Below are 45,553 nucleotides of genomic sequence, written 5' to 3'. Positions count from 1 at the left end.
TCGAGTTTGGTGTGGATGGTGTTTCGGTCTTCGGCTTTTGTCTTTTAACCCATCGATCCCATAAAGCTCATATTGTTCTAAGTATTTATACCCTGTCACTCGACTGATATTGAATTCATGACAAAGGTCAGTGAGAGACCACCCACCACGTTTCCAAGCGACAACAAATTTCATTCTTTCTTCAAACACGTTTGTCTCCTTCCAAGCCATGACACACTCCTGGTGTGTACATCGTGTTCTGAATCGAAGAATTAGATTCTTGTTTGTAAAGGATGTTGTGAGATCAATTTGTAAGGGATGAAACTATTACGGACCGATTGTATAGAAAGGCACATCGGTAACACTTTAGATCACTCAAAGATCCAATAAAATAGTTACTTCTTTAAGATTTTTTTCATCGATCGTCAAAGAAGTGAAGTTACTAGTGAAATTAAGAGCGCCATCAACGAGATCCCGATTACTGCAGTTGAACAGTTACTATCTGCCATACACTTTTGCATCGCGCCATCTATTACTTTGAATGCAACTTGCCAAAGCATTGGCTCAATTTTCTTACAATCTAAATTTTTACAGACGTTATTCTTTACATCTTCTACTGTTCCATTTGGTTCAGCATATATTTCTAAAACCATTTGCATTTTTATTTGATCAGATATTTTTAGATCTTTTACTTTTTGATCATTCAAAACATGATCCACTAATCGACTTTTTTCCTTACAATTTCGGCACTCACTAGAATCTACTACTGAAAAAGTAAAATCTTCTACTCTGTTAGATGGAATTGCGCTCAATTCTGTTTTAGTTTGAACTAGAAAATTATTTTCGACATTGCGGCCATTGATAACATGTATTTCGACAAATGAAGTTCCAGTTCCCCATTTTTTTATAGCAATAATGTCAGTTCGATCGTCAGCATTCCAATCTGTTATTGAAAACGCAAATTCCTGGCCTGCAGGGTGAAGAACAGTCTTGTTCCCCATTAAGCGATTTTTAAAATCACCAATGCCACTATAAACATGAATTTCAGTAGATTTCGAATGCCCACTTAATGTATTTAATGCGATAAGATCTGGTGTTCCATCATGATTCCAGTCTTTCAGAAATAAACGAAAATCTAAGCCTGTAGGATGTAAAGCCGTTGCATGTGAGTAAAGACGTTTACCATTCCGACCATTGAATATATGTACTTCTGTCGATTGGCTTTCTCCGTTTTTGGAAAAAGCGACTAAGTCTAATGTTCCATCATGATTCCAGTCTGCCATGTCAAAATCATAATTCGCATCAGTTTCATGAAGTTCTGTTCCTGTTTGCAAAATTGGTGTCTGCAGATTTCTTCCATCATATACATGCAGCTCCGTACTCTTCGTACCAGTTTGATTCTTCTTAATCCCAATAAGGTCAATGACTCCATCTCCATTCCAATCTGCAGCTTTCAACCAGAAATTGCCTTCCACTGGGTGCAAAGCAGAGCACCCAGAAAGGGCTTTGCTATTTTGACCTTTGACTGACAATACGACCAACTTTACATAACCGCCTATACAGGTTGAATTTTTTCTTTCAATTCCAACGACAATCGGCTCTGCTACCACTGGCAAAGATACCAAGATTAGTATTAATATTCTAATTACCATTTTCGCTTCTCTTAATCCGATCCGTAGCCAATGGATTAACCTACTCCTGTCACATCACAATTGTTAAAGATTCATTTCAATAATAAATTATTTCCTGGTTCGGACTGAATGGCGTTCGCCATTGCTATATCAAAACAATGAAGGTTGAGAAGAATTCTCTGGGCCAACTATGATATCTTCGTTTTCGTAAAATGACGCTAACTTTGTAACATCACTAATTGATTCAATTCTCGGATCCAACCACGCTTCGACATTCTCTGGCCTCAATATGATTGGTTGCCTACCTGGATTATTTCCACCATTATGGATTTCCATCATCTTAGAATTGGCTTTTTGTGTTACCACTGAGAACCAATCGTTTTCACTATCTTTACTATATATTCCACCGAGGAAAAAAATCGGTGAATTCTTCCAATGTATTTTCCATGGGTTTTTCCCATATTGATCGTAATGAAATTCGATGAAATATTTTACCGGAATTAACACCTGCTCATTTGAATCATTTTTCACCAAAAAGGTTTTTCAAATACAGTTTCTATTCGAGTACAGAAAATCAGTTGCTTGGACCAATTTGGTTTATATCCCGATTTAGCTTGTGTAACATCATAACTGAAAAAAATGCTGTTTGCTTTCCCAATAGGTTTTAATAATAACTCTCGATATGCTGGTCCTTCGCTGGTAGTTTTTCGTAATCCATCCTCCCCTTCGATATATATATAACCCATTTGACCGCACATGTCCCCTACTCCTTGAGTTCCTCTACTCTTGCAATCAATCCTTCCACAAAATGAAATCTCAGAATATTTCCATGGCAAGCGAATTCCACTCTATCTTTTTCCCATTCATGGTATGCAACTTCGGTTTTGCAATTTCGGCATATGGGTATTTTAGATGGCTTTTCAAAATAAATTTCGGCTTCCGTTGTAGAAATGAATTGGTCTTTGTCTGATTGTGGAAATAGTTCGATCATTTATTTTTTATTCTTATAAAATTAATATATTCGGCCAAAATCTTCTAAATCACCCATACTTGGGATTATATGTTCTAAGTTTGATTTTATATCTTTATAATAACCCAAGTCTTTTGCTTTTAAAATGAAAAAAAGTAAATAATAAGCAAGACAACCAACTAACCTAGAAATGTAGATTCTTTGTTTTTTTGGATCTTCTGGAAATTCAAGTAAAATCAATTCGATAATATTCGATATATGAAATAAATGCCTTATCATTCTTGCATCCATTTTTTTCAGAACATATTCTTCAAAATATTTTGGATCTTCATTACATGCCATAATGAGTCTTTGGTTAAAACGCTGGCTTCCTGTTTCTTGATCGTCAGAGTAAGAATCCATTAATCGGAAATGTATTTCCAACATTTGAGTAAACGAGGATTGAAATACTGAAAGATTTTGTGATTCCGCCTGTGATCTCAATGCTTTTTCCTGAGCTTCTGCGATTTCTCTTGTTTTATTTAATTCTTCTTTCTGGAGTTTAATCTCTTTGTTTTGGAGATATATAGCATAGATTAATCCTGCAAATGCTAATCCTGAGAACAAAGAATTTATTGCACCGAACATGTCTCCAATTTGTCCTTTCTGCTCATAGTTACTAAATTTTAATTCAATAACCCAATAACTTCCAAACCAAAGAATTAATACTCCGGAAATAGATGAAAACAATATCCAAATTTTATTCCCATCATTATCTTTAATCATACTTTAGGCATTCCTTGGAATTGGTTCCAAATTATCGAACTTGTCCCTTTTAACATTTTTGGGTCTTTGCAATTATTAATTATCGACCAAGTTGAAGATGTTACCTTTCCTTTACTCCATTCTAAAAATTCATTCCAAGTCTTTTGTACATTGTTTTGTTTTTGTACTATATAAGAAGGGGAATGCAAAATTGCAAAAGCAGCTTCGGCATTTATTCCGGTTGTCCTTTGCGTATCCTGCATTAGCAGGTCTGGTTTTTCTGCCTTTTTGGGATTCGGTTTAAGGTCTGATTGACTTGTGAGTGTTGGTATTAGCGTCCGTCGTCTGCCATCAAATCGTCCCTGTTTTAGATATCCTAGCTTTTTCAGCTTGGATATTATTCTGGAAATTGAATCAGATCTTACTCCTAGGAGTTCTGCGAAATGTGCGTTTGACGCGAAACATTCGCCTACTCTATCGAGTGCAACGACTTCTGAAAGAACATATTTTTCAGTAGAGTTCAAAGGTAATGCTTCGACTTCCACAGGTATCCATAATCCTGTCCTCATAATGATCCTCTTAAGTGGGTATGCCTACGGCCACGTAACTTTTGTTTATTTTTGGCGGATCATTTTGATTGATCCAGTAAAGCTAAATCGTGCTGAGACACGAGTCTAGGGCATCCAGACGGGTACACGTTTAAGTAATGAGACATATTTCGTCAAGAACTTAATGAGACATAAATAAAATTGGGGGGAGGATTGTGACGCCGGGCTTCTCAGTTCCCGGCATCGGGTTCGGTAGCTTTACTGAACATGTACTAAGTAGCACGAATTCGAATTCGGTACAAGAATTTTTTTATAAAAAGGAAATTATTTCCCCCAATTTGATTGTTCAAAGATATCACTGAGCTCTTCCAATTGTAGATACTGGGAATTAGGATCTTTGTTGGTATCTTCCAGGAAATCGAATTCAAAATCATTCCATGATGTCCAAATCACATTATTATTTGCGACTAGAAAACAATGGAACTCTCCTAGATACCAACTGAACTTTGGCTCGGAATCAATTTGAGTTCCTAGATCGATGATTTTTACCAAAGTTGATTCCTACGTTTAAGAATTCCAAAAAGGAAACGCGTTTCCTTTTTCAAATCGAGTTTAGGTCCTTTTCAATTTCGGATATTTTGGTTTTTGCGGCGATTAGAATTCTTTCTTTTTCACCTACCAAAAACTCTTTCAGAATTTTTTTCTCTTTTGGGTTTAATGGTTTTCCTGATTTGAATCTAGTATAAATTATCTTTGGCTCTTCACCTTTGGTTTCGACAGGGTTTATTTCTTTTTCACTTTTATTCAGATCCGAAATCATTCTTAGTGCTTCCCGGATTGATTTTGCTTCTTTTATCGATTCTCTATTCTCATAAAACCTTATGTAGTTACTTGCCATCCTTTTATCAAAACCAATGAAATCTTTATTTGATTCGATATATGGAATAAATTTACCATGACTAAGATTTGATTTAATTCTTACCAATTCCTCTCCTGTAAGAATTGCGTTACGAATAGTATTCATCGCAGCACCAATTGTACTTCGATGAAGGTTCCTAAGTTTTACTAGATTTGAATCTTTGTCTAATTCAACGAGATTCCTGTCATCTCCTCCAGGCCGATTTTCATCAAAGGCACTTAGACGTTTTTCCTTCTTGCTCACTTTAGGATTTCCTTTGCTAAAGATAAAAACATAGGGAATGCTTTTCCGGTTTTTTCGTTTAAAAATTCACTGATATCATTCGAAATCTTAATAGATTCAGAGTTTACAATCGCAGAATAGAAAACCTGATATCCTTTCTTTTTTAAAATCGGCCTCAATTCATCAGCTTTTTTTAGAGTACATTTTGAGATAAGCACTCGTAATTTAATTTCGTTTTTCATCGCTTTTGAAGCTTGAAGTCTTTCGGTTTCAATATCATCGATACCTTGCGAACTCCAAACACTAGGTTCAACTGGACAAATAATTTCATCGGAAGCTAGAATTGCACATCTTAAACCTGTGTTTGTAGCAGGATGTGCATCAATAATAATAAAATCATATTTAAGTGATTTTAAATCATTTCTAAATCTTAAACCAAGTATAGGGTCTGTCGCAAATTCGATGTCTATATTTTTGATATCTTTCTTGGCGGGAATTAAATCAATTCCATCTGCAGAATTCCATATAAATTCAGAAATTTCCGCGTAGCCTTTCAGCATGTTCAGAATGTTTTTTTCGTTAATATCATTTCCTTTTGGGAATTGCTTAATCATGAAATTTGAAAGATTATTGTTTTGATCTAAGTCTATCAAAAGGACTTTTTTTCCTAAACTTCTCAGGGCTTGACTTAAATATAGGGAAGTGGTGGTTTTCCCAATTCCACCTTTCAAGGAAGCTACAGTAATAATTTTCATCTACAACGAATGGAATGATTCACCCCTTTCAATTACAAGGAAATTCTGTATCTAAAAATGTGTTATTGTTTTAAATTACAAGAATTTCTGGATAATTGATTATCCTGAGTTTTTTCAAAATAAAGAGAAGTTCAGATTTCAGATATTCCAATACTGAAATTGAATATTGGCAGTGTTTTTAAATCTCTGTCGTTGGAAAAAGGCACGATTTCCGGGACCATATTAAGAACAAATTAAGAAACCTCAGAAGAACTTACTTGATTGTAAATGGAAAAGCTCTATAAGTTAAAAGACAAACAAAACTTTATTATGTCCCTTGAAATGGCTGGAGTTTTAGAGAGCAAATTCTTAAATTGCATATTCTACCGGCTGTTAGATTCTTTGGGATTAGAAAATGGTAATTAAACTTCCACCTCGTGTATATGATGATTTAGGTGAATTCTTGGGAAAAATGAAAAGGCCAAATAATGAGCCTGTCATTTTCGATTTTGAGAAAGTTGTCAAATATTCACCTGTGGCACTAGTAACTTTAATCTGTAAAGTTAAATCATATTTGTTTGACGATATACCAGTTTTCTTTATTAACCACGAACGATTTGCGGCTTGTAGCTATTTTCAGAGGATGAATTTTTTCAGTATCTGTGATGTTTCGATGCCTGAACGATTCATAAGACACGAATCGTTTGGTAATTTTACTGTCATTCAAGAATTTGGGTTAAATAAAGGTTCTGTCGATGTTATTTCGGATGGAGTAGCTCGTTGCTGTATTCCAGAAGAAGAAAAATGGAAAATAGATCATCCTTTAGAAAATTCAGAAATCTATGATTTGTTGGTATATGCAATATCTGAATTGATAAATAATGTAGTGCAGCATTCCGAAGGACGAGGATTTATTTCTGCTCAATTTTATAAACAGACTGAATTGGTTAGGATCGGTATAGCAGACTATGGTATAGGAGTGCTAAACAGTTTCAAAAATAATGCATCCCCACATTTTCGGGAAAATTGGAATGATGCAGATGCTGTAAAGAAAGCGCTAGAGCCAAAGGTTTCTTCAAAAAATCATATTACGTCTCCTTACATGACTCCAGTGAACGCTGGGGTTGGGTTGTCCATTTTAAAAAATTTATCTGAAAAATTATCGGGACAGTTTTGTCTTGTCTCAGGTAATGCTATAATAGAAAATGCTCAGTTAAAGGAATTAGCTGCCGATTCTTATTTTAAGGGTGTAGCGATAAATATTACTTTTAAGAAATCTGGCCTTCTTGATTTTCAGGAAGCCTTGATGGAAACGAAGAGGGATTTGGGTCTAATTACTAGAACAGGAAAATTTAAGGGGGTAATGGGTAATGACGATTAATATGTTTGAATATATCGGCAGATCAGGTTTGGATTCTGCACGTGCTGTGAAATTAGTAAATGAAATCATCGTACCCCAGTCGATTCTGACAGATGAAAAGATAATCTTAGATTTTTCTGGAATAACAAACGTTAACAGTTCGTTTACAAATGCACTATTTCTGGATATTTTCTTGAAGTTCGGATCAAATAATATTCCAAAAAAACTGCGAATTGCTAATTGTAAGTCAAACATAGTTGAGATCGTTGAAGCTGGTCTTGAGTATGCGGATGAAAGATCAAAAGAACTGATCAATGCTTAAGAAATTTTTTTTATGACAAACCCACAGCCATTAAGAATTTCTGAAGAAGTTATAAGGGAATTTTACTTTTCCTTATCTCCTCAAAAAGACAACTTTGAGATTTATAGGTTAAAAAAAAGAATCGAAAAGTTAGTCGGGACTAACCGTGCTGAAGTGAACGATCACCATGCGTTAGCTTTGCTAGAATATAATTTAGGAAATTACGACAAGGCGATTTCACTTATTAAAAGTCTTTCACACATCAGCGTACACTATTGTGCATTACTGGCTGTTGCAAAGTTAACACTTGTTCAAAATGCACGCGAGTTTGACCAAAGCGAAGAGTCCATCCTAGAAGAATATTTTAATTCTCCGCTCAATATTAACCAACGTCCATTAGAATTTAACGTTTTGATAAATTCAATATCTGCAATTACAAAAAGATTTGATATATCAAAGCGGTTAGATATGGAATTATCTTATGTTTCAAAAAGCAAAGTACACTGGAAAATTGGACTGTTTAAGAATGAAGAAATAATAGAGCCTTACTCAGACAAAAATATTCCTCGAGACATGGCGTATTTTTTTGAATCCTATCTTCAATTTATTTTAATAGAAAGAAAATTTTCGAAAAAAGAATCAAACTTTTTGTTAGCTTATCTTTCCAAAGAAGAGTTAAATTTTTTGATTAAGGAATATTCAGCTAAGCCAATAGAAGTTAATCGAGATTATTCAAAATACGAACCTATCTCGATTTAGCTAATGATTTACATTGATCCAAGGCATCGACCTGTCTATAATGATTTAAATCTAAGCGATAAAATTTTCCGGAACGCCTTGAGAGGCAAAATTGAGAAATTAAATCTTATCCTTTTGGAAAAGAAAACAATCTCCATAAACGTAGATTCCTTAACAATGGGTATAGTAAAAATTAAAATGGAAGTTTTGAAAGGGGATATATACATTGTCGATTTATTTTAGGAATTAATACACGACTTTACTTATGTCCCATGGATACTATCTTTTCGTAAAGTGTATTACCCCGCCATCATGATATGCTGTTTTTGTGGTGGGTAAGAAGCGAATAGAAAACCCGACAAGATCTACTAACGCTAGTTATCCCAAGGGGGGAGGGGCCGGAAAAAGTGGCTAGTCAAAAAAATCCATGATTCATGGATGCTGAGATTTCTAATGGGTTATATACGGCACTTTCGTCACTATCCTTGCTTTTATTTTTAGCTTAAAAAAGTTAACACGCTATGCTAATCCTTTTGAGCCCCAGCACAGAAGCAGCTACAAGCTTCTATGTTGGGAAACATCAGGGCTACTAAGAATTTTTGTAGCCTTTGGCGCAATGCTCGTAAATATTATGTCGCATTGAATTTAAGGTGGTTTCTTTTCAGTCTCTGTGAACGGAACTGTCTAACTAATTTCTGAATATATTTCGGACAAATTGCAATAATTTAACGGCGAGATGAGATTTATAATAAATGGTATGTAGTAATATTATTAATTGCAAACTTCAACTTGAATACGTTCGCAGGAATTTAGTCATTCTTTGGCAATAAAGCAGGGCATTTAAACTTTAATTCCTTTTGAGTTTTGCTTGCAATGACGATAAGATAGTTATTTTGAAAAAGGTGTGGTTCTCAGAAATAAAACTGATTTTCCAAAAGTCATTAGAGGGAGCGGAAGGTTTCATATAACTAGAATTGAAAAACTTTTGGAATGTCCCAGAGCAATTTTTTTTTACTAGATTAAGGAAATCACACCTGGCCGCTGACGATATATTTAATGGAGTGATCAGTTTTGCCTGAGATATATATTATGTATCGAAAGTTCGATGATTTAAGTTATTTGTTGAAAGTAAGGGAATAGTGATGTGGTGATGTCAGACTTGCCGAGAATGGTCCATAATCTGCAAATTCTTTCAAGATAAGATTTGGTAAGTCGCAAATCATTGAAGCCTCTCATACGGAGTGCTTATCCTACCGAATAGGCAATGGGACTGCTAGTAGACTTAGTCATTACATTTGAACGAATTTATGTTAAATATATGTAATTTATAATGATCAATAGTTGCCATGCTTGAAATTAGAAAATAGATTTCCTGATGTATTTTTGCTCTCTCTAGTTTTATAATCCAAAACAAAAAATGAATTTGCTAATTCTTTATTAAAAAGTACTTGCGGTGCTAGCTCTATGCTATGATCTAACAGAAATACAATGGTCACATCAATCATTGTGTTATGTGGGGATGGGGTATGAATTTGCAAAAATCTAGGCATTATGTTGGAGTAGCCTTAATCTTTTTAAACTTTTTTCTGATAAATTGTTCTGAAAAAGGGTCGGGTACGTCCGTTAACTTTTTGTCTTTAATTGGTTTATTCAATGAGGCTAAGCCTAATACGTCGAGTACACCTCCACCTTACGGGAATCAGCCTCCTGGTGCTACTCCGACCAATAATGGAGTACCTGTAAGTCATTCTGCAGCACTGAATTTATATGAGACACATGAACTTAATCCTAATATACTTGAGTTGTTCGGAATATTTTATCACAATGATCCGAACTTCCCTGAGCTAAGACAAATTACGGATGTTTCAATCGTAAAATTTAATGATAACCTAGCACAGTCGGGGCAAGAGGATTGGGATTTCAATCAGCTTATACTAGACTCTAAAATGGGAAATATAATTTACAGTAGAGGACTGAAAGGGATGGCATACTTTAGTGACACTGATCTAAAGAATGCAAAACAAATAGTTGCGCTTCCGAATGGCGTTATTAGTATTTTATCAGGAATCGATTCTATTCTTCCTTGTTGGAAATTTAATGGTAATCAGATCGTTAAAATTTCTACGTGCAATGCAGTTTTAAATCTTTCGCCTAAGAAAATAATCGCGTATGGTCAAAATGCTATATTAGCTCTCGATTCTACAAATAGGATTCACCAAGTAAATTTAACGGATAATACTCATGAAATTTTAAACTTCCGTTACCAATTGAATAACATAATAAATATTAGTGCAAATGAGAACGTTGTCTTAGTCATCTATGACAATGGCTATTCTGTAACCGCATTTTTGGATACTGGATCAATTACTGAATCTAGATTTGAGGAAAAGGCATCAAATCATAATTTACGTATCTCTTTTAATGGGGATGAGGCGTCTCTAACTGAAAAATTTAGAATTTCTGAAATAGTACGTAATTTTGAAGGAAGATTTTTTGCTTATTCGCCAGACTTTCATAAAATCATAAGTTTAGATCCATTCTTAAAGCCGACAAACGGATTTTGGTCTTTTTTACCAAAACTTATTCCTTTCATGCGTATAAAAAATGTAAATGGTCTCCGAATGTATCCAAATAGTCGCTTACTATATGTATTTAGTTCATACTCTTTGGACTGTTTTAGTGAAATTGATTATGAATCCCGAGCAGACTTACTTAGATATATACCTGATCCTTTGCAAAAAGTTTTCGAAAAAGTAGACTCACTAAAAATCGAAGACTTAGATCCAAAACAGAATATCTTCAAAATACCAAGCATCGAACAAGTAATTATCGCAGAAAAGGCAAAACTTTTATGAAAAACATTCTATTGATACGAAAAAAATTTTTACTAACTTTGATTTTCTTTACATTGGTAAATAGTGCTGCATCTCCAAATTGCCGTGCCAAAAAAGAAGATATTATCTCAACATTTTTTTCGATACTCGCCGATATGCATAAAGAGTGTCAATCAGGTACTTATAATCTTTTATGCCCTGCCCCACCAAGATCTGATATTCCTTGCAAATGCGATTATCAACCATATTGTTATAACAATTTTTTCCGAAATGAAAAGCTGTCCTGCACGCCCGGTAGAAGCATAAAAGGACCATCAAATAATGGAAATTACGAAGTCACGCTTTGGGAAACGTTAGATCCGTATCACGGAGCAGCAACGAAATGTGGTGTCCAATATTATACATACTCAGGTTCTGATCCTAAAGTACACGAAGTTGGATGTAGCAACCCTGAAAGAAAAATGATTCAATTCGACACTGCTAGCTTAGGATACGATGCATTCAATTCCTCTCCTCCGGCTGGTATTTCAAGTGTTTCTCCAAATATGAACACAATCGTTTATGAAAACGAGTCAATAAACGTTTACTTTGATCGGTCAATAAAAGCCGACTCTGTGAGCTTTGGTGGTGACATGGGGTCTAATGTTGATCCAAATTTCAAATTTCGTCGATCTATCGATTTCAACGATACATTATTTGTTAAACCAAATGGAAGTTGGCCACTGGGAAGGCAAAAATCTTTAACGATCAATTATAAAGACCTGAGCGATCAGCCAAGTAACCCTGTCATATCGTTTAATATCATCCCAAGTGGTACTTCTAAAACTCCATCATTCGGTACTTGTAAAGTTCCTTGCAAATTATCTTGGCAAGAATCATATGCGATTCAATTTACGGCCACCGGAGGGGTCGGACCATACAAATGGTATTCAGCGGTTTCGTTACCACCAGGAATTTCTCTCGATCTTCCTGCTTCTTATTACGGTGCGTTGCCGCCGAATGCAAGCTTGTCCGAACAAGGTGTGTTATCGGGACCAGCTACAAACAATTTTTTTGGAATATATTATTTTGGCGTTGTGGTAGTTGATTCAGTCGGTCAAGTATACCCAGAACTAGTGGTCGTAGACACAACCGATCTTGCGGCACAACTAGCAGCTTGTTATCTTTTAGGTATATGTGGTTAATATGAAAGTTTTATTTCAGTTTTTAGTTATTTGTATTTTTTGTTCTTCTATGCTGGGGGCGGAAGAAAAAAATACAAATGGGAATTCAAAAAAGAATAATTTTCTAATTCGATTTTCGGAGTACACTTATATACCGAGTGAGTACTATAACATCCGAGGTTTAAGTGGATATAATTTGGGAGAATATTCTGATCAAAAACCGACCAAATATAATAATCGAACACCTCAGTTTTCTTTTCGATATCATATAGAAAAATTTAATTTAGGTATGGAATATTCCTTTTTTAAGTTAGAGCAATCAGAGTTAACAACTGGAAATATTTTTATTAATCCGGAAAGAAACTCAATTACGTTTAATAATGTTGCTTTTCCGAATGTCATTCGAAGAGAAAATAAATTAAATATCACGAAAGATTTTGAAATTGGTGATAATCAGAAAGTATGGTTAGGGATTGGGGTAAGAAACATTTACAAGGAGATATACCGACGTCTATATACTTATAGAGATCAGATAAAAACCGACACTTACGGTTTGCAATTTTTAGTTCGTTACCAACTTCAAGTATTTGAGAATTTCTTTTGGACTTCTTCAATAGAACCTTTCTACACTACAGGAAGACGAGCGGAAAATAATAGTCCATTCCTAAGAGATCTGAATATAGGGATTCCTACAGGCCCGAATGAATATACCTATTTTTATGGTTATGATTTTGATACTAACTTTGCATACAGATTTAGTGAAAATTTTTCCATAGTATTAGGTTACAATTATATAAGAACAAGAGTTCGGTCTCAATTTGCAGATAGAGGCTTATACTATTTACCTGAAACAAATTCTATTTTTACCCTTCCACGAAATCGAGAAGGCACGGATGATAATTTATTCAATTATTACATGGGCATCCGAGGAGAATTTTAATTATGCAACGTATGATAATATTTTTTGGTTTTCTTTTTTTAGTGACCGGAGTATTCGGAGAAACATCTGCTAACTATGTATGTATTTCGAAAGTTGAATCATCAAACACAACCTTTCGGTGCACTTTTTCGGCTAACTTGAGGTTTTCAGAATGGTGTAGCTCTCTTGAAAAGAAATCAGATTCCATTAATAAATACTCTCCATCTAACAGATCTTGCGATGAATTAGGGTTTCATGGCAAGGCGCAAAAATTGGTTTACGGAGATGTCTACTCTTGTACAAAATTAGGCGATAAATATACACAGAAATGCAGCTCCTTAGTTATTCAAAATTTCGATACTATATTCAAGTAGTTCATCACAGGCAAGAAGAGAAACTTTTTGTAAAACAGAATCCAGGAAAAATTAAGAAAGTTCTCTATAGTTTTCTAATACCATTACTTTTTATTTTCTTTATCACTTTCGAAATTTCTTCAGCAGAAATTGTTTTAAGGAATGGTGATACTTACATTGCTGAGATCACTGAAAGCAAAGATGATAAAATTACAATGCGTTGGAAAGGGGAACTTTATGAAATTCCGAAATCAGAAATATTAAAAATTGATAATTCAAAGAAAGGAGAAGAACTGTATTTTAGATATGATACGTTTGAGCTGTTTGATGGAAGTCAATTGAAAGGTGTGATTGTAAAACAAACAGAAAAGGAAATTGTGCTAAAAACAGAAATAGGATTATTGACAGTTGACAGATCCAAACTTTTGAATCAGAGCAATCCTTTATCAAATAAATATGACTTAAAGAACATACACAATAACCAATCGGTTATAGGATTAGGCGTCTCGATAGGCGCTTTAAATTTCTCCGCAAAAGATAATAGTATATACACAGGTTTTTTTTTATTTTATGAACCTAAATTGTTTATTTTATCGGATAAATTTAGATTCGGTGCAAAGGTTGATTATAATCTCGTCAAAAACCCTGATCTGCAATTTTTGAACAATTTATTTTATCTGAAATACTCTTTCAAAAGAAGTGAATTACTGAATTTCTATTTGAATTTCGGTGGTGGCGGGTCATTGATCTTTTCTAAAAATAATAGTGACCGAGAAAGCAACATTGGATTTACTCCACTTGGTTATCTAGAAGTTGGCTGGAATGGATTGAAATATGAAAATGTCGATTTCAGAATAGGCTTAACATCAAGTTACTTTTTCGAGCAAGGAAACTCATTTTCATATGGTCTTATTTTTGCTATGGGGACTAGATTATGAATTTCAGTTTTCTCAGATTTTTTTTAACAATAATATTTCTCTTTTTTTCGTGTACTAATAATCCATTAACGACGTCATTTAATCAATATAGTTTAAAGGTAAACAGCGTAATCGTAACTAACATTACTTCTCAATCTGGAACTGTTTATTGGGAATGTTCGAGTGAGACCGAAGGTAGTCTATACTCAAATATTGAAGGAAAATTGATAAGCTTTTACACTCCTATTAAATCTAAATTACATTCTTATTCATTAACATCATTAAAACCGAGTAATACCTATTCTTTTGCGGTATTTTGCGGAAACGATTACGAAAATTTGAATATCTTGAACTTTCTTTCTAGCTTCCGAACTTTAAATCAAGAACCTTCGTTATCGGAAATATATCAAAGAGGAATATGGATTTTCGGAGGAATGAATTCTCAGGATAAATTAATCTCTGATGTTGATATTTATGATCCGATTGAAAATAAGTGGTATTTAAAAGTAACAACAATGCCTAATCCTAGAATCCACGCGGGCATAGTTGCATTTAATTCGAAAATTTATGTAATCGGCGGATTAATTGAGAACACGGTCAATCAACTTGCAGCAACAAGTTTAGTGGAAGTATTCGATATTAATACGAATAGTTGGAGCACTTTGAGTAATATGCCGACCTCCCTTCAGGGGTTTTCTTATGGAATATCAGGCGAGGGTATTTACTTATTAGGAGGTGCGACAACTTCTAATATGCTGACGAGCACATTATCAAATACTATCTATCGATTTATACCCCAAGGAAGCGGACTCGGTATTTGGAATACTTTGATATCCTCATCTGCCATTTCTCAGAAAGTGGACACTGTTGGTTGTGCATTTAATGGAGTTTTATATTTTGGATTAGGTAGGTCAGCTTCATCAGGTTTAGCTCAATCCTCCCATGATGCTTATGTAATTTCTTCGAATTCTACCTCAGGTATAACCGAAAGTTCGTTTAATTCTGGGAGGCACGGTGCAGCATCAATTTGCTATACGCCGAAGACGAGTGATCCTTTCCCGTCTGATTCCAAAGCCATTTTATATATTGGCGGTAGCTCTCTTCAGGATACAACTCAGCCGGTCACAGCGATTAATTCGAGCAATACTTATGAGTATTACTTACCGAATGATTCAAGTATAAACCCAAATACCATGTCCGTAGGATTGCCTCTACCAGTTAATTTATATATGGCAGCGGGAGAGATATCTTATTTAAAACGGAATGCTTACCTGTTTGGTGGTCTAGTTAATCGTGGATTACTGAATACTTCAGTATACTATATGGATCTTGCGAACCCTCTTGGAAATAGTTGGATTGAGCTTACTGATAAAATGCCAACTCCTAGATACGGACATAAAGCGGTAATATTGAGCAGAAATTAATTGAGCATGCGAATATTATTTTTAATATTAACATTACTTTTCGTTCAAAATCTTTTTAGTGAAGATAAAAATGACCTTACAATCATTGAAGGTTTGATTGCAAAGGGTAAACTTGATGAAGCCAATATTATATTAGATAGTTATTCTGAAAGAAAACTGAATGATCCAGATCTTATTTATTTAGATGCAAAAATTATATATTTAAAAGGAGAAGCATTGTATCGCAAGAAAAATTATCAGGCTGCACTTTATAATTTTGAAAAAGTCAAAACAGTCTGGCCAAATCATGAAAACATCAATGAAAGAATAGAAGTATGTTTACAGAAACTTAATCAAAAAAAAATAACAATTTTTACAAATAGTCTAAAATCTCAAGATTCAGATAACTGTATTAAAGAATCACAAATCTTGTTTAATTTAAGCGATTTTTATGATATCCGACTGGAATCAAATTGTAGTATTAAAAATTCAATCTTAAAAGAAAAAATAGCTTTTTTGCCTATATATATCCTGAAAATGGAAGAACAGGAAATGATTATTTTTTCTGGTTCAGCAATTTATTTGATTTTGTATACTCTCATTTCTGGAGTTTTTGCAATAATATTATTTCAGCTTTCTATGTTAATTTTTACCAAAGTTAACAATGTTCAAAAAAATAAACTGTAGATTTTTTTTTGCGAAAACTGAACTAAGCTAGCGAAGTTGAATTCTAAATTTTGTATGTTTTTTGTTTAGCCGAACAATTAACTTTGGTCAGCGAAAAATTTCTGTCATGATTTTTTCATAATGATTGATTGCCTCTTATCATATGAGGCTAATGTGTAATAAGAAATTTTAAAAAGTGTAAACTGTTGTTTATTCTATCTTTGAAGATATAAATTGCAGTTTTAATTTCAACCTACTTTTCTCTAATCTTTAAGTATACCTATTGCGTTTTGTTTGAATTAATAGAAGCGTTACTAAGTTTCTAATAAGTTTGTTATTATGCTTATCCAATATTTCTCAATTAATTGTTGATTTGAGTCAAATATGGCTTTGCCAGTCGGTACGCAAATTCATTTTTAATAGTAGTTTCCTTCCTTTTTGATGATGGGCATGGGCCCCTCCAAGAATTCGTTTTTTAATTGGTATTAAAGATTTCAGTCAAGTAAAACGGAATCTAGTATTCCGATAATGAGTAGGAGAGGTCTAATATTTCAAATATATTTTATTTTCATGTAATGCAAATTAGATTGACAGTAATAAAGAAAATTCTTTGTCCAACCTGTTTGCTACTCTTGAGGTATGAATAAAATTTGGTTCTAGTGGTATGCTTTAAAGTTGAAAATGTAAGTTAATTAGATTAAAAGAAGTTTAAGGAAAAGATCGAAATAGTTGAATTCTTCTATATCTGCATAAACATTTCAATTTTATTAGAATTGAGGTATCAGACTCTTTATTTGAATCTAATTCGTATAAATACGAAACATCATAATTGAGATATATTATGTTCTGATTTTTTATTCATGGATTATGCCGAGAAAAAGTATGATCATTTAGAATTGCCGATTGATTTCGTAAAATACAAATCATTTAAAACTCAATTTGAGAATGCGAGTAGGGAGGTATTCGAACAAATTTGCAAGGCGATCGTCTATTATGATAGGAATGGAGAAATCTTCGAATATTAATTATAATCATTCCTTTTACTAAATATCCTTTGTGTATTATTGTTCACAAAATAATACCGAAAATAGTAATCTTGATATGAGAGGATACAGCTTATGAGAATACTTGCGGTCGGAGACATTCATGGACGTAACATTTGGAAAAAGATCAACTTTGATGATTACGACAAATTGATTTTTCTTGGAGACTATTTAGATTCCCATAGACTTTCGAATCAGGAAATTCTTTTTAACTTGGAAGAGTTGGTTAACTTACAAAATAAAAGATCTAATGTTGAATTTTTGATAGGGAATCATGATTTACAGTATACAGATGAGGATTTTGCTTTTTTGGTATCAGGATTTCGAGAATCATATCAAAAGGAAGCTTCTGAACTGTTAACACTTCTAAAATGGAAATTTGCAGTTGAAATTGATGAAGTTCTATATACTCATGCTGGATTATTGAATGAATTTTACAAATCCATAACTAATATCCATCAGAATATTGCGGACACTATTAACCAACTTGGATTTAGCGAGCCTGGCATCTTTTTAATTACAATTCATCCAATGCGAGGCGGAGAATCTGAAGCGAGTAGTTCAATTTGGTGTGATTTTCGCGAGCTAGTTATGGAAAAAGAACCTATCCCAATCAATCAAGTTTTTGGACATTCGGCAAGAGAAGGTGGGATGATTGATTGGAAAAAAGGATATTGGCGCATTTGCATTGATGTTCTAACTAAATTTAATCATGCATATGAAATTCTCGATGGAAAAGAGCCAAATGTAATTTCCTTATAAAAATGTCATAAATATTACTATAGTCTGAATTCTTTGAATTCGAAATTTGGGTATATGTAACTGATCGTTCAATTATTAAACATCCAGCAAATCCTTCGGTTTAATTTTAAGCTTTTTTGAGATTTTATATAATGTCTTAATAGTAAAATTCGATTTTCCTGCTTCAATTTCTTGTAGAGTTCTTACTGGGACAGAATTCTCACCCAAATCATCAAAACATTCTTGGGTTAAGGCGCGTTCTGCTCTGATTTTTTTAATCTTTTGTCCAATCCTAACTAGATAATCATTTAAATCCACACGCAATATAATGCGTCTTTCTTGACAAGTTTAACACGCGGTATAATGTGGGTTTTTAAAAATCTTCATAATATTTATAAGATTCGATTAAGAGCGATTTTCAGAACTTTAAGGAGTGTCTAGTGAGAATATTAACTTTTTTAATCTTCCTAACCTTTACTATCAGCTGCGTTTCTTTAAAGAAAGATGACGTTATAATTAAAGAAGCCGTTCTTTCTGATGAATTCAATTATGAGCCAAATGGAGATAAAATCGCGATTCGGTTTTTCGTAGAAAATGCCAACATCATCGGAAGATTATATAAACAAAAATTACAAAAGCTACAAGTAAGAAAAAAAGTAATAACTAAGTTTAATTATGATAAGCAAGGTTTCCTACTCTCAGAGAGCAATGGCCCTTATTGGCCTGTGCAAGTTATTGCTTGGGTAGCCACATTGGGGTTTTATATTCCTATTACTGTTTATGATTTTACTTCAGCATATTTTAAGGTAGGTGAATCAGAAGAATTCGAAGCAATTGAGATGAAGTCAACAGATAGTTTTGAGTTCAAAGAAGAATATTTCCAGAATGATAATTATACAGTATCTATAAAAGGTGTAAATGGATTAATTAAGGTAATTGATTCAGAATTCTCGTTTCCTATTAATGCTCTCATTTCCGCTAAAGTATCCAATATTGAATATTCACTCTTCAAAGGAGGAGAAGTAGTAAAATCGGATAAAATTCCTGATTTTTCAGGTCATATTTCCGGAGAAAGTAAACAATTCCAAAATTGGTCAGCAAGCATCGCGAACGAAAGAAAACAAAAAGAAGAGAGTAGACGAAGATGGGAGCAGAAAACTAATTTAATGCTTACAAATTATCTTTCACGATTAATTAGATACCCAGGTTTTCCAGGTTGCAGAGATGACAGAAGTATTGATTTAAAAAAATGGGAATATAAATATGCATTAAATTGTAGTTATACTAACCCCAATACTGGCTATACTATGTGGCAATCAGAAATCGATTACTATGAAATTGAAATTGAATGCACTCAGAGAAACTTTGAATCAAAAATGCCCATTTATAAACAATTATATGTAAATTCAAAAAATGAAATATCAGAAAATAGGTTCAATCTTGAATGCTCAAAATAAAGTATTATTTCAATTTTAAATCAGAAAATATTTTAGAAAAGAATCTGAGATTTATTATAGGATTACCCAATGTTTTTGCTGGTATCAAAAATGTTGGATATTGATAGAGTAGTGGGGTATTCGAGACAATCAAGGAGGTTGGTCTTTACTAATAGAAACTTTTTTCAAAGAGTTCTGTTAATATTCGGATTATCTTTCTTATTACATAATTCTTCTCCAACAAATGCGAATCATTCTTGTGAAAGTAGAAATTGTATTAATATACAAATTAACTTACTTTCCTCAGTAAGATCGAGTTTTAATGGCAAGTCGGTTGGAGGTGATTTTAACGGTCCTGGATATATTCGCTTTTCTGATAATGGAAAGTTAGCATTACCAATAGTAGCAAAAACCAAAAAAGCAAAAACAGATTTGAGGAATAGTAAAGAGTTTTGTAATAAATTGATGTATGAGCTAGCTGATTTTGTAGGCAGTTCAAAAATCACAGGATGCAGTGCCCAGTGTAGATCAGCGTGTGGCAATATGTGGGATATAAATTCGAAAGATGGTGATAGGTGTGAAAGGCAGTGCCGATTATGTTGGAATGTTTTAGCGTACGAGCCGAATGACTGTAAAGCCGTTAACTCTTATCCAATGGTATTACCTGATAAGATTTAATTAGGTTTCGAACTTAAAAATATTTTATTCAAACAGTTAGGAGGAGAGAATGTCGGGATCAAATGGTGGATTTAATACTTTTTTAGATATTTATAACACAGCAAATACAGCTTCAACAAAAAGAAATACGGAAGCTTTACTTAACGCTTCTTTGGAGCAAAACCAGCAAATTATGCACCTGAGAAGACAGATGGAACTTGCTCAGGAACAGGCAAACCAAATTGCATTGCAGCAGTTAGAATTAAAGCTTAGAGAGGAAGTGGCGAAGCAAGAACAGAAATTTTTAAGAAAGTTCATATTTGCTACTGAGACAATTATCGAGAATGTATCTGATTTAGAAAGTGGGGTAGAGAGATATTCATTTTTAAATTTTGATGTCATTCCCATTGTTCATTATATAGAAAAGGCTATTGAAGATTTAGACAATCTAGACGATAAACGTGCAGCAAGACAGCAACTGAAAATGCTAAAGGAAAAACAGGAAGAGGTAAAGAAATTCGAAAAAGAGTATTTAAAATCTGGTTTGAATAAGCTCAGAATTAGTTCCCAAGAATCAGTTGAACTTGTAAAATTAGAAGCACCGAAAAAAACTTTTGTGGCTCTAAAAGAACCAGTTAAGTATAAATCAAAATATAGCTTCCCATTTTTTATTGCAATTTTCTTTTTTATCATTTGGTTAAGTGATTTTAGTTATAGAATCACAGACACAACAAGAAATGCTTTCGAGGGCACATACTATTTGGAATATTTGTATTTTTATCATATACCTTCGGTTTTGATTCCAGGTTATTTTGCTTATCAAAGAATAAAAAAATATAAAACCAAAGCACAAATTGAAATAATTAATAAATCTTTAATTGCTGAACACGAAGCAGAGTTGAGAAAAGAAGAAGAAAAATATCAGATTCTTCTGGATGAATATAATCAAAAACATAAAGCAAATGAAGAAAAGATTCGTAAGAAAGCAGAAATAGTAGAGTTAGCTAAAAGTGAGTATCCTGAGTATTTTGAATTCAGAGAAGAAGTTCTTAAGCAATTATCTCCTGAAAAATTTAAGCTTAATTCATAATGATTTAAATTGTAACAATACCCCTAGAATTGATTTCTAGAGGTATTGTTGTTTTCCAATATTATTCAAAATCGATCTCAACAGCAGACCAAAGAATGATATGAGTTTTATGCTCATGCGGTCTTGGTCTTCCAATTGCTTGAATTATATCATTCTTAGCTAATTCATAGTATATTTCATTTATAGCACTTTTACTCGAGATATTGTAAAAGTAAACTGTTCCATTCTTGAATTTTATTCGTTCTCTCTTAATGTTTTCAAAATCACAATCTTTAACGCTTCCGATTCCTAGCGCATGAACTAGTAGAGAGAAATATTCAGGTGATTTAAGTGGTGTGCCGAGTATCAATAGATTTTCACCTTCATAATCATTATTTGAGGTTGTCTTCTGAAAATGTAATTCTGAATCAAGGCATAAATAAGAGATTACTTTATAACCTTTTTGTTTATACTCATCAATTGATTTCAATATTTGTTCTTTTATTATTGGATTTGAAAGATCAGTTTTTGTTATGTTTTTACTTGAGTCAGTCGTTAATTTTGCCATGAATTTTGGTGACTTTAGACTTTTAAGTTCATAGTTTTCACAAAATTTATTTTCATAAAATATTTCTGCTGGTGTAGCTGATAAAACGAGATATTTGTTATTGTTAGGCAACTTGTTTTCTATCAGTAATTGATATCCAATTTCTGCCTTATAAATATGAACTATGTCTAATAAGTGTTTTAAGAATTTTAATTCTTTAGCTTTTATATTTGGGAAATTATTCGAGAATTCTGTTGGATTTGAAAAGTGTAAATTTAAGATATTATTGATTTCATTTTTTTCGAAGTCTGTAAGAGATAATGTGAGCGTATTTCCAATCCTTAATTTTCTTAGTTCTTCTCGTAATTTATGGGAATGATTGGTGTTTATTATTTTTAGGCATTCATCAATTCGGCAATTAGAAATTTCAGATTTTAGATAAGAGTCTACGATACACTCATCAAAAATAACTATATCAAAATTTTCAGTTTTTAGTGGGCTGGAGAAGAATTTTGAATGTGTCGTCACTATGAAATTTTCATTTCTGATAATTTCTTCAGTCTCTATTTTATGACTTTCATATAAATCTTTGATTAAGAATTCTTTTTTATTCTGCGGCTTTAAATGTTCTACCCATTTGCGAGAGAATATAGAGTTTTTAGATTTATCTTCTATAAATTCTTCAACTTCAGAAGGTAGATTTGGAAGAGAGGTGTAATTATTGTAATCACCTAAATTTTCACGTCTTTTCACTAATACTAGAATCTTTTTTTTTGGATATAGAATTCGTAATTGATTTAATGAATATGATTTTCCGATTCCTACCGCTGATTTTAAGACTGTGACTTTTTTGGTTGGATTTTCGATGATTTTAGATAATTCGTCTTTAAGCTGTTGTCTAGCATCAGTTAGTGTTAGAGAAGGAAAATTGGAGGAAATACGAGGGTAAATCGCCTTATGAAAAAAGAGAAAATCTTCCTCTGAATATTTATGTTGGTGATTTTGTCTAGCTTGACCGAATGTTAATTTTGAACTAGATTCGAGATAAATATCTGAAACAGATGTATTTTCACTATTATAGCTATTTCTTAAAACATAGCTTAAGAATTCATGACTAGAGCCAAAATATCTATTTTGATGAAAATTTGGATTGGCATTCTTAAAATAATCAATCGAATGTAATATTGATTGGAATTTATTCTCTAATTCTTCAATTAAACAACTAGGTAGCATTGCCAAGGTATGGATGTGATTATTTGTGTTAAATTTGTCATTACCATGAATAAATGAAATTCTGGGAAAGGTTAAGTAGAGTTTGTTTCGTTCTGAGCAAGGTAAGTTTTTGTTAAGATATTTGTTTTCTACATTTTGGAACGCGTTACTTACAAAATGTTCTAATGGATTGGCCTCTAAGAAATGGTTTGGAGGTAAAATAGGGTTAAAAGTGATGAAGCAAGGTTTGTAGTTTAGCGATTCTGTCTTATTTAAAATTGAGTCTACTTCCTTGGTGAATTCATTTAAAAAGTATCTTTTTGTGTTAATTTTTAGTTTAAGTAATGCTTCGCCCATATGCAGTTTCCTTTCAAATATTGATTTTCTGGGGTAAGAATTCCGATAAGGCAGTCCGAATCGAATATTTCTTTCCCTATGTATTTATTATATCCCTGAATTTCAAAATCGTATCAAATAAACTTAATATTTTTTAAAAATGTTAAAAAAAGTTCACGTTTACGAATATTCATCATCTTGAATGTATGTTTTAGTGTGAACACACAGTAAAGAATCTTCAGAAGAGTTAATTTTACAAAATCATGAAGTTGATGAAGTCTAAATCTCGATTTTTCAACAAGATTAATTGGCTTCTTGTTTTTGCAGTTGGATGATAGCTGTTCTTTCTTCGAGAACTTAGGCAATAGAGTATAGTCTGTGGAATTTTTACAAGTTCATTGAATTAGTGAATTACTCTCGATTCACAACTTGGAATCTACTTTCTTAGAAATAGTAGTTTAATGGCTTAAGTAGTTTTTATAGAGTAAAGATAGTTTCGTCTGTTTGCCTGAACTATCTCAATCACTGAATTTCTTTGAGTAGGGAAGTAAGGCTGATATGCGTAATAGATGATGAAGGAGATGTTGGTGCTATGGAGTTTTGTTTTAGATTCTAATTTATCAACGGAACTTACTGTCTTTGTTTTGGAGAGTTTTAGTTATTCATCAAATACCATATTGAAGTTTTTCAGGTAAGCTTTCTGATTAGGTAATTTTCATTCATCTTTTTCTCCTTAATTCTTGCTTAAAGACACCAAAGATAGTCATTTTAACTAAAAAATGATACCTTTTCGGGTATAATTGTTCAATTTTGAATCAAGATAGTCCCGATCGGGTATATTTTGACTTTACTTTCTAAGATTTATACCCGATAAGGTATAGAAATGGCTCAAGGTGATTTATCTGATTTCGTTAAAGGGGAAAGAAAGAAGAATTCCTTAACCCAAGAGGACTTAGCGCGTATGACTGGCGTTGGTTTACGCTTTATCAGAGATTTAGAGCAAGGTAAGGCATCTTTACGCATGGACAAAGTAAATCAGGTTCTAGAAGCATTTGGTGCCAAATTAAGCCCAGTTCCTATACCGAAAGGGAATGTCGATGAATCGTAAAGGAAAGGTTTTCTTTCGGGAGATATTTGCTGGTGAGATTTTCGAAAGTGAGAATGGGTATGTTTTCCAATACGATGAAAGTTATCTAAACAATAATAATTATCCCCCAATCAGCTTCACTTTCCCAAAACAAAAAGAAGCATACATTTCAAAGACTCTATTTCCTTTTTTTGATGGTCTCATCCCTGAAGGATGGTTACTGAATCTCACACAAAATATTTGGAGACTTGATAGAAGGGATAGATTTGGAATTCTACTCACTGTTTGTGAAGATTGCATTGGAGCTGTCAGTGTAGTTGGAGAAACCAAATGAAATTTTGTTTACTATGTGCAAAGGAAAGTGAAAGAGACTTTCATCCTCAATGTAGTAAACTTTTGTTCGGGAAAAATCAGATACCTGAATTTGATATTGATCTGAAATCGATATTTGATTTGGCGAAGATCAACATTGAGTCAAGAATAAGTGTAGCTGGAGTTCAGTCAAAAGTATCACTTGATCTCGACGATTCTCAAAATAATCACTCAAGACTCACTATTGTTGGCATTAAGGGTGATTTTATTCTCAAACCTCCTTCAGATGATTTTGCACATTTACCTGAAAACGAACATCTTACGATGTTACTAGCTAAGGAATTTTCCTTTTCTGTGGCCATTTCATCTCTTATTAGATTGAAATCAGGAGAGTTAGCTTATATCACAAAAAGATTTGATCGGGAAAAGAACACGAAAGTTGCCCAGGAAGATTTTTGCCAATTAACAGAAAGACTGACAGAAGATAAATACAAAGGATCTTATGAGTCAATTGGTCGTTGGATCAAAAAAAATACTACATCACCTGGTATTGATGTAGTTCGCTTTTTTGAAATGATCGTTTTCTCTTTTCTAACTGGAAATTCCGACATGCACTTAAAGAACTTTTCGATTCAAACTGATTTAGAGGGTCGAATTAAATTGGCTCCTGCATATGATTTATTGGCTGTGAAGTTATTTTTTAAGGAAGATAACGAAGAACTTGCCCTGACCTTGAATGGTAAGAAAAATAAGATAGAATTAGAAGATTTTAGGGCTTTTGGGAGAACAATTGGTCTTTCAGATGCAGTTATAGATAGAACTCTCAAGAATATTGAGATGAAAGTTCCATTGCTCGTGGATACGATTAAAGAATACCCATTTTGGCAATCAGGGACTGAAGATTATGTGAAATTGGTGGAAGAGAGAGCGAAGAGGCTAGGTTGGTAGAAATTAAGAGGAATGAGTTTATTTCATTGTTTAGGAATTATTTAGAGTCATAAGATAATCAAATTTGAACGTATTGGTAAAGTTATAAAGGATTGTTTTGTAATTTCTTTGTATTTATTTTAATTCTTTTAGGCATTGCTTCGCCCAAGTGGGCTCAAATCAAAAAATTTAAGGATTGATTTCCGATAAGGCAGTCCGAATCGAAATTTTCTTTCCCTATGTATTTATTATATCCCTGAATTTCGAAATCGTATCAAATAAACTTAAAAAATTTATAAAAAAATCAAAAAAGTTCATATTAGAAGATATTCTCTTTAATGAATATAGAATTGGGCACCAAATGCCGGATAGGTTCCGAAATATTGTGAATTTTGGAACCTAAATTGTTTAGATATTCGGAAGTGAACACTGTCCACTATTATGGACACATGATTCAATATATTAAATTCAAATCAAATTCGCAATTTTCACTTTATAGTTCACCTTTTTGCATTGATAGGCTTTCGGATTGAGTCTCCACCACCATCTGGCCATCTTGAATTGGGAAGCATTGACATTATTGCCAATGTCCACATAAATGGACATTGGAGGGTTCGCGACAATGTTAATGAAAAATTTAAAAACACTCTTTTTAAAAACAGAAAGTAATCAAAGATTTTCCAACAAACTTAAGAATATTGAGAACGCGTATGGGACGATGATTGGTAAAGGACTTACTGATCAAACGATGCACTCTCTAGCAGAGCGTTTCTCTTCGCCAAAAACTGAAAAAGAGTATCGTGATAGGGTTATCTTTCTTCTCGCTTCTTCAACTGCTTTGAGAGCAAAGGAATTAGTTAGCTTACGGTTTTCAAGCATTATCGAATCTCCGGAAGGAGAGAAGATTGTCAGATATGTAAAGAAAGGTGGATCGGTGGGCTATGCGGTCATTTTAGAAGAAATACTGGAAGAAGTCAGAAAGTATCATGAAAGCTGTGATATTTGCTCAGATTACTTTATTTTAACTCTTTTGATGAAGAATAGAAAAGAGAGAATTCCTCTCTCTACACGTGGTTTACAGATGATAATTGGAAATTGGGATGTAAAGACTGCTGCAGGTAAGAAAATACATCCTCATTCCATCCGTCACACTGTTGGGCAGAAAATATTTGATCAATTTGGATCAATCGCAGCCCAAAAAATCTTAGGCCACACATCTCCTAATACGACTTCAAACTTTTACACTCGTCCTTATTTCAATCCAGGAAACTCTCTACTCTGGTATCAGCCAAAGCAAAGAGTCTAAACAGTTCTTCATAAATCAACTAAGCAGCACTAATAAGTTCACTTCTTAGCTTTTCTACTTTTTTCCTTATTTCTGGGTTTATCTCAATCGTTATACCTTTCTCAGAGCTTTGGATTGACTGATCTAACGCCTCATGAAGCTTCTTTGCAATTTTCAAAGAATTTTCACTAGAAGAAGCTTTTTGATCAACGAACTGAACTTTTGAGAGGCTTTTTCGAAAGAATGTTCTTGGATTTAATGTTTCAAAAAAATCTGAGTATTCCTTGAACATCTGACAGACTTTATTATCAAACTTCTGAAAATCAAAATAAACTTTCGTTGTTAATCTCGCATAATTATGACTGGAGAAATTTTTAAATTTTACTTCAAACATTGAGTGAAGTGCGAGTAGATACTGCTCTGGAATGTAAGTAATTACAACAAGATATGGATCACCGAAAAAAAATGAGTCATTCTGAATACGAAAAACCAGACGAGGTAAACATGGTATCGATTCTGAGAATTTAATTGAGTAATCCTCATAAAGATTTCTAAACAAAGACTTTTCTAACTCCAAAAAGGCTTTTCGAATTGAGTCTTCCATCACTTCATGTTGAGCTTGACTATCTGCATCCGAGCCTAATCGAAATACATTCAATACTTTCTTATAATTCTTGAAATTTGAATTACTAACTAGATTATCGAATTCCTTAATTGCGTCATTAAATTGGGTTGTAGTTTTCATTTAATTCTCCTTCTGAAATACTAAACTATTATATCCCTTCAAAATTTTTTTCTGAATCGGGATTGGAATCTTTAGCAACAATTTCAAAATTTTTAAAATTTAAACTTAAATTGGACCGAAATCCATGATTTTAGTGGAAATGCACTTTATTAAAAATGAAGTTCTGGTGTAACTAGAAGTCTAGTTTTAAGGAGCGAACTTTAAATTCATGAGGGGAGCTAATTAATCAGAAAATTCCCGAGTAATTGTCCAAAAAATAGGCAGATCAGGGATTTAATTTCTAATCGAATTTAAGGATTAAGGGAAGAATTTGGAGAAAATTGGGTTAAGTGTGATTCAAACTTTGAATCAAATAGACAAATGGATATTACCAAGACTAAATTAGGCTTAATTCGAAAACTTCAGAGTAAAATCAAAGAAGAAAGAAGCTCTCTGAGAGAAATCGAATCTATTACGGGAATATCCAAATCGCAAATTCACAAAATAATAACAAACGAAGACACAAATTGTTCCCTAGAACACATTTTATTACTTTGTGTTAAGCTCAACATTCCGTTTGAAATTAAAAATAACGAAAAATCCTAATCGAATTAACTAAATTCGACTGCAATGTTTTTTAATAGATTAGCAAACTATAAGCGCATTTGAACGATATGTTACTGAGTATCTAAATAGTCAGGAAAGATTCCCACCTCGTTTTTATATGAAATTGAATTTTACACATTGGAAATTTCTATTTCAACCAAAACCTAACCAATTTGAATTTAAAATAAGAACTTTTTGGGAAAGTAATCGCAATAATAGAATTGGATCTTGTTTTGATTAATTTTTTTCAAGTATGAGCTGAAAAGTATGCCTATGAAGGAGAGATAATGCGGTCGCAATGATTATAATGGGAAAATATAAAGAAAAATATGTGGGTATAGCTTCGCCCCATTAACTACAGAATAGTTAAATTTAATTATTTATATTTATTTGCTTACAGCTACTTTTTTGTAAGTAGGTAGTTTGAAATGTATCTTGATTTTAGAGACTGAAGGTCGATTCATAAAAATTTTAAAATTAATTATGAAAATAGCAAAATTAATACGTTAATTAATAATACTTAAAATTACTTTTAGTAGATAAATATTTACTATTCCCGCTTTGATTTTATAAATTTATATATATGAATATCGAATTTGCTTAAACGATATTGGTTGGAGAGGTTTCTCTGAATGAATTTTTAGGGACTGATTTGTAGCTTAAAAGAATCGCTGATGTTAAACAGGACGTTGACATTAAAGAATCAGACTTTTCGTAACTGTTTCATTAAGGAGAGGTCAATAACGTTATCATTTTCAATATTAGATTTGAAATTACTTTGCTTTAGGATTTCTAATTCTATCCCAGTTAGATCAGCAATATCTTCTAAATTAATAGGTAATTCTTTACTGATGTTTGATACAATTGAGATGTCTTTTTCTAAAAGTTTTTTTATTCCTGCTTTAATCAGAATCGGGTTTTCCATAGGAAGAAGATCATCAATTGGATCTCTTTTGGTATATCCTAAGTAATTAATTTTTCTAAAAAAATAGCTTTTTTGATTTTCATTAATAATATTTAGCTGGTATGCCCGCATTATCATTGCTTGCACTGATACGCCCCATTCCTTTTTCATACTCAAAAGATCATTTAGTCCAAAATTTGTCTTTAAGCTTTTAAGGAATGTTGATTTAGGAAGAAGAAAGGCACTTGCGAAATGATCTGCTTGTCTTTCAATAATATCTAATTGATCCTTTTCTTCAAGAATAGTTGATTTTAAATTTCGATGCAAAATTAAATGACCTAATTCGTGAGCACAATTGAATCTAATTCTAGCTGGAGAATCTTTTATTTGATCGAGTAGAATAAAGGGTCTTTCTTCTGAATTTATGTTAAGCCAAACTGAGAAAGCGTCAAGAGTATTCGTGATTGAGAAGTTCCCAAAAATAACTCCATGGAATTCAAGTATATTTATTAAATTCCCAATAGGATTACTTCCTATGCCAAAATGATTTCTCACTTCTAATGCTATATTTTCTATAAAATCGGCTGAATAATTGATAGTTTTGTTTTCTTTTAGTGCAAATAATTTATTTTTAGGAAATGCCAAATAATCATTTAGTATGGCAAAAATTTCAGCTAACCATGCAGTTCTACGCATTGCCATAATTCGATGTGATTTATTCGATGAAAGTAAACGACGGAAGAAAATTGGAGAGATGTGTATAATTTTATTTATGCTAGAAGTAAAAAAATAATTTACTGGGACTTTTAGTGCTAACGAAAGTTCATAAATCGTTGATGATTCAGGAATGCATTCCCCTTTTTCATATAAAGAAATGGAGTTTTTTGATTTTTTAATTTCTAAAGCTAGGGCTATTTGAGTATAGCCCCTAATTTCACGAATTTCTTTTAATTTACTAGGTAAAAAATTAGCTCTCCTCATTTGTTTTTACTTTTTTATTATCCCTTATTTGTAGGTAATCAAGAACATCTGGTGAATTCTCGGGTGCCAAACGTAGGTTACTATTTTCGGAATTGATATTTTGTATAGGAAAAATTTGATAAGACAATTTCTCGTCAAAACTATTATTGTATCTCGCAATTACTTTAATACTTTTTATTGATTTGCTTACTTGATCCTTATCGCAAATTAAAAGAAAAGGAATTTTATCATTATTAGATATAGGAGAACTTCCACCTGGAAACAAAGAATCTGAATCATCATAAATTGAATATATTTTCAAAACTGCTTTATTTTTCATTACGTAGGTATTATCTCTTAAGATTGGATAAAGTTTAAAGCTTTCTGTTTGTATTTCGCAGTAGTTGTAACCCTTAATTGATTTTCGGATCGGAACAATACCTATTGCCGGATATTTTTCAAGTGCGAGGTTATAAAAATAATCCCCAGCATCATGAGCTGACCAATTACAAATATTTATGCCAGCTTTTTCCTTAATTTCTTTTGTCTTAGAAAGTCGTTCCTGAAATAACTCGATTGTTAAATTGCAAAATGATAAATCAAATTCACTATGCATTTTGGATCGAATTTGAGCAATTGTTTCGTGATTCATATATAAAAACCTTCCTATTTTCGCATCTTTACAAATTTTACATAAAAATACATATTTTGTCAAGTGGATTATGTCAATTTTTCATAAAATTCATTTTTTTTGACTGTAAGACTAGAAGTTTACCGGCATTTGATATAACGAATGAGCTTTAACTATGCAAGTGAATCCGCATCCCTGAAAGGTACGTTAGAGACTGGAATGGCGAAAGCAAGGGAGTAACATAAGAGAAATGTGGCGTAGCGGAAGCGAAGTGAGTAACCTCTGTTATGCAAAGTTGTTTTCACAGAGGGAAGATTCTTTTTATAAATTGGCGTGCTACTAATTCTAACTCTTTGGTAGGATAATTCGTTCCCGGAAATAGAGATAAGTCATCTATATTAAATTCCTCAGATAGCTCTCTTCGAATATTTTGCCTGATTTCCTGAGTTTTGGGTATAATGTATTTTTTGATCACATTTCTTTTTATGTGGTTGAATCTACTGTTATATAAATTATGTGTAAAATCAAAATAACCATTCCCAGTGAAAATAAACAGTCCTTTTTGTTTGTCTATTCGTTCTGTCATACCTGGTTTTAGTAAATAATAATTTGCTTCTAATTCTCTATTTGTAAAGAAGCGTTGAGATTCAGTTAGTTTTTCATATATTCCACTCCAATCTTCATTTTCTTCAACAATATTTAAACAACTTTCTATATTTCTTAATGCATCTATATCTAAACAATAGACTGCCAAATCAGGAGCATTATTGTCCGATTTGCTAGCAAAATAGAGAGCAATATTTGGATCATGTGTCCAGTCCATTAATCGTGTTGGAGCACCGTGATGTTGCATTTTTGTTAGGATTTCCATCATTTTATCTAGAGGTGCAAATTGAAATTCCGTTGGTTGAATTTTTTCATGTTTCAAAATTTCCGAAAAAAGTTTATATTCTATAGCTTCAGAATGCTTCGAACGATCTATCTCTTTGGTATTAGTATTAAGAAATAATCTTTCATAAGTTGTTTCGAGTTTATAGCTTGAATTTGAAACACCTCGAAATACCTTTTTTTTAAAGTTACTATCGTGGTTTAGCTTAAATCTAAAATCGTTTATATCGGTACAATTAATTTCTATAATTTGTTGCATTTTGGTTCCTTATTATTAGTTAAAATAATTTCTCATACCGAAGCTCCTTGACCCTGAGTCCCAACGGGACTTTAAGGACTGGCTTGTAGCTAGAGAAAGCAAGGCGAATGCCAGGAGGACAATTTGCCGTAGCCAGAGCGAGACCTTGTGCTGAAGCGGTATGCCGTTATTAATCAACGTCCTAAATTTCTTCAAAATTTTTGATTTGATCACACCAAAATTTTACTATCGATAAGCAGATCAATAGAATTGCCTCGCTTTCCTCTTTACTGAAATGACCAAAACTAGGTGGGTGATGTGATTTATTGGAAATATTTTGAATTTCTTTAGTAATTTGGTCAAGCCAGTTTGTTGTTATAGCATTGATATTAACAAATGCCTTATAGTTTGATTTACTTTTAATTTTTGATTTGTTACTGACTCAAGAACGGATCGGCAATGTGAAACTACTTTGTCATAGTCACCGTTGATAAAATATTTTCTCGCTTCTCTTAGTTCTTTTATGCTTATGCTTAGAGTATCTAGTTTTGGATAATCTGCTAAAGGAAGTTCGAGTAAAGCTATTTTATGTAAAGTGCTTTTGTTGATGATATTTTCAATCCAGAATGATTGCGGAAATTTTATTATTAATGTAGTGCTTATTAATTGTGGATATGATTTTAGTAAGTCGATATTATTTTTATTTTGAATATTAACATACTCTTTTTGAATTAAGAAAAAATCAACTTTTAGTGCAAATTCTATGTCTTTATCACGCTTAGATTCAATTTCTTTAAGAATGTTGTTTTGAATTTTAAACTTAGATATAAAATTGATGTTATATTCTGAGCTAAAATCAAAATTGGCCAGCTTATGAAAAGATTCTATTTCCTGTTGATGGTAATTTAGATAAGCTTCATATCCATAGCAAACCAAAGGAGCAGCATTATTAATATCTAAAGTTAGTAAAAAGGAAATTCTGTTTTTGATCAGATATTGTTTCAATTCTAGTGGAATAAATATCTAATTTTACCTTGCCTAAAGTTCGAGCAATGTAATTTATTTGATTTTCTATCATATCTTTAGGAAGTCACAGACAAAGAGAGGGCGTAAGTCCCGAAGGGAAGGGGTAGTTGCTGTAATGCATAGATCGTATATATATAAAATTATATTACACCGCCAGCTTTTAATACTTGAATTAAACGCGCAAAATCTGTGGGTTCTAAAGTATTATTTGTTCTATTTAGAATAGAGTCAGCCATTTCTTTAACAGTTAAAATCTGAAACGTAACATCGATTCCATTTTCCTTGAAAATCTTCAAAAAAGAATCATTGTTTACGAAATGTTGGGCATTGCTCTGTCCTTCGAATTTTGTAATTGCTAATATATAATGTAACTTTTGAAATTCGCCAACTTCATTTTTTATACTTTTAATAAATGCAAGGTTCCATATATTATCAACAAGTTCCCGAAAATGTTTCCATATTGGTTTTCCACCAATTTCTTTATCTCGATTAGAAATAAGATTTTGAGAAAAATAGTCTGCGTTGAATCCTGACTGCCATGATTTACATGTAACCGATAAAATTGGAGCAGCTGGGTCAATTAGATTTTTGGCAAGGATATCAATATCGGATGGAACGCTGTGTTTTGAATTATTGTAACCAAGTATATCCGCAGTTGGCTTGAATTTTATATTTAGCTTCGCGAAAATGCCAGGTTGGGACACTAGCCAGTCGTATGTCATTTGTTCTAGAATATCTTCTTTCATATTGTTTTTACTTTTGCAAAATTACGCATAACGAACTAGTCTTCCCGAAGGCCGAGCGAGAGATAGTGCCGAAACGTAGCGGGAAGACGCTGTTTGTCGCAGTGGTGCATTAGACTAGAAATCATCTGGTATAAAAATAGCTGATTTTCCATTTATTGCATCAAGTAATTCTTTTTTAATTGGCTCAAAACATGTTTTATCTATTTCGTTAATTTGACTTTCGGAAGTAGGTCCTAAATTATAAGTCATTCCATTGCCAGCAATACTTGTATGTGTTATATCACCAAATACAATTCTTACTTTATTATCCTTGGCTGTAAAATCGAATGTAAAATCTATTTTCTGCTTTTCTGCTATGCCATAAGTCATGCCATTTAATTCTCTACAATTTAAACTTCCATTAGAAATTATTCGTCCCTTTTCCTTTTCTCTTAGCTGGACAGCTAAATTTGCATTACCAATTGATTTAATTAGCCAATTATTTGCTCTATCAAATGCTGAATTTTTATCTGCATTTGTATCGTAAACTGATGTGACAATTCTCTTTTCTCTGGGTAATGTTGCACAACTAAAGATAAATAAAAATATTATGTATTTAGATATTCTGTTCTTTGTTTTCATTTTTTCCTCTTAAGTTTTTTTATGAAGTTTAATAATTCCGATCTATTATTATAATAAGATTGATAGTATAAAGTTGATATTTCTATTTATAGATTTTTTTAATTTTCGCCATTACGACTGACGAACTAGCCTTACCGAATATCCCTGACCCTGATTCCCAACGGGATGGTAGGGACTGGCATGTAGCTTGCATAAGCAAGGCGAATGCCAGAAAGGGAATTTGCGGGAGGCCGAGCGAAGGCGACAGTCCCGAAGCGATGCGTCTCTGCCCCAGTTATACGCTGTAGCCTATTTATTTTTTATATATTTCGATGATTAAATCAAATAGCAGTTTTTCTATTTGAAGCGAATTTGTGGCTACCTGAGTTTTCCTAAGTAATAGATTATTATCGACTGGAGCAATCGAAGGATCGGTAAGTATTTCCCAAATATCCTTTAGCTTTTCCTTTACTTGATTTGCCTTTCCGTTATTTTGATCGCGTATGAAATCGTATTCTTCAGCAATTGAAATTATAGAATTTAATTTTGATCTAAGTATTTTTAATTCACAGTTGATGATCTTATCTTCTATTATGTTTTTCTCGATAATAAATTCAATTTTATTCCTTAGTAAATCTTTGAAATCGGTGAAATACTTTACTATTAGTTCCTTTTCACTTGTTTCATACTCATTCTGTTTGGTTAATATTCGTCCAACGTAAACTGCTATTAATAGAGTAACGATGAGCGACACAATATCGAAAGGATTCAATTCTATTGATATTTGATTTGCGATAGTGAAGCTAGTATATTTTTTTAATAGAATACACGTTAGAAATCCTAAAATAAATATAATGATATAGAAAATAATTTTAAGTGATCTACGCATTTTTAATATAACCTATGATGTCCTCAATAAGATATGGTTCTTCGTTTGAGATAAATGAGATGCGGCTTAGAATATCTTCTTTATCCCACTCTCTTGCTAATCCTCCGAATGCTTCCTCTAGCCAAGATGTTCCATACCCAATTGTTCCATCCAGGTCAATTAATAGTTTTTTATTATTATTTTTTGCCTCTCTATATTTGTCCGTTAGAACATTAATTCTGAACTCCTCGCCAGAGAACGGGCCTTCGTCAATGTGCCTAGTTCCTGGCGTTATAGAAAATTCTTTGATTTTTAGGACTACTTCGTTCATACTTCTCCAATCCAATCCATATTTTCGTTCTTTTTAGTAATTTCCCAATATACAAATGTGCCATGAAAATCATTGGAAAGTTTTTTATATCTTTTTTTTGGTACACCAGCAAAAACATCGTTACTAATGATATGGAGATTGCTAATTTGGTTTCGGTCGAATACTTGTTTAACGCCGGGTAATCCCTTTCCCCGGAAATGCTGTCCCGTAACTGTTAAATGTAGGTCTCCATTTAACAGTAGTTTGAGAATTTCATCATTTGATCCATATTTTAATCGATTTTTTATCTTTTCAGTCCAACCAAACCACTTATTATCTGATGGTTTTTGTTTTAAACTTTCAAAAATTCCAATTCCATAGTCAACAAAGACAAACGATACCTTTTTCTCATTAATATTGTGGTTCACAGATAGCCACCAATGTTGAGTTCCTTTTTGACTTAGATCTGCATGATTATTGGTGTTTTGCATTAGTTCTAGTAAAACTCTCTGAAGACCCTTACAAGTGCGAGGTTTTCCCCAGATAGTATTAGAAGCTTCTTTCATTACAGCAAAGCCCAATTCTGGATTCACTTTCTTATTGGCTCTTGTGAAAATTTGATTCTGGTTGCCTATTGAATATTCGACTCGGTTCCCAATCGGTTTGGTTAGATACTTTAGAAAACCAGAATTTATTAGAAGAGCCTTTAATTCCGGTTTTAATGGAAAATTACCATTGAATTCGATTCCTTTTGATTTGAATTTAAACATTACAGAAAGTAAAACAGTTACAGCTGAATAATCTAAATACTCAATATTTTGAAGGTTTACATATACCTTTTTACTTTTGTCATATTTTACTTTAAGAATATTTATAAATTCAATGGTTTCCTCTGTATATTTTAAGAGTGAAAAGTTTTTAGGTGCATTCAAAATTTCAAATTGTCTGTTTTGCTTTTTTAAACTTAGCTCTACATTTGATTTTCCTATTAATGATTTATTAAACTCTTTCCTTTTTCTATTATGAAGTAAGTTTCGCTTTTCTATTTTTTTAGAATGTTTTATTAGAAAATTTATATACTGTTTTGATTTAATATACTTTTTCATAAATTTTTTAGGCAATAGCGTATAACGAACTAGACTAATCGACGCTTGCTGACCTTGAGCCTCCGAAGGCGCTGTTAGCCGCCGTACTCGGCTCTGTAAGAAACCTTTGAATCATGAATAATATTTGGATCAAGACCATATTTTTTTCCAAATATATCTATCGCAGCTCTATTCATTTTCGCTCCGTGCGCAAGTATCAATTCTTTAATCAGATTCGCTGATCTTATTTTTTCATTATCAAGCTTGCAAATAATATAAGGAATCATTGTCTCGTTTTGGAATCGGAATTGAACTTCATTTGACTCTCTAACATCGATCGATTTTATGAATCGCAGTTCATTCTCATCTTGGAAATGTTCATTTTTAAAAAAAGAGCATAAATAAGTTGCCATTGCGATTGCAAGGCTACCGATTATACGAATTTCCTCTTTAGTCAAACCCTGATTCTTTTGAATATGATCCAAAGAGAGTTTGAATAATTTTTCAAATGCTTTGACTTGAGCACTATTATCATAGATTACCTGATACGGAACAAATGAAGCTGTAGGTTTTCCCTCCGCAAGGCCAATTTGTGAAATGTCAAAGCCAATTGACACACCTTGATTGGATCGTGCATACCGCGACCAATTTGCAAGGCTGTCTTGGTTTCTTGTTAATGAAAATGTAAAAATACGAAAATTTTTGCCCATATTATTTATTTCTTTTTCATACGAATTGGCAATATCTTTTGCAAAATCGGATAGGTTCATACTTGCCTTTACATCTACAAATACCTGTTTTGCTAAATTTAAGCCATGTCTGAACTCGGCTGTATCATTCTGAAATTCTATATCGGTGAACCATAATTCTCGTTTCTTTAGGATTTCATTAAGAGTAGATAGCTTCGTATAATGGTAGAAAGTCTGAGAATACGTATCATGACTCGGAACATATTCATTTTGAAATTGTTTAATTTTTTCTGTGTAGTTCATCGTTTATGGTTGTCAAGTATAGCGGCTAACGTATTTAGCTTGCCGAAGTGAAGCGTTTCCCCGAAGTTAGTCGCAGTGGTAATCAAAAAATTTTAATTTTTTCCGTACTATTGAAGTATTTTTGATATTGGTCAAAAGCAAAATTATCCATCATACCACTGATGTAATCAACTATCGATCGTTCCTTCGATTTTAGGTTTCTAAATTCGGGCGGCAGTAATTTTAAATCCTTATTCTTTGAAGAATCAGAATATAGCTCAAATAGACTTTTTATTATAACTTCGCCTTTTTTTTCGTAAATATAGACTTCATCAATATTCGAAATACATTTAAAAGTGATCTTTTTTAATCCTTCGGATAGTTTTTCGAATTTTTTAAAACCTAATTCTTTGGTATGTCCAGATCCTGTTTTTTCCTTATTTTTCGAACTTAGATTAATAAGACCAATATCATTTATTAGTGTATTTACGATTCGAGATGTTAGAGTTTTTCTAAAAATGAAATTATATTCTTCAGACGAGTCGTATTTTTTGGATTTGAAAGCAAATTCTTCTGTTTCTTTTACTATTTTTTCTAATTCAATATATGATTTTTGATCATTCCATTTTTTAAATTCATATAAAATTTCATCGATGGTAATTATTTTTTCCCGAAGAGCATCTTCTAAATCGTGGGCAGCATAAGCGATTTCATCAGATAAATCCATAATTTGAACATCGATTGTTCTAGGTCTAATATTAAGTTTTTTCAAGATTGTGCTGATCTGAGTAAAATCATCATTGTAAAGATATTTTTTTGGTCTTAATTTTTGATACTTATATCCTCGTTTATAATATTTTACTAATGATAATTGAGATCGCAGGGTTAAATCTAGTCCCGGAAATAGAGGATGTTTTTTCTCAAGTTTATTGATAATTCTTATTACTTGTGCGTTACCTTCAAATCCTCCATTGTTTTTCAGCAAAGAATTCAAAATTATTTCTCCATAATGTCCGAAGGGCGGATTCCCTGAGTCATGCATCAATGAAGCTAGTTCTAAAACATAAAGATCATCTTCAGAATAAAGATTAGGATCTATAGTATGTAAAGTTCTGCCTATTTCTCTTGCAATTGTCGCAACCTCTATACTGTGCGTTAATCGATTTCTATAAAACTTTGATACTTTTACACTGAGTAGTTGCATTTTTCCTTGTAATCTTCTGAAGGACGAGGAATAAATGCAGCGAGCGTAATCCCTTTGGAATTCGTTAATAGTTCTAATATCACGAGAAAAGTCTTCTTTAGTTTCATTGAAACGAAATGTCAGCTTTTTTACTTCGTTGTACGTTTTTGTAAGATAGTTAATATCACTTTTACTGAAATTGTTGATCATAATTATTCCTAAAATTTTTTGTATGACTTCAGGACATGGGTAACGGTTATGCGTCAAGAGAAGTGTAACACTTTTTAGTTATCTTTCTTGGTTTATGAACTTTGTATGAGTCAGGATCGGAAATGATCAAGAATAAATTTTGATCGATAAGACCTAGTTTATTAGAACCGAACCAAATGGAAACGGGGTCGTTTTCTTTTTTGATCCCCACATTAAATCCGTTAAATGGATTCCCGATCATGATGAGGTGTCCATTGTAATTGATGTAACCTCTGTCATTGACATGCCTTTGCTTGAACCCATAAGGATAAGAGATAAGTAAATCAGCATTTGGATCGAATAGTTTGTTAGACTTCACATAGACTTGTTCAGGAGTCTTCATTGCAAGTGCTTCATGAGGTCTGTTTCTGTTAAAATCGATTCTCCACTTGTCGAAGAGTTTCTGGAAGAGGGTGATGTTACCCACGATCTCATGTTGTAATTCGCGAGCCATGTCCCTATGCATACGCTCATGAGCCCCATTCTGGTAAGGTTTGCCAGATTGAATGCGATCGAGCTTGATTCCCCAAGAGAGAGCCACCAAAGCGACTGCATAGAAGCAAAAGGTGGTCCATTGTCAGAACGAATGACATCAGGTAAGCCGTAGATAGAAAATAGCCTAGTAAATTCCGCCTTAACGGAAGGAATATCACCTTTCTTGAGAGTCTTGATGGAGAGAGTGTATTTGGAGAAATCATCACAAACAGTTAGAGGATTAACTTTCTCTCTTTCTGGTGTGTACCACTAATCCTTGAAGTCAACAGTCCAAACATGGTTAGGTCTAGTAGCTTTCTCGGGCATAGAGACTCTTTGACCTGCGTTATAGTGGGTTTTCTTTTTGTCTTTTTGTCTTGTAGACCCGCTTTCTTAAGAATGCGCTCAATAGTAGATCTGTTAGGAGCTTTGTGATTAGGGAATTGTTTCTTGTAAAGTTCTAAAATTTTCTTAGCACCCCAGAACTTTCTATTGTTCTTAATCTTAATGATCTCAAGGATCGTTTCCTCTGCAATCTTATCCGGAGAGTTTTGGGATTTTCTACTTGTCCTGAAGTCCTTCTTTCCCTTCCCTCAGAAACCTTTCTTTCCATTTATATCCACAATTAGTGGAAATACCATACTGAGCACATAGCTGAGTAAAATTGACGCCGTTCTGGTACAAATCCAGAACAAATTGAAATCTTAAATCCACGGTATTAAACTCCTTCCAAGGCATCCCCAAAGCCCTCCTAAAAAGGTGATCTAAAGGGATTAGAAACTTGAAAGTGTTACCCATGCCCTGAGGCAAACATTCTGCTTATTGCACAAAACGAACTAGGCTAACCGACGTAGGCTGACCCTGAGTCCCGAAGCGCAGTGGTTATGCGATGGGCGATAATTGCATTTAAACCATCGATTTATTAAGTGAAGAATTGATAAATTCTAATTTGGATTTATTTGGAACGGATAATTTATCGGAAAAAATAAAGATTTCTCTTCCTTTGTATGATTTTGATGCATGATACTGTAACGAATAAAGAATTTTCTTTCGTTTGTTATAAAATTCTTTTATTTCTTTATGAAAATCATAGGATACTACCCATGGATGTTTTACTTTAGATTGGATTATTTTTGCAATTCTCGAGTGGTCGTTATGTAAATAATGATTCAAATATAGCGAATCTGCCTTCTGGTAGTATGGTGGGTCAAAATATATTAATGATTCTTTTGGCAACTTAGGAACATAGTTTGTAATATATTTCTCTGCATCCATATTTTTTAGCTTTATTGAATTTTTAAATAGTGCTATAGATTCGATTCTTCGAATTAAATCAAATCGATTGAATCTTGCATCCAATTTCCACACTCCGCTTTGAGTTAAACCACCTATAACTCCAGCGGAGAGAATTCCGGAACGATTGCAACGGTTTAAGTAAAACGTTGCAAAACCGAGGTCAAAAAGAGGATAGCTGTTTGGATTCCTGAGGATTTCTCTTTGTTTTTTCCATTCTTCTATATTTAGGGATGTTCGGGAAGTTTTTCTACAGAATTCCTCTGTATTGTTCAAAATTGAATACCAAAAGGCATATATTGGTAATGAAATATCATTTAGATGAATTTTTTTTACTTTTCTTGCGAGCAGTAACGCAATAGCGATACCGGCTCCGCCTGCGAATGGTTCAACATATTCTGTTATGTTCAAATCATTGAATGAAATTATTTCATCTATAAATTCAGTTATTTTTTGTTTGCCACCTGGATATCTTAAAGGAGTTCTACTCATATTTATTTGTTTAATTCTTCGAGCAATGGAAAGACATTTGTAAACGTTATGCTGATATCAGAAGGTGTGATAGAAAATTTGGGATTGTGGATTAACTGATTTAAGGAAGTTACTGATAGTATCCCGTCAGGCTTTGCTAGTTCAGTCATGGCACCGTGTAATTCTTTAGTTTTTGCTTTATCTGATTTATTATTCGTCAAATGATTTGTTATATCTCTTAATATGTCTACTAAGTTTCTATCTTGACCGTCAGCTTTTGTAGCTGCTGGGCCACTAGCTGCTTTATGATCAATACAATAAGCCTTGGCTGAAATTTCAAACATACTTCTTAATAAAAAACAAAAAGAATGGGGATGCTTTTCGAGGTTTAGATTTTTCAACTCTGTCAATAGAGTTACGACTTTTTCACGATATTTGCCTTTTGGATGAAACGACTTTAAAATTTTTGTTACATTTTTTGGATCTGTCAAGGAAAGCGTATCTGGCTTGGGTTTTTCAGGTGTTGGCGGTTTCGCTGGAATTGCTATTGGAGTTGAAGGGTTTGTGGGCTGTCCTGTAGTAGTTGTAGAAATGTTTGGTAAAATTATTCCGTATTTAATTCCAAAGAAGTCCTCTTCATTCCTTATTTGTTTAAATCCAAGTTGCTGAGTTCCTATATCGATTAATATCTTTTCGAGAATTGAGCGATTCTTCTTTGGATACGATTTTACTAATTCTGTAATGCTTTTATATCCCATAGGCGTATGCAGCTTACGTAATGCATCATTTAAAACAGTCAAATGATAATCCCCGCTCCAACTTTCTTTCTGATTTGGTGAAAGTTTTTTACAATTTGAGAGAAATGATTCGAGTAGGTTTAAACCAAGTTCATTTTCTTTTTTCACATCACGTGCATATCTTGCTCTGGCTACTGCTGTCCATTGGTCACGGCCAGCTTGTTCACCTTTTGAGTGTATCAAAGAAATTAATTTTTCTATTTGTTGGATTTCGGATTCTTGATAAATTGTGCACGGTAACACTTCGTTATTTTTTTTCCAGGCTTTTTGTAATTCTTTTATTCTAGTTTGAAGGTGGTCAGGTATCTCAATTTTTTTATATTTTGATAATATTATTTTAATCGCTGCAACTCTACGATTTCCTTCCTTGATAGTATACTTGCCAGATTTTTCTAAAACAATGATAGTTTCTGTTTTTATATAACCATCATCGAGTAGGCTTTCCAAGAGGGCCCAAAATTTATTAGGGCTAATTGAAATCATGGAATTTACGGCTTGTAGTTCAGTTTTTTGTGCAACTGTCCTAAAGTTGTGTAAGTCTAAATGCAATTTATCTACTGAAAGTTCTTTTAGTTTTGGCATTTTTAGTGCTCCTCTTTTTGTTAAAATTAAAAATGTTTATCGACTTCCGCATAACCAACTAGACTAACAGACGTATGCTGATCCTGAGTCCCGGTAACGGGACGTTATGGACTGACCACGAAACTTGCGAACGCAAGGGGAGTGCCAGAAGCCTATACGTCGCAGACCAAGCGAGGGCGAAGTCCCGAAGCGCGACGGTTTTCCCTTGTTACTTAGGTTGTATCTCATTTAGATAATTGATTGATTTGTTGTAACGAGCTTTTGCAGTGTCATCGTTTAGGGAAAAAGTATCCCAATTTATAATATTTGAGGATGCCGAGTTACATAATTCAATTGCTATTAAGGCATATGACCAATAGTGATGATCTTCTGATATTTTTTGATCCGCTTCAATTAATTTCATAAATTTATCCAATCTGTTGAAAGTATATGGATGAGTAGTTTCCTTGTATGTGATATTAAATGGAGTTAAGATGAATAATGAAAAAATTCCTGAAATTATTCCAAAAACGACTGTTTCTCTAATTGAATAGTTTGGAATTCTATTTATTATCGAAATTAATTCCGTGAAAGCAAAATTATCCGCTTCTATTTCGTCGGTAATAGTAGAAGGTTTTGACATATGATTTTCTTTAGCATGACCAATTTCATGATAGAGAATAAACTGAACTGCCCATATATATATTTTATTTGTTAAATCTATATATTCTTTGTCTTCTAGAGAGTGAATTTCTGGATTTGGTAAATCGGTAGGCCAGTCACTGTATTTTGTTATCAAACTTTTTGAATACCTGGCGACTTCCATTGCTCTGTCCCATATTCGATTATCGACTGGTTTGTTGTTATCTACATGTTTTATAATTTCTGAATAAGTTGTTGTTGTTGCGTAGCAAAGTCCCCAGAGATACGATAGAAAAGTTTCTCTTATATAAATTGCCTTAGTTTGATTTATATATGGAAGCATAAAAAAATGATTATAATTTTTAATTGAATTTAGAGAACACTTTTCGTTTCGATATTGAATTATTTTATTTATCTGATATTCAGATAGAAATTTTTGGAATCCTACTTTCTTCGGATCTGAAAATGATTCTATTATGAAAAATAGAACTCTAACAGGTTGTTCACCCTGCTGAACATTAGGATCTGTATAATTATTTATTTTATTCATATTGAATTTGAAAACTGCCGCATAACTGTTTGTATCTGTAGTTCCATTTTCACCGCCTTTAAGGATGCTCTCTAGATATTAATTTAAAAAATTGCGTCCTAAGTGAGCATTAATGAAAGGTATTTTATTCATCGAAAGATAAATGATAACATTGTTTAAAAAACCTTTACTTTTGAAGCATTATTTTGATTTGGAATACTATCCATTATGAAGCAATATGCTTCTTCCGATAATATAGATTATTTCACTAAACACCCGATATAGTATTGAGTGTACTCGTACATCCTTTACAGTTTTCAGAACAACAATCATTCTTCATTGACCGAACAGACACAGCTTCGCCCCATGAGTCACATTGTAAAACAAAACAGATGTTCAATTATCTCACACAAGATTCAACTTAATTTTTAATATTATATCTATATTTTGTTTTAATGTATTGTTATATCAGAACAAACCTAAAAAACCAAGCCGGAAGAGCCTAGTTTATAAATATCTGCGGGAATCAAATTTATTACATTAATTTGAAAAAAAAATTAGATTAATGAATATTTTTTAAACTTTGAGGGAGTTTTATAGCATAATTAATCCATAAAACCGTGTTTCGAGATGGCACCTTTATAAGCCAATATGCAGTGAGCAGCTTCCCAGAATGTATATTATGTCGCATAACACGGAATAGGTGATTGAGTGTACTCGTACATCCTTTACAGTTTTGTCTCAATACATACTTTACATAAAGATGCATTAAAATCCTGATTCAGACGGTAATGAGGATTGCATTGGATTTTTAAAATGCAACAACTTTCCCGTATACAAATCGATCACACCAAGGCTAACTCCATAAAAATGAATCTTTACATGCCTGTCCGAGATTTCCTCTAAACCAACTTCTTCATCTGCTAACGCGGAAGATAGAAAGATCCGATGGCCTTCAATATGAAGATTCCCTATGTCATTGATTTCTCCAATCATGATGTTTGTTGGATAAGAAGCTTTTACAATCCGTTTTGGGAGCTTCCTTTTCGACTTTTGGTAATGGTTAGCAGGAAAAGAATTTTGAATTCCTTCATGTGGTCTTAGGTAATTGAATTCTTTCTGAAAATCTCGAAATGCTTTTTGTTGTGTCTCTAAACTGGACCTTGGAGGCAAAGCTGTTTCTTCCTTTAAGGTTTTATGCATTCTTTCATGCCTACCATTTTGTTGTGGTTTCCCTGGTTCAATCCTCTCCAACTTGATTCCCAGTTTGATCCACCAAACAGAAAGTTTACTAAGTCCTGCAAGTGCATTCGAAGCAAATGGTGTTCCATTATCAGTGCGGATGGCAAGTGGCATCCCATAGAGTTTAAATAACTTCATAAATTCATTGATTACATTGGTTGTATCTGCCTTAGGAACAATCTCACAACAGAGTAAAAACCGGCTATAGGCATCTGTGACAGTAAAAGGAGTGCATCTTTTTCCATCCCCAACGGTGAAATGACCTTTAAAATCAGCGCACCAAATATCATTGGGGCCGAGTGCATTGGAGAATGGTTGTTCGCTGCATTGCTTACGGATCCTTCTTTTTGGTGGATTAATGAGGTTATTTTGTTTGAGAATACGACCTACTGTACTTGGATGTGGCCATTTTTGAATCATATGAAACCGAGCCGAAAGTGATGCTAGGAGTTTTCTTGCTCCCCACCTGGGATGGTCTTTTCTCTCTTGTAAGATCAGTTTC

At 33.0% G+C, this 45,553-nt stretch carries 47 protein-coding genes; 18 read left to right on the top strand and 29 right to left on the bottom strand.

Annotated elements, in window-relative coordinates; genetic code table 11:
* The 9 genes from LEP1GSC203_RS14440 to LEP1GSC203_RS14400 all read right to left on the bottom strand — a co-directional run.
* Positions 1 to 210, bottom strand: a 210-nt coding sequence (locus LEP1GSC203_RS14440; RefSeq protein ID WP_002974794.1) for a helix-turn-helix domain-containing protein, incomplete at its 3' end; no start/stop codon positions are given.
* A 194-nt stretch (positions 211 to 404) separates the two neighbouring features.
* Complete coding sequence (locus LEP1GSC203_RS19455) at positions 405 to 1,631, bottom strand: FG-GAP repeat domain-containing protein (RefSeq protein WP_002974789.1); 1,227 nt, start codon at positions 1,629 to 1,631, stop codon at positions 405 to 407.
* A 129-nt stretch (positions 1,632 to 1,760) separates the two neighbouring features.
* On the bottom strand, positions 1,761 to 2,141 hold the full coding sequence (locus tag LEP1GSC203_RS14430) for an SOS response-associated peptidase family protein (protein ID WP_051064177.1): 381 nt from the start codon (positions 2,139 to 2,141) through the stop codon (positions 1,761 to 1,763).
* 232 nt (positions 2,142 to 2,373) lie between these two features.
* Positions 2,374 to 2,601: a hypothetical protein gene (locus tag LEP1GSC203_RS14425; protein WP_039938107.1), complete on the bottom strand. Its 228-nt coding sequence runs from the start codon at positions 2,599 to 2,601 to the stop codon at positions 2,374 to 2,376.
* 21 nt (positions 2,602 to 2,622) lie between these two features.
* On the bottom strand, positions 2,623 to 3,345 hold the full coding sequence (locus tag LEP1GSC203_RS14420) for a hypothetical protein (RefSeq protein WP_002974787.1): 723 nt from the start codon (positions 3,343 to 3,345) through the stop codon (positions 2,623 to 2,625).
* Entirely contained in the window at positions 3,342 to 3,893 is a 552-nt protein-coding gene (locus LEP1GSC203_RS14415) for a helix-turn-helix domain-containing protein (RefSeq protein WP_002974790.1), read from the bottom strand. The genes LEP1GSC203_RS14420 and LEP1GSC203_RS14415 overlap by 4 nt, the downstream gene beginning before the upstream one ends.
* Positions 3,894 to 4,196: 303 nt before the next feature.
* Positions 4,197 to 4,424, bottom strand: a complete 228-nt coding sequence (locus LEP1GSC203_RS14410) for a hypothetical protein (RefSeq protein ID WP_002974783.1) — start codon at positions 4,422 to 4,424, stop codon at positions 4,197 to 4,199.
* Between the two features lie 49 nt (positions 4,425 to 4,473).
* Positions 4,474 to 5,034 carry a hypothetical protein gene (locus LEP1GSC203_RS14405; RefSeq protein ID WP_002974766.1) on the bottom strand — a complete coding sequence of 187 codons (561 nt, stop codon included), beginning with the start codon at positions 5,032 to 5,034 and terminating at the stop codon, positions 4,474 to 4,476.
* A complete protein-coding gene (locus LEP1GSC203_RS14400; protein WP_002974781.1) occupies positions 5,031 to 5,768 on the bottom strand; it encodes a ParA family protein in 738 nt (245 codons plus the stop codon). Before LEP1GSC203_RS14400 ends, LEP1GSC203_RS14405 begins: the two co-directional genes overlap by 4 nt.
* 394 nt (positions 5,769 to 6,162) lie before the next feature.
* Here LEP1GSC203_RS14400 and LEP1GSC203_RS14395 point away from each other — a divergent pair, with 394 nt between their 5' ends.
* From LEP1GSC203_RS14395 to LEP1GSC203_RS14345, 10 genes are all read left to right on the top strand, one after another.
* The gene (locus LEP1GSC203_RS14395) at positions 6,163 to 7,128 is read left to right on the top strand and encodes an ATP-binding protein (protein ID WP_002974808.1); all 966 of its coding nucleotides are present in this window, start codon (positions 6,163 to 6,165) and stop codon (positions 7,126 to 7,128) included.
* A 1-nt stretch (position 7,129) separates the two neighbouring features.
* Positions 7,130 to 7,429, top strand: a complete 300-nt coding sequence (locus LEP1GSC203_RS14390) for an STAS-like domain-containing protein (RefSeq protein ID WP_198008583.1) — start codon at positions 7,130 to 7,132, stop codon at positions 7,427 to 7,429.
* Between the two features lie 12 nt (positions 7,430 to 7,441).
* On the top strand, positions 7,442 to 8,167 hold the full coding sequence (locus LEP1GSC203_RS14385; RefSeq protein WP_002974778.1) for a hypothetical protein: 726 nt from the start codon (positions 7,442 to 7,444) through the stop codon (positions 8,165 to 8,167).
* A gap of 1,505 nt (positions 8,168 to 9,672) precedes the next feature.
* Positions 9,673 to 11,001, top strand: coding sequence for an LIC_11904 family protein (locus tag LEP1GSC203_RS14375; protein WP_002974768.1), 1,329 nt, complete (start codon positions 9,673 to 9,675; stop codon positions 10,999 to 11,001).
* Entirely contained in the window at positions 10,998 to 12,164 is a 1,167-nt protein-coding gene (locus tag LEP1GSC203_RS14370; protein WP_002974804.1) for a hypothetical protein, read from the top strand. Before LEP1GSC203_RS14375 ends, LEP1GSC203_RS14370 begins: the two co-directional genes overlap by 4 nt.
* Before the next feature lies 1 nt (position 12,165).
* Positions 12,166 to 13,083 (top strand): hypothetical protein, encoded by a 918-nt coding sequence (locus tag LEP1GSC203_RS14365; protein WP_002974805.1) that lies wholly within the window; start codon positions 12,166 to 12,168, stop codon positions 13,081 to 13,083.
* A gap of 307 nt (positions 13,084 to 13,390) precedes the next feature.
* Positions 13,391 to 14,353: an LA_3334 family protein gene (locus tag LEP1GSC203_RS14360; protein WP_002974761.1), complete on the top strand. Its 963-nt coding sequence runs from the start codon at positions 13,391 to 13,393 to the stop codon at positions 14,351 to 14,353.
* Positions 14,350 to 15,756, top strand: a complete 1,407-nt coding sequence (locus tag LEP1GSC203_RS14355; protein ID WP_002974780.1) for a Kelch repeat-containing protein — start codon at positions 14,350 to 14,352, stop codon at positions 15,754 to 15,756. The genes LEP1GSC203_RS14360 and LEP1GSC203_RS14355 overlap by 4 nt, the downstream gene beginning before the upstream one ends.
* 6 nt (positions 15,757 to 15,762) lie before the next feature.
* A complete protein-coding gene (locus LEP1GSC203_RS14350) occupies positions 15,763 to 16,422 on the top strand; it encodes a tetratricopeptide repeat protein (RefSeq protein WP_002974777.1) in 660 nt (219 codons plus the stop codon).
* Positions 16,423 to 17,519: 1,097 nt separating this feature from the next.
* Entirely contained in the window at positions 17,520 to 18,206 is a 687-nt protein-coding gene (locus LEP1GSC203_RS14345) for a metallophosphoesterase (protein WP_002974801.1), read from the top strand.
* Positions 18,207 to 18,281: 75 nt separating this feature from the next.
* Here LEP1GSC203_RS14345 and LEP1GSC203_RS14340 read toward each other — a convergent pair whose 3' ends face one another.
* Positions 18,282 to 18,503 carry a helix-turn-helix domain-containing protein gene (locus LEP1GSC203_RS14340; protein WP_039938114.1) on the bottom strand — a complete coding sequence of 74 codons (222 nt, stop codon included), beginning with the start codon at positions 18,501 to 18,503 and terminating at the stop codon, positions 18,282 to 18,284.
* A gap of 122 nt (positions 18,504 to 18,625) precedes the next feature.
* On the opposite strand from LEP1GSC203_RS14340, the gene LEP1GSC203_RS14335 reads away from it, so the two are divergent.
* The 3 genes from LEP1GSC203_RS14335 (at position 18,626) to LEP1GSC203_RS14325 (ending at position 21,368) form a co-directional block, all read left to right on the top strand.
* Positions 18,626 to 19,642: a hypothetical protein gene (locus LEP1GSC203_RS14335; RefSeq protein WP_002974773.1), complete on the top strand. Its 1,017-nt coding sequence runs from the start codon at positions 18,626 to 18,628 to the stop codon at positions 19,640 to 19,642.
* Between the two features lie 69 nt (positions 19,643 to 19,711).
* Positions 19,712 to 20,299, top strand: coding sequence for a hypothetical protein (locus tag LEP1GSC203_RS14330; RefSeq protein WP_156808600.1), 588 nt, complete (start codon positions 19,712 to 19,714; stop codon positions 20,297 to 20,299).
* 49 nt (positions 20,300 to 20,348) lie between these two features.
* A complete protein-coding gene (locus LEP1GSC203_RS14325) occupies positions 20,349 to 21,368 on the top strand; it encodes a hypothetical protein (RefSeq protein ID WP_002974784.1) in 1,020 nt (339 codons plus the stop codon).
* A gap of 61 nt (positions 21,369 to 21,429) precedes the next feature.
* Here the strand turns inward: LEP1GSC203_RS14325 and LEP1GSC203_RS14320 are convergent, their stop codons facing one another.
* The gene (locus tag LEP1GSC203_RS14320) at positions 21,430 to 23,463 is read right to left on the bottom strand and encodes a hypothetical protein (RefSeq protein WP_002974799.1); all 2,034 of its coding nucleotides are present in this window, start codon (positions 23,461 to 23,463) and stop codon (positions 21,430 to 21,432) included.
* 862 nt (positions 23,464 to 24,325) lie between these two features.
* On the opposite strand from LEP1GSC203_RS14320, the gene LEP1GSC203_RS14315 reads away from it, so the two are divergent.
* The 4 genes from LEP1GSC203_RS14315 to LEP1GSC203_RS14295 all read left to right on the top strand — a co-directional run bounded on the left by LEP1GSC203_RS14315 (position 24,326) and on the right by LEP1GSC203_RS14295 (position 27,074).
* Positions 24,326 to 24,550: a helix-turn-helix transcriptional regulator gene (locus LEP1GSC203_RS14315; RefSeq protein ID WP_002974798.1), complete on the top strand. Its 225-nt coding sequence runs from the start codon at positions 24,326 to 24,328 to the stop codon at positions 24,548 to 24,550.
* The gene (locus tag LEP1GSC203_RS14310) at positions 24,540 to 24,863 is read left to right on the top strand and encodes a HipA N-terminal domain-containing protein (RefSeq protein WP_002974772.1); all 324 of its coding nucleotides are present in this window, start codon (positions 24,540 to 24,542) and stop codon (positions 24,861 to 24,863) included. The genes LEP1GSC203_RS14315 and LEP1GSC203_RS14310 overlap by 11 nt, the downstream gene beginning before the upstream one ends.
* Positions 24,860 to 25,789: a HipA domain-containing protein gene (locus LEP1GSC203_RS14305; RefSeq protein WP_002974769.1), complete on the top strand. Its 930-nt coding sequence runs from the start codon at positions 24,860 to 24,862 to the stop codon at positions 25,787 to 25,789. The genes LEP1GSC203_RS14310 and LEP1GSC203_RS14305 overlap by 4 nt, the downstream gene beginning before the upstream one ends.
* Positions 25,790 to 26,390: 601 nt before the next feature.
* The gene (locus tag LEP1GSC203_RS14295) at positions 26,391 to 27,074 is read left to right on the top strand and encodes a site-specific integrase (RefSeq protein WP_002974788.1); all 684 of its coding nucleotides are present in this window, start codon (positions 26,391 to 26,393) and stop codon (positions 27,072 to 27,074) included.
* Between the two features lie 19 nt (positions 27,075 to 27,093).
* On the opposite strand, the gene LEP1GSC203_RS14290 is transcribed toward LEP1GSC203_RS14295, so the two are convergent.
* On the bottom strand, positions 27,094 to 27,798 hold the full coding sequence (locus LEP1GSC203_RS14290; RefSeq protein WP_002974803.1) for a hypothetical protein: 705 nt from the start codon (positions 27,796 to 27,798) through the stop codon (positions 27,094 to 27,096).
* A gap of 360 nt (positions 27,799 to 28,158) precedes the next feature.
* Between LEP1GSC203_RS14290 and LEP1GSC203_RS20150 the strand changes: the two genes are divergently transcribed.
* Positions 28,159 to 28,383, top strand: coding sequence for a helix-turn-helix domain-containing protein (locus LEP1GSC203_RS20150; protein WP_039938096.1), 225 nt, complete (start codon positions 28,159 to 28,161; stop codon positions 28,381 to 28,383).
* 703 nt (positions 28,384 to 29,086) lie between these two features.
* On the opposite strand, the gene LEP1GSC203_RS14280 is transcribed toward LEP1GSC203_RS20150, so the two are convergent.
* The 17 genes from LEP1GSC203_RS14280 to LEP1GSC203_RS14200 form a co-directional block, all read right to left on the bottom strand.
* A complete protein-coding gene (locus LEP1GSC203_RS14280; RefSeq protein WP_002974771.1) occupies positions 29,087 to 30,268 on the bottom strand; it encodes a helix-turn-helix domain-containing protein in 1,182 nt (393 codons plus the stop codon).
* On the bottom strand, positions 30,255 to 30,899 hold the full coding sequence (locus LEP1GSC203_RS14275) for a hypothetical protein (protein ID WP_002974806.1): 645 nt from the start codon (positions 30,897 to 30,899) through the stop codon (positions 30,255 to 30,257). The genes LEP1GSC203_RS14280 and LEP1GSC203_RS14275 overlap by 14 nt, the downstream gene beginning before the upstream one ends.
* Positions 30,900 to 31,179: 280 nt before the next feature.
* Complete coding sequence (locus tag LEP1GSC203_RS14270) at positions 31,180 to 32,025, bottom strand: FRG domain-containing protein (protein ID WP_002974793.1); 846 nt, start codon at positions 32,023 to 32,025, stop codon at positions 31,180 to 31,182.
* 354 nt (positions 32,026 to 32,379) lie between these two features.
* A complete protein-coding gene (locus LEP1GSC203_RS14265) occupies positions 32,380 to 33,009 on the bottom strand; it encodes a hypothetical protein (protein WP_002974791.1) in 630 nt (209 codons plus the stop codon).
* Between the two features lie 161 nt (positions 33,010 to 33,170).
* Positions 33,171 to 33,776: a hypothetical protein gene (locus LEP1GSC203_RS14260; RefSeq protein WP_002974765.1), complete on the bottom strand. Its 606-nt coding sequence runs from the start codon at positions 33,774 to 33,776 to the stop codon at positions 33,171 to 33,173.
* A 114-nt stretch (positions 33,777 to 33,890) separates the two neighbouring features.
* The gene (locus LEP1GSC203_RS14255; RefSeq protein ID WP_039938094.1) at positions 33,891 to 34,397 is read right to left on the bottom strand and encodes a DUF4468 domain-containing protein; all 507 of its coding nucleotides are present in this window, start codon (positions 34,395 to 34,397) and stop codon (positions 33,891 to 33,893) included.
* 292 nt (positions 34,398 to 34,689) lie between these two features.
* Positions 34,690 to 35,265, bottom strand: a complete 576-nt coding sequence (locus LEP1GSC203_RS14250) for a hypothetical protein (RefSeq protein ID WP_002974776.1) — start codon at positions 35,263 to 35,265, stop codon at positions 34,690 to 34,692.
* Positions 35,258 to 35,575, bottom strand: a complete 318-nt coding sequence (locus LEP1GSC203_RS14245) for an STAS-like domain-containing protein (RefSeq protein ID WP_002974762.1) — start codon at positions 35,573 to 35,575, stop codon at positions 35,258 to 35,260. The genes LEP1GSC203_RS14250 and LEP1GSC203_RS14245 overlap by 8 nt, the downstream gene beginning before the upstream one ends.
* On the bottom strand, positions 35,572 to 36,660 hold the full coding sequence (locus LEP1GSC203_RS14240; RefSeq protein WP_002974802.1) for an STAS domain-containing protein: 1,089 nt from the start codon (positions 36,658 to 36,660) through the stop codon (positions 35,572 to 35,574). The genes LEP1GSC203_RS14245 and LEP1GSC203_RS14240 overlap by 4 nt, the downstream gene beginning before the upstream one ends.
* A gap of 74 nt (positions 36,661 to 36,734) precedes the next feature.
* Entirely contained in the window at positions 36,735 to 37,631 is an 897-nt protein-coding gene (locus LEP1GSC203_RS14235; protein ID WP_002974767.1) for a DUF2971 domain-containing protein, read from the bottom strand.
* Positions 37,632 to 37,713: 82 nt separating this feature from the next.
* Positions 37,714 to 39,003, bottom strand: a complete 1,290-nt coding sequence (locus LEP1GSC203_RS14230) for a deoxyguanosinetriphosphate triphosphohydrolase family protein (protein WP_051064175.1) — start codon at positions 39,001 to 39,003, stop codon at positions 37,714 to 37,716.
* A gap of 46 nt (positions 39,004 to 39,049) precedes the next feature.
* Entirely contained in the window at positions 39,050 to 39,508 is a 459-nt protein-coding gene (locus tag LEP1GSC203_RS14225; protein WP_002974785.1) for an integrase core domain-containing protein, read from the bottom strand.
* A 569-nt stretch (positions 39,509 to 40,077) separates the two neighbouring features.
* Positions 40,078 to 40,254: a helix-turn-helix domain-containing protein gene (locus LEP1GSC203_RS20015; RefSeq protein WP_002974807.1), complete on the bottom strand. Its 177-nt coding sequence runs from the start codon at positions 40,252 to 40,254 to the stop codon at positions 40,078 to 40,080.
* A 168-nt stretch (positions 40,255 to 40,422) separates the two neighbouring features.
* Complete coding sequence (locus LEP1GSC203_RS14215; protein WP_002974774.1) at positions 40,423 to 41,301, bottom strand: DNA adenine methylase; 879 nt, start codon at positions 41,299 to 41,301, stop codon at positions 40,423 to 40,425.
* Between the two features lie 2 nt (positions 41,302 to 41,303).
* The gene (locus LEP1GSC203_RS14210; protein ID WP_002974797.1) at positions 41,304 to 42,659 is read right to left on the bottom strand and encodes a hypothetical protein; all 1,356 of its coding nucleotides are present in this window, start codon (positions 42,657 to 42,659) and stop codon (positions 41,304 to 41,306) included.
* A gap of 208 nt (positions 42,660 to 42,867) precedes the next feature.
* Positions 42,868 to 43,830, bottom strand: a complete 963-nt coding sequence (locus LEP1GSC203_RS14205) for a phage exclusion protein Lit family protein (protein WP_002974792.1) — start codon at positions 43,828 to 43,830, stop codon at positions 42,868 to 42,870.
* A gap of 747 nt (positions 43,831 to 44,577) precedes the next feature.
* A partial coding sequence (locus tag LEP1GSC203_RS14200) for an integrase core domain-containing protein (RefSeq protein ID WP_002974800.1) occupies positions 44,578 to 45,553 on the bottom strand: 976 nt, incomplete at its 5' end.

It is taken from the genome of Leptospira terpstrae serovar Hualin str. LT 11-33 = ATCC 700639 (genome assembly GCF_000332495.1).
Classification (GTDB): domain Bacteria; phylum Spirochaetota; class Leptospiria; order Leptospirales; family Leptospiraceae; genus Leptospira_A; species Leptospira_A terpstrae.
This window is presented reverse-complemented; position numbering and strand designations above follow the sequence as displayed.

Excerpts from the sequence above, each read along its gene's own strand:
- LEP1GSC203_RS19455 (WP_002974789.1), bottom strand. The coding sequence starts at position 1,631 with ATGGTAATTAGAATATTAATACTAATCTTGGTATCTTTGCCAGTGGTA.
- LEP1GSC203_RS14425 (WP_039938107.1), bottom strand. The coding sequence starts at position 2,601 with ATGATCGAACTATTTCCACAATCAGACAAAGACCAATTCATTTCTACA.
- LEP1GSC203_RS14420 (WP_002974787.1), bottom strand. The coding sequence starts at position 3,345 with ATGATTAAAGATAATGATGGGAATAAAATTTGGATATTGTTTTCATCT.
- LEP1GSC203_RS14415 (WP_002974790.1), bottom strand. The coding sequence starts at position 3,893 with ATGAGGACAGGATTATGGATACCTGTGGAAGTCGAAGCATTACCTTTG.
- LEP1GSC203_RS14400 (WP_002974781.1), bottom strand. The coding sequence starts at position 5,768 with ATGAAAATTATTACTGTAGCTTCCTTGAAAGGTGGAATTGGGAAAACC.
- LEP1GSC203_RS14395 (WP_002974808.1), top strand. The coding sequence starts at position 6,163 with ATGGTAATTAAACTTCCACCTCGTGTATATGATGATTTAGGTGAATTC.
- LEP1GSC203_RS14390 (WP_198008583.1), top strand. The coding sequence starts at position 7,130 with ATGTTTGAATATATCGGCAGATCAGGTTTGGATTCTGCACGTGCTGTG.
- LEP1GSC203_RS14385 (WP_002974778.1), top strand. The coding sequence starts at position 7,442 with ATGACAAACCCACAGCCATTAAGAATTTCTGAAGAAGTTATAAGGGAA.
- LEP1GSC203_RS14375 (WP_002974768.1), top strand. The coding sequence starts at position 9,673 with ATGAATTTGCAAAAATCTAGGCATTATGTTGGAGTAGCCTTAATCTTT.
- LEP1GSC203_RS14370 (WP_002974804.1), top strand. The coding sequence starts at position 10,998 with ATGAAAAACATTCTATTGATACGAAAAAAATTTTTACTAACTTTGATT.
- LEP1GSC203_RS14365 (WP_002974805.1), top strand. The coding sequence starts at position 12,166 with ATGAAAGTTTTATTTCAGTTTTTAGTTATTTGTATTTTTTGTTCTTCT.
- LEP1GSC203_RS14360 (WP_002974761.1), top strand. The coding sequence starts at position 13,391 with ATGCAGCTCCTTAGTTATTCAAAATTTCGATACTATATTCAAGTAGTT.
- LEP1GSC203_RS14355 (WP_002974780.1), top strand. The coding sequence starts at position 14,350 with ATGAATTTCAGTTTTCTCAGATTTTTTTTAACAATAATATTTCTCTTT.
- LEP1GSC203_RS14350 (WP_002974777.1), top strand. The coding sequence starts at position 15,763 with ATGCGAATATTATTTTTAATATTAACATTACTTTTCGTTCAAAATCTT.
- LEP1GSC203_RS14345 (WP_002974801.1), top strand. The coding sequence starts at position 17,520 with ATGAGAATACTTGCGGTCGGAGACATTCATGGACGTAACATTTGGAAA.
- LEP1GSC203_RS14330 (WP_156808600.1), top strand. The coding sequence starts at position 19,712 with ATGTTTTTGCTGGTATCAAAAATGTTGGATATTGATAGAGTAGTGGGG.
- LEP1GSC203_RS14325 (WP_002974784.1), top strand. The coding sequence starts at position 20,349 with ATGTCGGGATCAAATGGTGGATTTAATACTTTTTTAGATATTTATAAC.
- LEP1GSC203_RS14320 (WP_002974799.1), bottom strand. The coding sequence starts at position 23,463 with ATGGGCGAAGCATTACTTAAACTAAAAATTAACACAAAAAGATACTTT.
- LEP1GSC203_RS14315 (WP_002974798.1), top strand. The coding sequence starts at position 24,326 with ATGGCTCAAGGTGATTTATCTGATTTCGTTAAAGGGGAAAGAAAGAAG.
- LEP1GSC203_RS14310 (WP_002974772.1), top strand. The coding sequence starts at position 24,540 with ATGAATCGTAAAGGAAAGGTTTTCTTTCGGGAGATATTTGCTGGTGAG.
- LEP1GSC203_RS14305 (WP_002974769.1), top strand. The coding sequence starts at position 24,860 with ATGAAATTTTGTTTACTATGTGCAAAGGAAAGTGAAAGAGACTTTCAT.
- LEP1GSC203_RS14295 (WP_002974788.1), top strand. The coding sequence starts at position 26,391 with ATGTTAATGAAAAATTTAAAAACACTCTTTTTAAAAACAGAAAGTAAT.
- LEP1GSC203_RS14290 (WP_002974803.1), bottom strand. The coding sequence starts at position 27,798 with ATGAAAACTACAACCCAATTTAATGACGCAATTAAGGAATTCGATAAT.
- LEP1GSC203_RS20150 (WP_039938096.1), top strand. The coding sequence starts at position 28,159 with ATGGATATTACCAAGACTAAATTAGGCTTAATTCGAAAACTTCAGAGT.
- LEP1GSC203_RS14280 (WP_002974771.1), bottom strand. The coding sequence starts at position 30,268 with ATGAGGAGAGCTAATTTTTTACCTAGTAAATTAAAAGAAATTCGTGAA.
- LEP1GSC203_RS14275 (WP_002974806.1), bottom strand. The coding sequence starts at position 30,899 with ATGAATCACGAAACAATTGCTCAAATTCGATCCAAAATGCATAGTGAA.
- LEP1GSC203_RS14270 (WP_002974793.1), bottom strand. The coding sequence starts at position 32,025 with ATGCAACAAATTATAGAAATTAATTGTACCGATATAAACGATTTTAGA.
- LEP1GSC203_RS14260 (WP_002974765.1), bottom strand. The coding sequence starts at position 33,776 with ATGAAAGAAGATATTCTAGAACAAATGACATACGACTGGCTAGTGTCC.
- LEP1GSC203_RS14255 (WP_039938094.1), bottom strand. The coding sequence starts at position 34,397 with ATGAAAACAAAGAACAGAATATCTAAATACATAATATTTTTATTTATC.
- LEP1GSC203_RS14250 (WP_002974776.1), bottom strand. The coding sequence starts at position 35,265 with ATGCGTAGATCACTTAAAATTATTTTCTATATCATTATATTTATTTTA.
- LEP1GSC203_RS14245 (WP_002974762.1), bottom strand. The coding sequence starts at position 35,575 with ATGAACGAAGTAGTCCTAAAAATCAAAGAATTTTCTATAACGCCAGGA.
- LEP1GSC203_RS14240 (WP_002974802.1), bottom strand. The coding sequence starts at position 36,660 with ATGAAAAAGTATATTAAATCAAAACAGTATATAAATTTTCTAATAAAA.
- LEP1GSC203_RS14235 (WP_002974767.1), bottom strand. The coding sequence starts at position 37,631 with ATGAACTACACAGAAAAAATTAAACAATTTCAAAATGAATATGTTCCG.
- LEP1GSC203_RS14230 (WP_051064175.1), bottom strand. The coding sequence starts at position 39,003 with ATGATCAACAATTTCAGTAAAAGTGATATTAACTATCTTACAAAAACG.
- LEP1GSC203_RS14225 (WP_002974785.1), bottom strand. The coding sequence starts at position 39,508 with ATGCATAGGGACATGGCTCGCGAATTACAACATGAGATCGTGGGTAAC.
- LEP1GSC203_RS20015 (WP_002974807.1), bottom strand. The coding sequence starts at position 40,254 with ATGCCTTGGAAGGAGTTTAATACCGTGGATTTAAGATTTCAATTTGTT.
- LEP1GSC203_RS14215 (WP_002974774.1), bottom strand. The coding sequence starts at position 41,301 with ATGAGTAGAACTCCTTTAAGATATCCAGGTGGCAAACAAAAAATAACT.
- LEP1GSC203_RS14210 (WP_002974797.1), bottom strand. The coding sequence starts at position 42,659 with ATGCCAAAACTAAAAGAACTTTCAGTAGATAAATTGCATTTAGACTTA.
- LEP1GSC203_RS14205 (WP_002974792.1), bottom strand. The coding sequence starts at position 43,830 with ATGAATAAAATAAATAATTATACAGATCCTAATGTTCAGCAGGGTGAA.